This window comes from Paenibacillus sp. 05T425 (assembly GCF_056396205.1).
Genome location: NZ_JBFTLA010000001.1, coordinates 865,071 through 916,316 on the forward strand (window position 1 = coordinate 865,071; position 51,246 = coordinate 916,316).

Genomic DNA, 51,246 nt, shown 5'->3' on the forward strand with positions numbered 1-51,246 from the left:
TCTTCATATTCTTTCGATAGCGATTTGAAATAACCTGACAGCAAATACACGGTAAATGGCAGCGCCATAGCTGTATACACTAGAGCTAATACAAAAATGTTATTCAATAAGAATGGTTGACCAAACATGCTTCGAGCAACTTTGTCACCATTGTTCAACATGAGAAAAATAGGAACGATGATATAGTTTACATTAATGAATAACCCGGCCATAAACATCGTGTTCCATAACACGCTTCCTCTGAAACGATAACGGGCAAGCACATAAGCCGCCGGAAGCGCAATAACGAGCAATAATGCGATGGACAATGCCGTTACAAGCACGGAGTTGAACATATAATCGCCCATATTTGCCTTCAGCCAAGCATCTGCAAAGTTCTGAAGATAAACGCCTTGAGGTAACGCCCACGGACTGCCGTAAAATTCAGCATCTTCTTTTATAGAAGCGGTAAACGCCCACAATACTGGAATAATGATAATGACTGTTAATAAAATCAACAGAAAATAGGATAGAGTCTTGAATACGATTGCTTTGCTTGTCATCCTTTCTTCCCTCCTTAATACTCTAGATGATCACGCTTGGTAACAGCATTAAGAATGCCAGCTAAAGCAAACGAGAACAAGAACACAACGACACCAATCGCCATGCCGTAACCATAAGAAGAATTCGTATAGGCTTCTTTGTACATGTAGCTTAAGAACACTTCAGTCGCTCCATCAGGACCGCCGCTTGTCATAGCTGTAACGAAGAGGAAGCTCATATTGATCGTACTAATAATAAAGAAGGTAAGCGTCGTACGAATATTCGTCCAGATAAGCGGTATCGTGATCGTAAAAAACTGATGGATAGGCGAAGCGCCTTCAAGATTGGCGGATTCGTATAAGCTTTCCGGAATGTTAGCCATACTTGCCATATACATAACCATGTAATAACCAACGGCTTGCCAAATCATTGCACCAGCAAGACTGTAAATAACGATTTTCTGATCTCCAAGCCATAGAATAGGTTCGTCTGCGACACGGAACAAATGCAGCACCGAATTTAGAAGTCCATTGTTCGGATCATAAATGGCAGAAAATATCGCGCTAATAACGACTACGGACAAAATATTAGGAATGTAAAAAACAGTACGATATAAATTACGCCCTTTGAGGTTGCCTCGCGTAAGTACCCCCGCGAATAGGAGCGCTATCGCGAACGTAACAATCGTTACAACAATAATTAACAAAATACTGTTTTGAAATACTTGATAGAATTTATCGCTTTGGAACAGCTTGCCGAAATTATCGAATCCGACAAACGTCTTCGTATCGGTGTATCCTCCCCATTTGTATAGGGACATACGAAACACGTCAATGCTTGGAATTAACAAGAAGACAATAAATAGGATGACGGCCGGAGCCAGACAAAAGAATATGAAACGGGATTTCCCCCTGTTAGACGGCATTACTCGAGCTCCTTCCTGGTTGCAAGCGTAAACGGCTATCGCCGTCCTTTGGCCTATATTTAAAAGTAACTGTGGCCAGTTTTCACTGGCCACAGCACCTTTTACTATGTTGAAACCTATCTATTTCTGAGCCGCACGAAGAGCATCGCTTGCTTTCGTAATCGCATCTACCCACTCTTGTTGCGATTTCGCACCGGTAACCAAGGAATCGACCGTTCCGAATACGGTATCAGAAATATTGACTCCTTCAACCGGAGCCGTTGAGGTGAATGCGCCCATCGCTGCTTTTGCGCCAGTATCATAAATACTGTAGAACAACTTGTTATCGCCATCTAGTTTATCCGACATCCCTTTGATCGGTTGCACGGCGCCTGCCTTAGCAAAAATCGCTGCAGCTTCATCCGAATAGAGATAAGCGATGAACTGCTTCGCTAGATCCGGATTTTCGGCTTTAGCCGGGACCCAAATTTGCTCGAAGAAGGTATAAGAATAACGGTCTCCTCCATCGGCTACAGCCGGAAGAGCGGTAAAACCCCATCCGAATCCTTCTGCACGAGGCGCACTCGCCATTTCATTGACAACCCATGTACCGTTAGGCATAAATAATGCTTTGTTGTCCAAAATGAGCTGTTGGTTTTTGGTGAAGTTATCTTTATTGCCGTTAGCCGGAACTGTTTTCTCTGTGTAAGAAGCTAACTTCGTCATAATATCAAATGCTTGTTTTGCCTCCGCCGATTGCCAGATTCCTTCCGAATAGCTAATCGCTTTCGTGAAGAATTCAGGTCCGCCAACTTCATTGAGCAAAGCGTAGAAGAATGAATCGAAGTAACCGGTTGTCGGATAAGCAAATAGCGCAATACCCTCTGCTTTGGCTTTATCTCCTAATGCCCACATTTCATCCCAAGTTGTTGGTACTTCCCACCCTTTTTGCTCGAACAAACCCGCATTATAGAACAAGCCGGTAGGGCTGTAGAACATGGGCATCAAATACGATTTACCATCGTTATATGGATTGGTAATCGTCGTATCCGTAAAGCCCGGTATAATTTTCTCGCTGACAGCTACATCTTCGCCAGGTACCTTCATCGAAAGAACATCCGTAAGATCGGTCATGTTGTTATCTTTTACGAATGTTTCTGTAAGCCCTTTCGGTTGACCGACGGCTAAATGTATAACATCAGGGAAATCACCGGATTTCATGGTTGGTCCAATAACATCCTCGATGTTTTTCTCAATCGTCATTTCGACTTTCACACCAGGAACCGTCTGCTCGAATGCAGCTGCAACGGTTTGCCACACCGTTTTTCCATAAGCCGTTTCCAGCGCGGCGAATTTCAGCGTGCGAACTTCGCCAGATGAAGCATCAGAGTTCGTTGCACCGTTTTCCTCCGTCTTGTTGTTGGATGAACCACAAGCGGCTAGCGTAAATACTAATAGGACCGCGAGTGCCAAGGTTGCCATTTTTCTCATCTTCTTACCCCTCCTCGATTTCTTTGAATAACGAACATCATTCGTTATTCTAAATAATAAGAATGTTTCCACTCATTCAATTAACCAATAAAATTCAAACTGTTCAATAGCATTTGCCGAAGTAGATAGGATCGCTCATCGGTTTGTAAAATTATCTATCCGGTCGAGTTTTAATTGATTTTCCATGTAAAATCAAAAGCTACTAATGATAATTCCACAACTAGTTTTAGTTAAAATTGTTCATACATTGCGCAGGAATATTCATGTACTTCTGCGTGGATAATGTTCATAATCAATCTGTTAAGGGTCTATTTATGATAAAAATGTTGGAGTGATTAGCATGCAAAGATATTCAAGCATCATCTTAGTAGCGGTAGCATTGCTAGGAATCATAGCTATTTCAACAATAACGGTTATGAAAGATCGAACGTCTCCCTCTGACAAACCTGCAGTTAATAACAAAGAATTGCATATCGCCGTATTTCAAGGCGGATACGGTCTGGAATACTGGAAAGAAATAACGGAGAAATTCGAGGCTGCTTATCCGGGCGTGCAAGTGCATCTGACGATCAGTCCTCGGATCGGCGATGTAATCAGACCTCAAATTGTCGCAGGAAATCCCCCCGATTTTCTAGCGATTTCGGATACCGACCAAAGCGGGATTATGACCTCATTAGTGAAGGAAAAAGGGTTAATGGATATAACCGACGTGTTTGAAGACGTAGCATTAGATCATGTGCAGCAATTAAAGGACATGATTCTCCCCGGCATCCTTGAAAGCAAAAGATTTACTCCTTATGAAGACGGGAAAATTTATATGGCACCGTCTAATGCTGCACCAATGGGGTTAATCTACAACAAAAAATTGTTTAAGGAGAAAGGTTGGAAGCTTCCTGAAACATGGGGTGAATTTTTCGCGTTAGACGAGGAATTAAAGAAAAAGGAGAATTATGTAGCCGATGAGAATGGAAATAAAATAAAGCGCGCGTTATTTACTTATCAGGGAATCTATCCGGAATACTTGGAAGAAATTTTGTACCCTTCACTTGCGAATGCGGCTGGAATTGCACAATTAAAAAAAATATTTTCATATGAACCAGGTTCTTTTAAGACGGAGCCTGTAAAACAGGTACTAGATACATTAGCTAAGCTTGGAAGCGGCGGTTATTTGATGGAGGGAACCGTCGGACTTAATCACACCCAGTCCCAAACCGATATGATGCTGGGCAAAGCGATATTTATCGTGAATGGTTCATGGATGGAGAATGAAATGAAAGATTCTCCTAGAGAGGAGGGTTTCGAATTCGGTATGATTCCCGTTCCCGTGTTTAATAAAGGCGATGAACGTTATATTCTTTCTAGCTATGAACAATTTTCGATTCCGCTCAAGGCCAAAAACCCAGAACTTGCAAAAGAGTTTTTGAAGTTTCTGTATACCGAGGAATCCGTCCTCTTATTCGCAAAGAAAGCGAATGGTACGTTTGCACTCAAAGGAGCCCAAGAGCTTTCGAGAAACTATTTAACCCCGGGTGTATATGAAATGTTCAGCGCTTATGAAGGAGCAACGGCCATTACGCAAGAATGGAATATTATTCCGAAGCAGTCCAAAGAAGATATAAGAAATCAATTGTTCAAAAAAGCCATCACTCCGATTATGACAGGAAAAATGACCACCGAGGAATGGATGAATCAAGTAGAAAACGCGTTTGCAGATATTCAAGCCAATATGAACGCACAACAATACTAGCCTTCTTCATTTCTTTGAGAGCGAACGAATTTCGGTCGAAATGCACTCGGCGCCATGCCTGTCCACCTACGGAATTGTCTAGAGAAATGGCTCGCGGACTGAAATCCAAGCTGTTCGGCTAATTCCTCCATCGAATAGGTCGAATGCACAAGCAGATGCTTCGCCTGGTTAAGAACCATTTTACTCCTATATTGTCGCGGCGATTGCCCGTAAACCTTGGTAAATATATGCGTGCAACGACCGCGGCTAATCCCTAATGAGGCTGCAATTCCAGCTATTGCTCCATGATTTTCATTGCGTAGTTTTTCTTCAATCGCATGAGCCAGCTCCGTTTCAAATACGGAGGCGTTCTGCATACTCTCGTCGCTCACCGGAATCGGACTGCGTGCTTTGTCGCTGTACTTTATAAACTCACTAATGATTCCTAGGGTGTGAGATTGGATAATAAGGCGATCTAATGCTTTGTCGTCTTCAACGGTATCGACGCGAATATTGTGCAAAAACGCCTCTTCAATAGCGCTAAAATGTGTCGGTAACGATAGCCCCGCAGCCTCTTCTGCCTTAATAATCACGTAATCGGCCTTGCATAACCTCTCGCGTATGATGGGATCATCCAGATCGAAATGCAAATTAAAGAAACGATAAACGGAAGTTGGGCCATTCTCAGTAGCATGTGAAATGCCGGACTTTATTAACAGCCAATCCCCGCTGCTAATCGTAAATACATGATCGCCTATCGTTTGCCTTATTTCCCCTTGTTTACAATGCAATAGTTCAAAAAGATAATGATGATGCCGAGGAAAAGACCAATTAGGATGAAAATCCCCCAAATGACAGCCGATAATCTGCAGCGTACTCGTTAGGTTAGGGAGTGAATAATGAATATCCATGTTACATGGACCTCCTATTGTTCAATAGTCTAGACATCTATTCTAGCGTAACGCGATTCTATACAAAAGGTCAAATTTACTCTTCTTTTGTCCATTTGTTTACCTATTCTTTCCGCTTAATATATTAAGTATCATGATTGACGCATAACCATATTGCATTGGAGGTCACTTTGGATGACTGTATTATCGGTACAAAACGATCATTTTTATTTCGATAACAAACCTATTCGCTTGCTTTCCGGAGCGATCCATTATTTTAGAGTCGTACCTGAATACTGGCAGGATCGTTTATCAAAGCTGAAAGCATGCGGATTTAATACGGTAGAAACTTACATTCCATGGAATTTCCATGAGCCTGCACCTGGCAAATTCAATTTTGAAGGTATGGCAGACATTGAACGGTTTGTTCAATTAGCAGGCGAACTAGGCTTGCATGTCATCGTGCGCCCGAGTCCCTACATTTGTGCAGAATGGGAATTCGGAGGTTTGCCTGCATGGCTGCTTGCAGATCTGGAGATTCAGCTTCGCTGTATGAACCGCCCCTATCTGGATAAAGTAGATGCCTATTACGATGAGCTATTGCCTAGACTGAAGCCTCTGCTTTCCACAAACGGCGGCCCTATTATTGCCATGCAAATCGAGAATGAATACGGAAGCTATGGCAACGATACAGCCTATCTTCAATATTTGGAGCAAGCCATGATAAGTCGTGGCATTGACGTGCTATTATTCACTTCCGATGGACCTGAGAATCATATGCTTCAAGGAGGTATGGTTCCAAACGTATTAGAAACGGCAAACTTCGGTTCAAGAGCGGAGGAAGCTTTCGAGGTGCTACGCCGTTATCAACCGCAAGGCCCGCTGATGTGTATGGAATACTGGAATGGCTGGTTTGATCACTGGGGTGAAGAACATCACGTTCGTAACGGTGACGAAGTTGCTCAAGTGTTTGAGGATATGCTTTCACTAGGCGCATCTGTGAACTTCTATATGTTCCATGGCGGCACCAATTTCGGTTTCACCAGCGGCGCGAATGGCTTAGAACGAGATCACTACGAGCCTACCGTTACAAGCTATGACTATAATGCACCATTGAATGAAGCAGGCGATCCTACTGAAAAATATTTTGCGATACGCGATATTATAGCTAAATATGCAGATCTCCCCGAGATGGAAGTTCCTAAAGCTTTGCCCAAACAGGCATATGGAACGGTGCTTGCAACGAGCCATGCCATGTTGTTAGATCAATTGCACCAATTGTCCGAGCCCATACATGCTGTCACTCCGGAGCCGATGGAGCGTTACGGACAGAACAACGGATTTATCGTGTATGAAACCTTTATTTCCGGACCGCGCGAAGAAAAGGAACTCATTATTCAAGATTGCCATGACCGGGCGCTCGTTTACTTGAACGGTGAGTTTAAAGGGATCATCGAAAGATGGGATTCTAGCAAAAAAGTCCATTTTGAAGTGCCTACTGGCGGAGCGCGTCTAACCATTCTCGTTGAAAATATGGGGCGCATCAACTACGGACCATACCTAGCCGATCGTAAAGGGATTACCGAAGGCGTTCGCCATGGCAATCAATTCCTATATGGATGGACCATATGGACATTGCCGCTCGATAACTTGAACCCTTTATCCTTTGCAGCGATAGAGAAAGAAACAGCAACTGGTCCAGCATTCTATCGTGCGGAATTGAACATCGAAAATGCACCGGCAGACACGTTCTTGAAGCTGGAAGGATGGTCTAAAGGAGTCGTTTACGTCAACGGATTCAATTTGGGGAGATATTGGAGAGTTGGTCCGCAGCAGACTCTTTACGTTCCTGCACCGCTCCTGCGTCAAGGCAGCAATGAAATCATCGTCTTCGATATTGACGGAACAGAAAGCTTAGAATTACAGTTTGTAGACCAACCTCAATTAGGGTAATAGCTTTAAGATCCGCTTCAGCTTTTGGGCTTTTATCTATGTTTTCACTGCCCCCGTTACACGGAAGTGCTGGCGTCTGTTTTATACAGACGCCAGCATTTTTACATAAAACCAAGCTCGCCAAGCAGTCGGCTCAGCATAATCGCCATTTCGGCACGGGTTGCGGTTTGATGCGGCTTGAAATTGCCAGCTTGATCGCCTTTAATGATGCCGTAAGCGATCATTTCCTGCACAGCCTGGATAGCCCATATCGACACCTCGCTGGAATCATTCAGCAGCTCCGATCCGTTATCCGTAGCATTGGAAGCGGACCCTCTGACGTATTTGATCGCTCTAGCAAGGATGACCGCCAGCTCTTCCCTTGTAACAAAATCATTCGGGTGGAAGCTTCCATCTTGGTATCCGGTCACCAATCCAGCTGCTGCCGCGGATGAAATCGCCGTTTCGTACCATCGACCTGCAATATCGGTTAAAGTCCCTGGCTGATCCGCCGCCGGGATGCCTAGCGCTCTGACCAGCAGCGCCGCTGTCTCCGCTCGCGTTAAGCCGGCCTTCGGATCGAAGCTGTTTTCTCCTTTCCCTTCAAAGATGAGCATCGATGCAAGCTTCTCCGCTTCATTTCTAGCCCAATGATCTTGCATATCGGCAAAAGCTTTCCGATTAACAATATTCACGTACAAGCCGTCGCTGCTAACTGGCAGCAGTGCATACGTATTTCCTCCGATATTCTCATATCGTACCGGAACATATTGCAGCCGTTGAAGCCGTTCGTTCCATACCGCTATAATCGTATCTTCGTTCCTATTGGAAACCGCAATACGTCTTTCTACTCTGCTGCCTAGATGAACTAAGGTCACATCAGCCCCATCACCAATGCTCATTACAATCTTAAACTGAATAGGACCGGATAATAATGCTGCGCCACGGGCTTGCAGTTCCGCCAATAAAGGAGCAGCAGCCTCGCTCTTGGCGGCATAAATCGCAAAACTCAGTTTATCTCCATCTTTGCCTGCATACTGCGTATCTGCTGCAGCAATCAGCTCAGAGAAAGGCAAACTCATACTGCCGCCGGACACTGTTACTTGAATCGTAAACAAAGGATTTAACTTGAGCAACTGGCGTACCGTTACTCCGCTTAGTTCGAAATGTCCATTTGCCGTCCCCCTATCAACCTTAATTAGTCCGGATTGCACTTCGGATGGCGATAGTTTAATGGTTTCCTTCTGATTATTTCCAGCGATGAAATCGATATAATATTCGGATTGAGGCTGTTCGGATTCGTTCGTTTCTCCAACCGTTTGATTATTCCTTAACACGATCACTTGAAACGGTCTGCTGTCCGATTTCAGTCCTTTGGTTACCGTAGCCGTAAGCGTAACCGGTTGGTCTCCTTTTTCATATGACGGCCGTGAAACTGAACCGTTAACAGGATTAATCAGCTCCGTTCGGCTAGAGGTCCAAGAAATGACGGAGCCGTTAGCTCCTGTAACTGGAAGCGTCAATCCATTACGCACATGCTTTTCGTCATCTCCGGCTGCGTAACCGATCGCGAGCAGCATCAAGTCTTGAGCTACCGTCTCTTCATCCGTCATGTCGGCTTTGGTAATTGTTACACTATAAAGGACGGTATAAGTTGTCTGATTCGCATCAACCGCTGCCTCCAATGTGACGGCTGAGTCCCCCTCCGAGTAAGACGGACGATGCACAGCACCAGTTGTTTCATCAAGCAGACTGTTGTCCGAAGACGTCCAGCGAATCGTACGGCCAGCAGCATCCCTGCTTGGCAGCCCAACATTCGATTTCACTGCAGCAGCGGTCTCTCCTGTGGCAAACACCGGCTCAGGAGCAGCATAGACGGTTAGCTGGCCAATGTTCGGTATCACCTCATAATTCGACAGACGGTTCAACGGATCGAGAAGCTGTGCAGTAATATCATAAGCGCCTTCATCGCTCTCTTCCGTCGCTTCCGTTGTATACGCTGCCGTAATGGAGTCGCCGGAGACAACGCCTGTAAGATTGCCGCTTAACTGCGGATTCGTTTTACTTATCCATCGCGATAGCGGATCCGTTATAACGAGAAGTTCGGCTTTCGTAACCGTCAACTCGCCTTCCTCAAGGACCACATGATAGTTACTCAGCGTATCTTCCGGATCCGTGATGGCGGGTACGATTGGATACGATCCTACTCGACTTGATAAAGTTGCTGCTGTCGAATAAGATGCCTGGATCGTATCACCATTCATAAGACCGGTGATCGAACCCGTCAGAGACGGATTGCTTTGCCCATAGGCTCGGGAGTGATTCGAAGCAGCAACCGTTAAGGGGGCTTGTGTCACAGTTAAAGTCCCCGGCACATATACAATTGCATACTTCGTAGATGTCAATCCACTGGCTATAACGGAATACTCTCCAATTGGGCTGGATGCGTCAGCGGATGTCGAGAATAACGGCTGCCCAAGCGAGTTAGCTGCGTCCCATGTCATCAGTCCGTCCAAGCTCATTGTCATACTGCCATTAGACGTTCCATATGGTCTGCTCGCATCATTAGGCGTAACCGTAAGCGGGGCTTTGTTAACCGTAAGCGTCGTCGTTTGCTCCGCCGCGGGATAAGGGAACGAAGCAGCAGTCGATAATTTCAGTTCATAACTCCCCGCAGCTAGTCTAAGTGAGTAGCTGCCACTAGCATGACCGTCTGAATTCGTCGTTACGTACCCTATAGAGCTTCCATTAACGTAGACATTAATTACCCGATTGGCTAGCGGCCCATCCGGAGTTGTCAGTGTTCCCGAAATTATTACTGATTGTCCGTATGTACCTGTTAGCGGAGATGTGCTGAGCGTAGTCGTAAAATCCCTAGGAGCATCTCCAACGTAAGTGGCAAATCCAAAATCATATTCGTCAGACCAATAGGGATAGGTAGGGGTAAAAGCTTTTCCTCCTGCATAAACGTTGGTAGTATGAGTCATCCACGACGTTTGCGGCGTCTCCCCGATCGAAGCGGTTAAGCTCATCGTATACTGTTGTCCAGCCTGTATCTGTGCCGGTTGTTCGAACAATACGGATACCGGGCCAGGCGTACTCATTGGAACGTTCCTGCTCCCAAAAGTCGATGAAGCAAGCACCGTTCCTGACACGCTTTGACCTGCATAAATACGGAGTGTAAACACAATTCCCGAACTCCCGTAATCGATCATATGCAAATCAATTTGATTCAGATAGCCGGACTCCCCCGCCGTAAAGCTTTGAGCACGTCCGCCCGCTCGGAACGTGCCATCCGGCACATCTCCGGTTGATTGGTCAATCGAATCGGCTGCGACTGCCACCGACCCGGGAATCGCCGCCAATATCGGTATAATTGTAAGGATCATGGCCATCAAAAGGCGGGCCATCCAAGATATCGTCCATGCCTTAATAGATCTGTTCTTATCCAAACCAATAGACCATCCTTTCATCCCATTCTAAGTTATTTAACAATGCAGGACTTGCCCTAGTATACCTAACTGTATCATTCTATCTAATTTATTACTATTAACGAAAGTTAACTTCTCCCCGAAAAACAGCATAGTTCGACAGTTAATGACGACTTTCTCAGAGGTTGAGAAGCCTTTGTCAATTGTCATAAAGTTACATTTCAGTAGTCAATCACATCGAACTCTTTAATGAATCATCCTTTTTTAAAAAGATTGAACAAATCGCTTGCACCTTACGTAACGTAACGTTTTATAATGAGGCTACCGGTGATCAAGCTAGCGACAAAGAACGGAGATGATTAATGAAACGATATTGGAAGGTCGGGGATCTGGCCAAGCTGACGGGACTAACGGTGCGAACGCTGCGCTTCTACGACCAGATCGGGCTGCTCTCGCCGACGAATGTCACGGAATCGGGACATCGGCTATATGACGACGACGATTTGTCGCGACTCTATCGAATTGTATCGCTGAAGGAGTTGGGCCTCTCGCTCGAAGAGGTAAAAGCGGCCCTGACGGGGCGCGGAATCGATCCGCTCGAAGTCGTCAGCCTTCAGATCGAGCGCGTGCAGGAGCAGATCCGACGGCAGCAGAAGCTGCTGGATCAACTGAGACACGTATCTAAGCTGATGAAAGGAAAGGAGCAGGTGACGGTCGACGATTTCACCACCCTGCTGCAAGCGATGAAAAATGACTACGAGAAGCCGATCCTGGATCGTCAACATAGCTGGGAGCAGCGTTTTGGCCTGCTGGGGATGTTCTTGGCGGGCGGAGATAACAAAACAAACATAAAAAAAGAAGAAAACAAGGAGGATTAAGATCATGAAGCAACCATTCGTAAATCATGGAACGTTCGTACTCGAGAAAACGTATCCGGCATCCAGGGAGCAAGTGTACGAAGCAATGGCTGTCGCTGAAGCCAAAGCACGCTGGTTCACGAAGCCGGAAGTGTTCGAATTCCGGGTAGGCGGACGGGAATTCAGCAGCGGCGAGGCACCGGAGGGCGGCTTGTTCACTTTCGACGCTACTTATCAGGAGATTGTGCCGCTCGAGCGTATCGTTTACACATACGTGTTGGACCTTAACGGCGTGCGGTTCTCGGTATCCATTACGACGATCGAGCTTACAGACGCGGATGGCGGAACGAAACTGACCTTTACGGAGCAAGGCGCCTTCTTCGACGGACTCGATGCGGTGGAGAATCGGGAACACGGCTCGAAGGAATTGCTGGAGCTGCTTGGCAATTCGCTTGCACAGAGCGGAGAACCCGTTGCGACGGAGGACGATGCCGAGCTGGTGCCTGGGGAATTGGAATATGCCCATGCGCGCTGGTACGACTTCCCGAAGGAAGAGGTTTACCGGGCGTGGGCGCAGCCGGAGCTGTTGACGCATTGGTGGGGACCTAACGGCTTCACGAGTACGTTCCACGAATTCGACTTCCGCGAAGGCGGCTTCTGGCGCTTTACCTTTCATGGACCGGACGGCAAGAATTATCCGAACGAGATCAAGTTCATCGAGATCGAGGCGGGAGAACGCATCGTACTGGAGCATCATGACGCTCCCGAGTTCCGGTTGACGGCGACATTTGCCGAGAAGGACGGTCGTACGCGCGTGACGTTCAGACAGCAGTTCAAAGACGAGAAGGTATTCGAGCAAGTGAAATCATTTTGCCCAGACAGCAATGAGCAGAACTTGGACCGTCTTCAGGCTGTGCTAGAGGGGCATCGTTTATAGAAACCGCGGGGCAGTAAAGCATGCCGCGTAAAAGCATCGGCCTAAGAACGTTGGAACGTTCTTAGGCCGATGCTTTTGTCGTGTTTTCCGGAAACCTGCAGCCTACTCTAAACCTTTAATATTCTTCTGCCCCCATGCAACAACAAAGGCCGTGAGAAAATCAGGTGCGGATACTTGATTTTCTCTCGCGGCTTTTTGTAATTGAAAAAAACCTTGCTAGATACAAGGTCCTTTAGTCAGCATATTTTTTTAAAGCAGAGTGCCGCTTAAAAACATGTCTACGACTTTTTTTGCTGGTTCGTTGCGGGTAGCATATTTTTGCATTAAATCTGATCTGTTACTAATCAGAAGCAGTGATGAAAAGGCGTGTGCAAGAAACAGCGGATCCTCCGTTCTCAGAATCTCCTTGTCCATCCAGTCTTTAAAGTAATCCGACAACACTTGATAGATTTGTTGTTCAGTTATTCTTATTTCATGGATTTGCTCATCGCTTAATGAGCTCCCCGCCTCTTTTATAATCGTCTCCACTTCTGAGTGAGGATTTGCTATTCTTGCTTCTGCAACGCGCAGCAACCCTGCTTCAAGAGTGTCCGATTCCTTAAGTAAACGCGACACGTTGTTGTGCACATTATTCAACATCGTAGTGATGGCGATCTTGAATAGTTCAGACTTGCTGGTGAAATGGTAGTAAATAGATGGTTTTGAGACGTTACATTCATTAGCGATTTGCTGAAGCGTCACAGGTTCGTAGCCGTTTTCCATAAATAATTGGGACGCGGTATGAATGATCGTTTCATGTATGGATAATTCATCTTGTGCTTGCTTTGGTCTACCAGGCGACCGTTGGGTTTGGTTATTAATAATTATCACCTTCTTGAACATTGTATGACAACTACCTTCATTTATCAATGTGGCCTTGTAATTATATTTACCGGTAAATATAATTAAATAATCATAAGGCTTTCACAAAAGACAAAAAGAGAAGGTGATTAGAATTTGGAGCGAATTGCGTTATTGAAGCGAGTTAGTTATTTAACAACCATTTTTATGTTCTTGGCCACTTTTGGCGGAGGAATCGTTACTCGCACCGAGTCTGGGCTGGGATGTGGGAATGAATGGCCGTTATGTCATGGAAAATTCGTTCCCGCTCATACCATAGCCTCTGTAATTGAATACACGCACCGCTTGGTTAGCACGACAGCAGGAATTTTGGCGGTCGTTACACTCATTCTATTTTTTGTTTATTGCAAAAAACGCAGAGACTTACAATTCTTCTCTGTATTAACGTTCGTATTTGTAAGTATTCAAGGGGCGATGGGAGCGCTGGCAGTCGTATTCTCCCAGTCTCCGCCTGTCATGGCGCTTCATTTAGGGTTTGCTTTTATATCCCTTGCCAGCTCTTTAATGACGAGTTTCGGAGCAAGGCAGGAGCAAATTTTAGGCGGGCTCACTGTGTTTAATCGGATGCCGAGAACGAGCCCGAGATTTCGTCGTTTCGTATGGTTTCTAACGATTTATTGTTACGCGGTTGTCTACACAGGAGCCTTTGTTAGCCATACTAGCTCCGCGGGGGCATGCTCCGGGTTTCCTCTTTGCAATGGGGCGATAGTGCCAGACTTATCAGGCGGTGTTGGAATCGCGTTTATACATCGCATAGCTGGTTTTCTTCTTGTTGCTTTGATTATTGTACTTTTTATGTGGATAAACCTAACTTATAAGAACGCTCGCGAGCTTAGCATTTTAGGTGTGATTTCTGTGATTCTGATTCTGTTCCAAGTCTTTAGCGGTGCTGGTCTCATGCTGACGGTGGATCGTCCAGAAGTATATATGTTTGTAGTGCTTGCTCATATGACCAGTATTGCAGTTCTTTTCGGTCTGCTTTCATACATGAGTTATATCGTCTGGAAATTGGCGAAGCCAGCTTCATCATCTTAGAAACAATAAAAAAATAGAAGGCGGTTTTTACTTTTGGACAAAACAGTGAAAAAAAAGAAATGGACCAAAATAGCAGTTATCGGGTGTATAGTGGCAGCTATCCTAGCCGTTTCATTATTTTTCTATATACAATCCATCACTTATACTCCCTCAGATCGTGCCCAGTCGGCTGTTAAAAGCGATAGCCAGGTTAAAGTAACAGTGATAAAAGAAGGCTATAAATTTGAACCAACTGGCGGCAACGTCATTCAGCCTAATATCATTTTTTATCCAGGTGGCTTGGTAGAACCCAAAAGCTACTCGCCGTTAGCTAGGGAACTAGCTGAGTTGGGGCATCGGGTTTATATTGCGGATATGCCGCTAAACTTAGCCATCTTCGGCCAAAATAAAGCCGATTCTTTTCTCAATGAACACCCAGATGAATCATTTATTATTGGGGGGCACTCCTTGGGAGGTTCATTTGCTGCAAGATACGCATCTCAACATAGCAATGCGCTTAAGGGGGTATTCTTCTTAGCCTCCTATGCGGATGAGAAAGGCGCTATAAAAGATACGGAGCTATCCGTTTTGCAAATTACGGGAACGGATGACGGAGTGATGAACGAAGAAGATTGGGAGAACAGTAAAACTAACCTACCGGATGATACCATTTATGTGGGGATAGAAGGCGGTAATCACGGCCAATTCGGCTCCTACGGGAAGCAAAAGGGAGACAATGACGCCGCCATTGAAGAAGAGAAGCAGTTGGAGATTGTCGTTAATTCATTGCAGGATTGGTTCGCGGAGATGAATCTGACTCCATAACGTCGAAGAACACCTCTCCTCTGCTGCCGGTCAAAAAGTAGAGTTTTCTGGAGGAAGCATCTTTGGCAAGACGAGTTCTGATTATTCTTAAGTATCTTTCTTATTCTCTTGATTCTTTCACTAATTGTGGACAAGTCAACCTCTCCCTAACATCTTAGAGATAAAATAAGTCCCGATGACGTTAGGCTCATCGGGACTAAAATTAGTAGTTCCATTCGTTTCAAAAGACAAATTTAAAATCGAAAACAAGCTTTATTGTTTAGAACAACACTTTATTCTATTGAAGCAAATAATGCCGAGAAAGGCTTTTCTATTCAACCGTTACACTTTTTGCTAAATTTCGTGGCTTATCAACATCATGGCCTAGAGCCAGCGAAGCGTAGTAGGAAATCAACTGAAGCGGCACGACCGACAGAGCTGGCGTTAGAACCGGCAGCGTCTTCGGAATGGTGAACAGCTCGTCGACGGATTTTGCAGCTTCCGCTTCAAAACCAGCGTTAGCGATACCGAGTACATGTGCGCCGCGCGCTTTCACTTCTTTGATGTTGCTAAGCGTTTTCTCATACAGCGCTTCTTGCGTAACGAGCGCGATAACCGGAATGCCGTCCTCGATCAGCGCGAGCGTACCGTGCTTCAGCTCGCCTGCCGCGTAAGCTTCGGAGTGAATGTACGAAATTTCTTTCAGCTTCAGCGAGCCTTCTTGTGCAACAGCATAGTCTACGCCGCGGCCAATGAAGAACAGGCTCTTGTGATGCGAGATCGACTCTGCGACTTGTTTCAGCACATTGGATTGCTCAAGAATGCTTTCCACTTGCTCAGGAAGCTTATGCAAACCTGCAATCAGTTCCTCAACAGCGGATTGCTCTTGCGTGCCAAGCACGCCTGCCAGATGCAAGCCGAACAGGTAGAACGCGATCAATTGCGAAGTGTAAGCTTTCGTCGACGCGACCGCGATTTCCGGTCCAGCCCAAGTTACGAGCACATCGTCCGCTTCACGGGCAACCGAACTGCCGACTACGTTCGTAATTGCCAGGACGCGAGCTCCGTTGCGCTTCGCTTCACGCAATGCCGCCAGCGTATCTGCTGTTTCGCCGGATTGGCTTACGACGACAACAAGCGTGTCAGGCGTAATAATTGGCGAACGGTAGCGATACTCGGATGCGACATCGTTCTCTACCGGAATGCGGGCTAACGACTCGATGACCGTTTTGCCGACAAGACCTGCGTGGTACGCCGTACCGCAAGCTACGATATGCACTTTGCGAATCGATTTGATATATTCATCTGTCATTGTTAGTTCTTTCAAGTACACCGATTTGTTGTCATCGGCAATACGACCAAGCATGGTGTCGCGGTATGCCTTCGGCTGCTCGTAAATTTCCTTGAGCATGAAGTGATCGAACCCGGCTTTCTCCGCCGTTACTAGATCCCAATCGACATGAAATATTTCCTTGGAAATAGTTTCGCCTTCTGTCGTCATCAGTTCGACACCATTACGTGTCAACACGGCCATTTCGCCGTCGTCCAAAATGTAGACGTTGCGAGTATGCTCGAGGATCGCCGGAATGTCGGATCCGATGAAGTTCTCGCCTTCGCCGATACCGATAACAAGCGGGCTTGCAAAGCGTACAGCGACTAAGCGCTCAGGCTCATACTCTGTCAAAACGCCCAGTGCGTAAGCTCCGCGCATACGTTTCACGGCGCGTTGCACCGCTTCGACAATGTTGCCGTCGTATTCTTCAGCGATCAAGTGCGAGATGATTTCCGTATCCGTCTCCGATACGAATACGTGACCTTTCGCAGCCAGCTCATCCTTCAAATCCAAATAATTTTCGATAATGCCGTTATGCACGACGGAGAACTTCGCCGAGTTGTCCGTATGCGGATGCGAGTTCACGTCAGATGGTTTGCCATGCGTTGCCCAACGTGTATGGCCGATGCCTACCGAACCTTCCAGTGGATCTCCTTTTAGCTTATCTTCAAGATTAGCCAAACGTCCTTTGGACTTCGTAATTTCCAAGCCGTTTTTCGTGAAGACAGCGATACCTGCGGAATCATAACCGCGGTATTCCAGCTTCTTCAATCCTTCAATCAAAATGTCCTGCGAATCCCGTTTACCAATATATCCAACAATTCCACACATAATCTAATAAGCCTCCGTAAGGTGTATTTCCCGCCTTCGTACGGATGCAGCCTTGCCAATGTGCGGCACAGACAATATGAAGTTGTCACAGATTAATCCCTTATGTTGCATTAAAATGTAACCCTTCTGCCCGTGCTCGCCCCGCAGGCAGCATCTTGGACATACGGGATCAATATCAGCCTGCCGCAATTTTGTAAGACGGGTCGCCCAGTCTCTTTGATTTGCAGCTTTCGGTTGGCTTGTCGTACCGGAAGGTCCCCGCCGAATGTTTCGAACACCTTCACCTCGTCAGCTTTCCGCATGGATAACGACTCTATTCAGCCGCTGTCCCATCGCGCAAGCTCTGGCGCTTATCTTGCTTATTTAACCTCTATCCTCGCTTTCCTTCTTGAATCATACTACCTATCATATTCAATCTGGATACAATCTGCAACCTGTTTTCTGAAAATGGACAACTTACCAGCCGCCAAGTATGACATTTACATGTCCATAATGGGCATTCGCCTGCAAAAATTCGGACCAACCGGGTTACCCACCCAGCTGGTCCGTACTCTAAAAAGCTTCGATCCAATTCTAAAACTCTATAGAAAAGACACCTGATTAGGCCGCTCGTTCCATAGAATAACAGCCTTTACCATTAACCCAGCTCATTTTTAACGACGTCCACGATCTGAGCCACGTAAGCTTCAACTTGATCCTTATCCGGACCTTCCGCCATAACGCGAATCAGCGACTCTGTACCGGATGGACGAACAAGTACGCGGCCGTTATCGCCAAGCTCGCTCTCAACTTGCTTTACAGCTTCCTCGATGGCAGCGTTGCCTTGGTACAAGCTCTTGTCTTCAACGCGAACGTTGACGAGTACTTGCGGGAACTTGCGCATAAGTCCCTTGAGCTCGCTTAGCTTCTTGCCCGATGCAGCCAGCGTGTCGACCAGCTGCAGAGCAGTCAGGATGCCGTCTCCCGTCGTAATATAATCGAGGAAGATGACATGGCCGGATTGCTCGCCGCCGAGGTTGTAGCCGCCGCGACGCATTTCTTCCATGACATAACGGTCGCCGACCGAAGTTTGAGCCGTTTTTAAACCGATATTCTCCGTACCTTTGAAAAAGCCGATATTCGCCATTACCGTTGTTACGACAGTATCATGGTTCAGCTTGCCCGCGCGCTTCATCGCATCGCCGATGATGCACAGAATGAAGTCGCCGTCGACTTCCTCGCCCTTCTCGTCGATCGCGATCAAGCGATCAGCGTCGCCGTCGAAGGAAAGGCCGAGATGCGCGCCGTGCTTCAGCACTTCCTCGCGCAAGTATTCCGGATGCGTCGAACCGACGCCCGCATTAATGTTAAGGCCGTCTGGCTCCGCGCCTACGGTAATGATGTCCGCTCCAAGCTCGCGGAACACAGTCGGAGCAAGCTCGTACGCTGCGCCGTTCGCGCAATCTAGAACGATCTTCAGGCCGATGAAATCGCCTTTGATCGTTGTTTTCAAATAATCCAAGTATTGCTGCTTCGCTCCGTCATAGATTGATACGGCGCCAATTTCGCCGCCCTCAGGACGCGGTAGCTCATCGACTTCCGCATCGATAAGCGCTTCGATCTCAAGCTCCGTGTCATCCGACAGCTTGAAGCCGTCGCCGCCGAAGAACTTGATGCCGTTATCCTCGACCGGATTATGCGAAGCGGAGATCATGACGCCCGCATCCGCCTTAAGCTCGCGTGTAATATAAGCGACTGCTGGCGTGGATACAACGCCTAGACGCACGACGTTCGCACCGATTGATAGCAGACCGGCAATAAGCGCGGATTCCAGCATAGGGCCGGAAATTCGCGTATCAAGACCGATCACGACGACCGGGCTCTCCGCTTTTCTTGTCAATACATAGCCGCCGCAACGGCCGATCTTATAGGCTAGCTCAGGCGTCAGCTCTCTATTTGCAACGCCGCGTACTCCGTCAGTTCCGAAATATTTCCCCATTCTCATTTTGCCCCTTTGTTCAACATGTTATCGATTACTTGTAGCCTCATTCATCCCACTAGCTACTCGCTGCTATTCGCAGCATTCCCGCCGGCATTGCCGTTCCCGCTTCCCGGGTCAGGCGTTGCGGACGGCGTAACGCTAGGTGTCGTACCCGTCTCATCCGGCGGCGTCTCAACCCCCGTACCTGCTCCAATCGATCCATCATCCACAATTTCTATGGTCACGGATAGCGGCTGTCCGTCGGCAGCTACCGTCTGCACATAAGCTGGCAGAACTACATCTAACGGAATCGTATGCACGCCAGGCCCAAGCCCCGCGAGACTCGCCGTAATAGTAATCTGATTCGCTTCCACCTTGGAGAGGATCGATTCCGCTCCGCTAACCGTTAAGTCGTATTTGCCCGACACAGGCGCTCGCACGACGGCCGTCAGCCCTTCCGCAAGCCCCTCCATATTAATTGCCATGCCGGTAAAGGTCCGCGTTACCGTCGGATCGACAAATACGCTGATCGAAATCTCGCTCGGATCGACGGACTTAATGCCGTCAATAAGCTGCGTCTTCACCTTGAACGTTCCCGATGCCTTCACCTTCGACAAGTCGAAGACGACTCCGTCGAACACCGTCAGCGCATCGATCGTCTTCTGATCGCCATAGACGGTAACCTCTTCGATCTCCGGCTTGATCGATTCAATGCTGACGCCCTCCGGAAGCGTGCCTGTATATCGAACCTGCAGCGGTACTTTCTTGAATGGCGGCGTCACCTTAACCTCGACCATGACCGTGCTTGGATCGACAATTGCATTCGTCATCTCCAAGCCGTCCGTATCGTAAACGACGACCTTCGCTTTTTTATCCGTAACGGTCTTATCCGCGCCTTCAATATTGACTGACGCAACGACGCTTCCTACGCGCTGCATATCGTCCTTCGGCAGCGTTACCTCAATACCTGGTCCGGCAGCTTCCGTCGAGAGCGTTACCGCGGCCGGCTCGCCAGCGACAAAGCCTTCCGCAGGCTTACCTTCCGCAACGACCTGCAGATCAAACGTTTTCGTTACGATTTCCTCCAATTGCACCGTTACTGTACGCGGCGACATCGCCACGAGCTGAATGCCTTTAGGTAATTTTACAACGAGGGGCAATTCCTGTATGCCTGGTTTTACGTCTTTCACATCCACTATTACTTTATAATCATCAATGGAGGAAGCCGACAGCAAATCGGTGAGCTTACCCTGCACATCGATTCGCACAACGGTCGGCTCCATTGCCGTCAGGGCGAACTTATCCTCATCGAGTCCCTCAATGTTAATCTTCGCCGCTTCAATCGTCTTTGTGTCGATCGACGACGTAACGGTCTGCGGCGACGAATCGGTATCGATATGTACGACCGCCCATAACAATAAAGCAAGCACTACCGATAAAATCTTCATTGCAGTCGGATGACTTAGCCACTTATCCACGGCCTCCTCCTTTCCGCTTGAAGAGCGACGAGATCGACAGAGTCGACTTCTCCTTACTCTTCGGGCTTGTCTTCGGCGTCAGCTCCTCGAACAGCTTGGAGATGAGCGACTCCTCATTAATGTCACGCACGATCATACCGTTCAACGACAATGATACTTGTCCCGTCTCCTCGGAGACGACGACCGATATCGCATCGCTCACTTCGCTTACCCCGATGGCAGCGCGATGGCGCGTTCCAAGCTCCTTGCTAATAAACGGATTTTCGGAGAGCGGCAAATAACAGCCTGCGGCCATAATCTGATTGCCGCGAATAATGACCGCTCCGTCATGCAGCGGCGCATTCGGAGTAAAAATATTAATGAGCAGCTCCGAAGTAATCCGCGATTCCATCTGAATACCGGATTCAATCAGTTCGCTCACGCCCGTGCTCCGCTCGAATACGATCAAAGCGCCGATCTTGCGGCTGGCCATATGCTGAACCGCTTTGATAACGCCGTCCACCTGCTCGCTTACGGCATCCCGCTCCAAAGAATACGTCCGTGAGAACAGCTTGCCCCGTCCGAGCTGCTCAAGCACCCGGCGCAATTCCGGCTGGAATATAATAAGTACCGAAACGACCCCGAACGTGAACATCTGATTCATCAGCCACTTGAGGGTGTACAAATTGAACCAGGTGCTAATCGCCCAAGTACCGACCAGGACGAAGATCCCCTTAAGCAATTGCACAGCTCTTGTGCCGCGAACGAGCAAAATCATTTTATAAATAATATAGCTGACTATGCCTACATCGATGATGTCCTTCAACCAATCATGCCAAGTTAAATCCGAGAAATAGCTCATATGCCAACCCCCAACAGCCGATAACCTTGTTTTTCGCAACCTGATCCGATACTATGCCTTACGCTTCGGCTTCCTATCGATTATGATCGGAATTCAACTTTATTATTTTCTATAATTGGGATTGGAAATCCTTTATTTTGATAAAAGTTTACTTTGCACGGATACGGTACACAAAAATACCTCCCTGCACGAGGGAGGTATGACGCTTTAATCGGCGATTCCGCCAAACGTCTGCGTTACCTTGAACCAGAACCAATCAAGCGCCTGATCGATTGTGCGGCTCTGCCCTGCAATATGCCCCGTCGATGCGAGGTTCAGCGTCCCGTCGATGACCGTTACGTTTCCGTCGATCTCGCCAAGCACCTCAGCCCGCCCGTTCTCCACGGTCAGATTGCCAGTTAGATGTGCGCCTTCCGGGACGATTACGGTATTTCCTTCTATTATAACAGATTGAAGGTCCTCACCCGCAACGACCAGCTTTGTATCTTCCTCCCACAATGTGAAGAAGCTGCCAAGCATGACGAGCAGAAATACGGCTGCAGCCGTAACACCTGGATATCGGTAAATAAACCGAACGAAACCGTTCCGTGTCTTCGCTTTCTTTAACGGGAGCTGCTGCATGATTTTGTTCGTTAATTGCTCAGAGGCTTGCTTGTCATAACCGGTTTGCGGCGCTGCCGCCGACAGAGAGTGGAATGCTGCTGATTCCGTGTTCTCCAATTGCTCAAAGCGGCTACGGCAAGCAGGACATGAAAGCAAATGCTTCTTCAGCTCTGTAATATCTTCACGCGGCAGCTCGCCGTCCAAATAGTCATGCATCCATACGATGGCGACGTTGCAATTCATAGCAGCCAGTCCTTTCTTTCCATTGCTTCCGCAGTAGTTCGTAATTGATGAGTGAAAAAACGTCAAGTGAAAACAGCTAACGTCGTTATTATGTCATGAAAAAACAGCCACGATCATCTATCATCGGCATGGCTCGTTTAAGCTTGCTATAGGATACGTTGCGAATCACAGGATGTTTCACTTTTTTATGCTGCTTTTTTTTCCATAGGCAAATGCCCGTAACGAAGCCTACAGCTTGTGCTCCAGCTTCTTTCGCAGAAATTCCCGGCCGCGGTGAACGCGCGTCTTAATCGTAGTAACCGGCATGTCCATAATATCGCCAATTTCCTGCAAGGACAAATCCTGCATGTACCGGAGCGTCATAACCGTCTTGTACTTCGGAGGTAGCGTCTCGATCGCTTGATGGATGATGCGCTGCGTGTCCGATAGCAACATCTCCGTCTCCGGTGTCCGGTCGTCGCTTGGAATCATCGAGTAGCCGTCGAGTCCCTCGTGCTCCGAAGATTCCGCATCGAGCGAATAAACCGGCTTCCGCTTCCTTAACCGATCGATGCATAAATTAGTAGCTATTCTATATATCCACGTAGAAAATTTCAAAGTCTCGTCGTACCTGTCCAAGTTTTTGTATACGCGAAGAAACGTATCCTGAACAACGTCCTCCGACTCCTGACGATTGTTCAGCATTCGGTATGCCATATGAAACAGCTTATCCTGATACAGGCTCACAAGCTCGGCGAACGCTCCCTGGTCGCCTTTCAGCGACAGGCGCGCCAAGCGTGCCTCCATTACATTCACCTTTACTCCTCCAGACGTTCCGTGCGTACAACCGCTCGCCTTGCTGATTGCTCGGCGATGGCGATCCCAATCAATATAAGGACGATGCCAATTATTTTGCCTGTGCTTAATTTCTCATTAATGATGAGCCATGCGCTCACTACGGCGACCGGCAACTCCATTGCTCCGAGCAGCGAGGCTAGCCCGCTTCCGATCTTCGGGATGCCTGCATTGAAGCAGATCGCCGGCATCACACTGCCAAGCAGCGCGAGCGCCGTTCCCCATCCGAGCATTTCCCATTCCGCAGCGCCGGCCCATGACCCTGCTCCGTAGAGCAAAGCGATGACTATGAAGCCGAAAGACATCATCATCGCGGACTTCATGACCGGATCATGATCGGTCTCGATCAGTCCCGTCAGGAACAGAAACAAACTATACGTTACAGCGGAGGCTAAGCCGTAGCCTACTCCGATGATATCGATCCGTGAAAGACCCGCTTCCTCGAACAAACCTGCCGCGAGCAAAGTGCCCGCCATTGCGACGGCAATCGCCGCCAGCGCAAGCTTCCTCGGAAACCTTCGAACGCGTATACATTCTAGCAAAATCGTAATCCACATGAACTGAAAAAGCAAGACAATTGAGAAAGATGCTTCCAGCCGCTGTAGAGCCATATTATAAAACACCGTAGTGAGGCATAAGCCGAATATGCCGACGATAGCCAGCATCAGCCACTTTCCTCTGCGAAAAGGGTTCCGCCAAAGCTTCGGACGAAGCAGCACGAGCAGCCACAGCAGGACAACGCTTATGCCGATTTGGTGCACCGTTATTTGCTCGAAGCTGAAGCCCGCATCATAAGCAAGCTTGACGATTGGCGATAATATGCCGTAGCAAGCAGCACCGATTAACACGACAATAACCGAAAACCAATAAGATGATGACTGCTTCACCCTTCGTTCCTCCTGCACCTGCTTGCCAATCATTCTGATTATTATAAACGTTATAGAATGGCTCGGCAATCGACCTAGGTCGGGGATTGGACAATTATGCTTGACCTACAATCGACAAATAAAACAAGCAGCAGCCAGGATCATTACGTTCCTGACAGCTGCTCTCTATAGAATTGCCCGCTGTGCTTACAGCATATTCGTCTTCAATTGATCCAGCACGTTCATTATGGTAGTCGTCGGAATTGCGAAGCCAATGCCTTGCGCCTCGGCGTTAACCGCCGTATTAATACCGATGACTTCGCCTTTCTCGTTAAGAAGCGGCCCGCCGGAGTTGCCCGGATTGATCGATGCGTCCGTCTGCAGCAGATGCTCGTACTCGTGATCGCCCTGCTCGTCCGCAATCGTAATCGGGCGCTCCTTCGCGCTAAGCACACCCATCGTCATCGTCTGATCGAAGCCGTACGGGTTGCCGATTGCGATAACCCAATCGCCGATTCGAGTCTCGTCGGAGTTGCCAAGCTCAAGCGACGGGAATGCCTTGCCGTCCGGGCTTGTCACTTTCAGTACGGCAAGATCAAGCTCATAGCTTGTACCCATTACCTGCGCCGTAAGCGGCTCGTCATAACCTTGAACGGTAACCTTCACTTCCTTCGCTCCGGATACGACATGCTCATTGGTCAGTATATAACCGTCGGATTCGAAAAAGAATCCTGTACCCGAGCCGCTAAGCTCGAGCTCGCTGCTGCTCTGCTCATCGGACGGCTGCTGCTCCTGCTCTTGCTGCTGCTCCTGCTGGCTTTGACCGCCTCTTCCCCCTCCGCCGAAAAACTGGCGGAACAGAGGGTCGTCCATCATCGTGCTTTGCCTGCTTGGCTCGGTATAGGTTTCGATCTTCACGACTGCAGGGCTAGTCGCCTCGTAGATTTGCGCTACGGTAGCATTCGTCCCTAGCGATGCAGTCGTAAGCCCCGCATCCTGCTGAGCTGCGCCGCTTGCGATAGAAGTTGTTCCCGTGCCGGCCGCCGCGCTGCCGCCGCTGAATAGGTTGTTCCGATCGGCTGCATATGCGAAGCCGCCTACGACCATGGCGCCGATAAGGAATGATGCCAGCATCGTTCGGGTCGAATTCCGGCTGCTGCGCTTCGAGCGATTACTGCCGCCCATGTTCATGAGGTCCATATGGATTCCGAGCTCCTTCTCATAAGAAGCTTGCAGCTCCGACGGCTTCCTCTGTCCTTGCGCCTGCGAGTCGTAAGTATAAGTCGTGCTAGGCTTCGTACCTGCTTCGTTCTGTGAATGCATATTCGAATTCGTTGTTCCGTTATGGGAAGTATATTTGTCCTGTTCGTTCATGTTTATCATCCTCCTGCGTTTGTTCTCTTTGCTATGTTTCTATCATGCAGGATGCACCTTAAATCAAACTTAAGCAGATTATAATTGAACATAAGAAAAATGATTTTCAAAGACAACATGCAACATTCCAATCATTCCCTCGTCTATGAGTAGGTAACATACTCGCTTACTAACAGGAGGAACGACAGATGAACAAAATGTACAAAGTATTAGCAACCGCATCCATTATGGCACTTGCTGCCGTACCGTTGACTGCTAGCGCGCAGGATATCCCGCCGGCATCCATTCATACTGGACAAGGGCAGATCTTGAATCAAGCCAATGTCGTACCGGCCGTTTGGGGCCAGATTACGGACTTCATCAACGACTCTTCAGGTAAATTCATCACGGTCAAAGGTCGCGGGCTCGCGATTAACGATCAAAGTGAAATGATCCTTAACATTACGAAAGATACGAAAATTTATAATGCTAAAGGCAAGACCGTCGCTCTAAAAACAATCATCGATAATAAAATGGTCGTTAAGGCGTTCTACGGCCCTAATATTACGAAGAGCCTTCCCGCTCGCGGAACGGCGTTGACGCTTGTCGTTCAAGACAACAGCTTCACCGGTATCGAAGGAACGGTTGGAGAAGTGACAGATAACGGCATTGTCGTAACGGGAACGAATATGTATTCGGCATCCGAAGAAACGGTTGTGCTCCATTTTGCAGATAATGTCCAAATCTTCGATCAGAACGGACAAGCGATCAAGGCAGACGTGATCCAGCCCGGCATGTCGGTCAAATCCATCTATGGCCCAGCGATGACGAAGAGCATTCCACCGCAATCAACGACCAAATACGTCGTAGTGAACACCGTGATTGAAGAGCAGACACCTCCCGGTACGGATGGCATCATTACGAATATGACAGGCAAGCAAGTGACGGTGATGGGTAATCCGCTGGAGAAAGGCGGCGTCAATTATGTCATTCTGACAGTCGACGAACAGACGGAGATCGTGAACGAGAAGGGCGAGAAGCTGACGGCTGACGCGCTCAAGCAGGATTCGCGCGTAGAGGCGTATTACGGCGAAGTGATGACGATGATATACCCTGCTCAGACTCATGCCGACAAGCTTGTCGTGAAGGAAGCTCAAACGCATAAAGTAGAGGGAACAATCGCGGCATCCGATCGTGTAGGCAAAGATCAAGTATACGTGAATGTAGGTTCCGATGATTCTACAGCTAACGATATTATCCTGAATATTGGCGATGCTACGAGAGTGATCTACCCTGTCGGCATCGACACAGGCCTTATTGCAGGCAGCAAAATCGTCGCTTACCATGCGGCAGAGATGACGGACTCCCTTCCAGGCATGACGAATGCGGAGCTTGTGATCGTGACGAGCGACATCGCTGTAGATGAAACAGAATAATAGTGGCGCGATAAATATTATCTAGATACACAACAAAAGAGGCGGTACAGGATGTAATGTCCTGTGCCGCCTCTTCTTATATGGAGCATTAGCCCGTATTGCGAAGGCCTGCTGCAATTCCGTTGATTGTAAGGAGCACCTCGCGGAGCAGCTCCGGATCGTCTTGATCGTCGGCACGCAATGCCCGAAGCTCCGTGAGCAATTGTACTTGCATGTAGCTGAGCGGATCGACGTACGGGTTGCGCAGACGGATCGATTCTTGGATGACAGGTACGTTATCCAAAATTTCCGTTTGCCCCGTAATGGCGAGAATCAGCTCGGAAGTCAGCTTGTATTCTTGCTCGATTTGGGCGAAGATACGGTCGCGAATCGTTTGGTCGGAGATCATATCCGCGTATTCCTTCGCGATGACAAGATCTGCTTTGGCAAGCGCCATCTGCAAATTGTCGATCAGCGTACGGAAGAACGGGAACTTCTCGTACATCGTGCCGAGTGTCTTCAGCTTCTCTTTGTCGTCGCCTGTGTATTGCTTCAGCGCAGTACCCGCTGCATACCATGCCGGCAGCAAGTAGCGGCTTTGCGTCCATGCGAATACCCATGGAATCGCACGCAAGTCCTCAAAGCGATCGCTGTTCTTCCGTTTCGACGGACGGGAACCGATGTTCAGCTCGCCAACCTCAGGCAGCGGCGTTGATTCCTTGAAGTACGTTAAGAAGTCCGGATCGCGGAAAATCAGATCTTGATACTTCGTAAGTGCCGTCTCGGAGATCGAGCGGGCGATATCATCCCACTCCGGTTCCGTTTGCAGCCCCTGCTCTGGATATTTCGCAAGACGCGCCGCTGTAATAAGCGCCCACGTTGCTTGCTCCAAGCTGCGGTAAGCAATGCCTTGCATCGAGTAACGCGAGGACAGAACCTCGCCTTGCTCGGTAATCTTGATGCCGCCGCCAACCGTGTGCGGAGGCTGTGCAAGAATACTGCGGTTCAGCGGCATGCCGCCGCGACCGAGTGCGCCGCCGCGTCCATGGAAGAACTTCAGCTTCACATCGTATTCTTTGCCGGCAGCCGTAATGTCGTTCAGCGCAACGCGAAGCTCCCAGTTCGCTGTAACAACACCGCCGTCTTTGTTACTGTCAGAGTAACCAAGCATGATTTCATGCAGGTTGCCGCGCGCTTCAACCGCTTGGCGATAGATCGGCATCTCGAACAGCTGCTTCATAATGCCAGGAGCTGCGTGAAGGTCGTCAATCGTCTCGAACAACGGAACGGATTGCAGCGTGCAACGAACCGTACCGTCCGATTCTTGACGGAACAAGCCAACTTCCTTCGCGAATACCATAACCTCAAGCATGTCGCTTGCTGCTTCTGTCATACTGATCAGGTAGCTGGAAATACAGTTCACGCCGAATTCCTGTTGTGCGCGGTAGATCGTATGGTACACGTCTAAGCACTCGCGCGTCGAAGCCGAGTAGTCCAGATGGCTGGACGTCAGCGGACGCGGATCGTTCAGCAAACGATGCAGCAGGTCCGACTTCTCTTCCTCAGGGAGCGAAGCGTAATCGGAGACCACGTTCATTTTCGCCAAAATCTCGCTCATTGCGTTCTCATGCTCTTGGCTGTGCTGACGCACGTCAAGCGCCATCAGATGGAAGCCGAACAGCTCCACTTGGCGAATAAGCGTAGCCACATTCGTATCAGCCACATAATCGGCGAAGTGTTGACGAAGGCTGCGGTCAATGACAAGCAAGTCCTCGAGCAGCTCATTCGGATGATTATAGCGCATCGCCGAGCCCTTCAGCGACTCGTCGCGCGTATTCGCAAGCTTCTCCAGCATAAAGCCAAGCTTAATGCGGTAAGGCTCCTTCGTATTTCTCCACAGATCTACGCATTTCAGCTCAACATGCTCGCGGTCCAGTCTGATCGATTCAACCAGCTCATCGGACACTTGAACAAGATTCGTGCTGAAGCTTAGAATATCCATCAAGCCGTTCAGCTTCTCTTCGTACTTGCGGATGGCAAGCTGGCGATGAAGCGTCAACGTCTCCCATGTTACCTTCGCGGTTACGGACGGATTACCGTCACGGTCGCCGCCGATCCAGGAACCGAAGCGCAGGTAGTCAGGCACATGCCACTTCTCGTCCGGATAATATTTGCCGAGGCAACGCTCAAGCTCTTCGTAGACGCTTGGCAATACCTCGAATAAGGTTTCGTCAAAATAGTACAGACCGTTGCGCACTTCATCGATAACCGTAGGTTTGCGATCGCGCAGCTCGTCCGTTTGCCATAAAATAAGCACTTCGTTCGTTAGCTTCTCATGCAGCTTTCCGCGTTCGCGGTACGTAAGCGTAGGGTTGTCCAGCTCCATAACGTCATTGGCGATACGTTTATGGATATCCAGCACCGCACGGCGTGTTGCTTCCGTCGGATGCGCCGTCATAACGAGCTCCAGCGAAATGCCGCCCAAAATTTCTTGCACGTCTTCGATCGCGATACCGCGTTCCTTCAACTCTGAAACCGCGCTTTCGATCGAACCGCGTTGAACCGTCTCGCCCGCCGATACCTCGTAGTCGCGTTTCCGTCTAATACGATGATTTTGCTCGGCAATGTTGACAAGCTGGAAGTAAATCGCGAACGCACGAATAACTTGATGCCGAATTTCCGGACTCAAGGACGAGATCGTTCCTTTGAATTGTTCGAATAACTCCGGTACGAATTCCGCGCGGAGCGCTTTGCTCGTCTCGCGGATTTGCTCCACGATCTCAAGCAGCTCTCGTCCGCCTTGGTGCACAAGTACTTCGCCAAGTATATTGCCTAGAAAACGGACATCTCGGCGCAGCAGATTGTTCGATTGCGGCCGATTGCCCGTCAATGTAGATGCTGATTGATCCGACATACTGTGTTCCTCCTTAAGTTTTGCGAATGCAAAACTCTCTTCGTAAGCGTAAACTTGTTTTGCGAATACAAAACCAACCTCATATGCATAATGTTCGTTTTGCGCACGCAAATGAATACCCTTTTTGACTCGAATTTAAACTTCTCCTATCATACTACAAAACGGAACAGGGTTGAAGCCCCTAACACAATCGGTTCTTGCCTGTATGCTGGTAATGTTCGGTGTTTAACAGCATGATAGCGATACCATGACCAGAATTCTGGATAACTGTCCCAATCTACCCATCAAAATAAAAAGAAGCCCTGCTCAGCAAGGCTTCCCGGTATTGTATTCGCTCTTATTAACCTGCGACGAGAATCCCTTTCCGTTCCAAGGTTTCAATCAACGACTTCGCCATGATGTCGTAGCCTAGCAAATGCGGGTGAAGTCCGTCATCGGCAACCTCTTCACGCAGCCGGGCGCCATCTTCTTGCGTCATAAGCGAGTGGTAGTCTACGTAGACAGCTGCTTCCTCGTCGGCTACTAATTGCAGCATATCATTCACTTTAATGATGCTCGCATTCCTTATATCGTTATTTCCCGATTGCGGCAAGTTCGTTGGAAGCAAGGAGCATACGATCGGCGTAATGCCGTTCGCATTCGCCTTTCGCACCATTTCGCGAATATCATCGACTAATCCCGGAATAATTTGCTCCGCCGTTTTCCGATCGTGGACCGTCCAGCCATCCAGTCCCCAGAAGTTGTTCACGCCGATCTTAATGACGACGTGCTTCGGCTTCAGTTGAATGACGTCCGCATCGAATCTTCTTAATACGTGGCTGCTGATATCGCCGCCGATTCCACGATTGACGACAAATTGACCGCCCCGGCCGAAGTAGGCATTCAACTCCCACATATGGGTAATCGAATCTCCGATAAACACAAAGTCAACGGGCACGTTATGCGCGATTATTATTTCGTTGCCAATATCGAATTCGCCTCTTCGGCCATCCGCTGCAGCTGCTGTGGCGAAGAAGCCGGGTTTCACGATATCGATTCGTTTCGTATTAGTCATTTATAAGTCCCTCTCCATCTGAATTATATTTTGAATATTACAACTTCTTGAGCTTCAGCAAGGCTTCCACAAAATAATAATCCCCGTAAATAAGCGGTGCGTCCACATACACATCCGCCGCATAATAACCCGTAGCATGCAGCAGCAAAGCTTCCTCCTCCGCTTCCCAAGCGCCGTAATTGTTGTAGAGGGAATTAAGGATCGCTTCAGCCTGCTGCTGATACTCCTTAGCTTCCTCTCCCTGCACCGCAGCTGCTAAATCCAGCAGCCCTGAAGCGGCAATCGCTGCAGCCGAGGAATCCCGAGGCATGTCCTTGCCGAAGGTTGGCAGTCGGAAATCCCAATAAGGCACTTTGTCTTCAGGCAGATGATCGAGAAAAAATCGCGCGACGCTCTCGGCAGCCTTCAAGTACTTCTCCTTCCCCGTGTATGAATAACTTAGCGTAAATCCATACAATGCCCACGCTGCCCCTCTTGCCCAAGCCGAATCCGCGGCATGGCCTTGTCCAGCTAATGCCCCGATCCGCTTGCCGGTTTCCGGGTCGAAGCTTACGATATGGTGTACGGAGCCGTCATCCAGCACAAATTCTCGAAGCACGGTATCCGCATGAAGCTCGGCGATATGTCGATATCTTGGATCGTCTATTTCCCGGGAGGCCCAGTAAAGAAGCGGCAAATTCATCATACAATCGATAATGGCCCAGCCGCTGTGATCCTCCCCGCCCCAATTCGGCCATGCGCGAATGAACCCCCCTACCGGATTAAATCTTCCGGCGAGCAAGCTTGCAGCCATTAGTGCGTGCCGCTTCGCTTCCTCATCTTGCAGGTGCTTATATTGATTCACGCTGCTTAAGCCGAACATAAAGCCGACATCATGATGCAACTGCTCGAATTCCCAAAGCGTCCGGCTGATCTGCCGCTCGCATTCAACGGCCAGCTCCTTCAGACGATCATTACTCGTTTCCTCATAGGCTAACCACAGCAATCCCGGCCAGAATCCGGATACCCAATCATAAGCGGGACTCTTCTCGTAACGGCCTTGTGCGGAGCCGTTCGGAAATGATGCCCCAATGGACAAGCTCGTCCGCTCTATTTTATCGATCGTTTTCCTGCAAGCTTCATCTACCCAATTCGCCCTCGCAATCATCTGGACCCTCCCTAATCTTTCCGCAACGAATCATCTTTTCCGATAAATTTCAGGCGTCACCCCGTAGTACTTCTTAAAGGTTCTAATGAAGTGCTGCGGACTCTGATAACCGATCATTTCTGTAATTTCATAAATCTTAGAGCCCGATTTCTCCAATAAAGCCTTTGCTTTCTCCATGCGCGCACGCAATATATATTCGCTTAAGTTCTCTCCCGTGATTTCCTTGTAAATTTGCGATAAGTAAATGCCGTTCAAATAAACGGAATCTCCGATGGATTGCAGCGTTACGTTTTTCCCAAGATTCTGCTCGATATAGGAATGGATTTTGTGTACGAGCTGCTGATGATTCTCGCCGATATGCATAGGTTGCAAGATCTCATTCTCGAGCAAGGCTTCCAGAATAATATGGCTCCAGGTTTTTAAGAGCTTAGCAGAGTGAATAACGTTATGTTCGGCGCGGCTAGAGGCTGTTCCGACGATATCCTCCAGCACTTTGCCCTTCTTATGCGCAAGATACGTGAAGCTGCTTAACAAATGCAAGTACGCCTCGCGCAAATGCGCCTGTGAATCCTTATGCGAACTCTCCAGCTCGCCAAAAATGTCCGATAGCTTAGCGTTCAGCTTGTCTCCATTCCCGATATCCATAAGTTGAATCAACGTGGGAGATTGATAAAGAGAGTGCATTGGCTTCATTTTCATTTCCCGATCTGTGCTCTCCCGAGTAGCCGACACGATCATTCCCTGCTGATTCGACCTCATCAATATAGAAGCGATAGAAGAATAAGTAGAATAAACATCGTCTGGGAATTGCGTTAGATTCGAAATACAAATGGCGATATTTCCCCGCAAATAATGATCGACATTTTCAGTGAGCCTATTGGCCAAAGAAACCAGCAGGTTTTCCTGCGCGGAATTCCAATCTCGGGAGAGATTCTCTTCCTCGGATTTGGGCAGAAGCAGCAAAGCCAGATTGCCTTGCGGAGCCTTGCAGGACCAAATATGAAATTGCGCCGAGAATAGCTCCTCCGCCATATTCAGGACGGCAAACTCAAAAAGCTTCATATCTTCCAATCCATAAGCTTCGTAGAAATAAGGCTCGAATTTAATCGCCGCCATTTTGACCTGATCGCCTGAGGCAAATGGAATTCGGTACATGCCGAGCTTATCCGCTAATTGACTTTTGGAAAAGCTTTTCTCTTGCAACAGTTCAAGCAACAGATTTTCTCGCAATAACGGTAAATTCCGATGCACGACGGAAGTCGAATATTCGAGAATTTGATACCGCTGACGCTCATTGTTGCGTTTATCTACGATTTTACCAACCGCTGCCAGAAGCACGTCATCTCGGACCGGCTTAATGAAGTAATCGATGGCATTTAATTCGATCGCTTTTTTGGCATATTCGAATTCAGCATATCCCGTGAGCAGAATGCAGTCTATTTTCATCTGATGATCGTTGACGTATTGAATAAGTTCTAGGCCAGACATTCCCGGCATGCGAATATCCGTAATAAGAATATCGATAGGATGGTCTCGAATGATCTCTAACGCGCTTTGGCCGTTGTACGCTTTATGAATCGCAGAGATATCGAACTGATCCCACGGCATAGTCGTAGCCAGAGAATCCACCTGATGTTTATGGTCGTCAACGATTAATAATGAAAACATCTGCCGCTCACTCCTTGTCGACTATTTCCCAATACAGCTCAATTCGCAATCCGCCAAGTGTCGAGTGATCGATATGGACGCCGGAATGATCGCCGAAATAATATTTCAGACGATGATTCACGTTCCACAAGCCCGTTCGTTTGGAGATATTGACTTCTTGTCCGGTCGTCACCCTCAGCATATGCATGGCATCCGAGGACAAGCCCGAACCGTTATCCTCGATGACAAGCTTGCAGTTATTCGCTTCTACGATTCCCGTGATCGTAATAAGTCCCTCTTCCTCCCGCTCCTCCAAGCCGTGCACGATCGCATTCTCGATCATCGGTTGAATGAGAAGTCTCGGGATCTTGAGCTCCAACATGCTTTCCGGAATCGCAATGGTGTAATGGAGCTTCTCCAACTGGGAATTCATAATATCCATGTAGCTAACCGCTAAATCCATTTCCATCCGAATCGTAGAGACAAGCGATTCATTTCGCGTTGTGTATTTGTAATAGTCTCCTAAATTGTGAGCCATCGCGATGACCAATTGATTTTTGTTCATTTTCGCCATGTTCACGATATAAGCAAGACAATTGTACAGAAAATGCGGATTGATCTGCGATTGCAGCTGCTTCATGATCGCTTCTCTGGAACGGACTTCCTCCGTATATACCCGCTTCAGCAATTGATCGATTTCTACCGCCATGCCGTTAAACGAATCAAACAACGATTGGAACTCGTTTTTACGGCGGCTTTTGATTTGATAGGCGAAATTTTTATTTTTCAGTTGCTCGACGCCGCGAATCAATATCCGAATCGGTACTTGAATGTGCGAGTAGAGCAAGAAGGCTGACACGATACCGAACAGGAATAGCAGCACTAACATCACATAAAACAAATTCCGGCTATGAACGACCGGTTGAAGAATTTCGTCCAACGGCTCGATATCCACCATGCTCCAATCCATCTTGCTTGACGCGAGCGTATAGAGCAGATATTTTTTGCCGTCGATCTTGACAATAGTGCGATATTTGGAATTAGCCGTGAATTGATCCAGCGGATAATCCTTCATCACTTGCCTGATCAGCCCTATGTTCGCTTTGCTGCTGTACACGACCTGATCCGAGCCATGGTAGAAGAAGGCATCGCTATTCCCGTTTAACGTAAATCCATCCAGAAGATTCGATATATTCTTGGTCAGAAAATCGACGCGAATAATCATCTCGGAGCTCATAAGGTTCATAGAATCCACTTGAGAGGGAGTAACGAAGTACCTGGAAAAGGCATCCATTTGCACCCCGTTGACATCCACTTTATTCAACTTCCAGGTAGGCGTATAGTGATCGATAAACTCCTTTGGATCGGATAGGGCAGAAGATACGGTCGATATCGAAAGATCGCTTCTCGGAAAATAGATCGATATCATATTCATCACTTGATTCGTAATGCTGAATAAAGCCAGCTTGTCTTGAATCGATTGAATGACGTTTTGACGGTCATAACCGGACTCGGGCAAATTGCCGAAGCCTACGTTTCGAATCTCGGGATCTTTGGTCGCGAGTGCGGCATACATCATATTCTGATCCAACAAGCTTTCCAGCTGAGTCAGAAAATACGATAGTTTTTCCTCGTTTCTTGTGTTGATCTGTTCCTCGATGACATCGACGCTTTGCTTGTTCGTATATGCGTACAATCCGATAATCGGCGTTAGAATTAAGACAATCAGAAGAATCACCTTCGTGATCACGTTCAAGGCCTTCTCCTCCTTATACCATTTCCTACTATTCTAGCATAAGGATCGCTTATTCTTTGACCGAACCTAACGTCATTCCTTTGACAAAATATTTTTGCAAAAAAGGATAGACGACCAAGATCGGCAACGTACCGACGAAGATCAGCGCCGCTTTCAAGGAGCGCTCGGACAGATTCTCCAGATCGGCCGGGTTGAGTCCAATCTGCGTATAATCGAATCCGGTTATTAAAGCCTGAAGGAAAGTCGCAAGCGGAATCTTGTTCGCTTCGTTCATATAAATCATCCCGTCGAACCAGGAGTTCCAATGGTACACCATCGTGAATAAAGACAGTGTCGCAATGGAGGGCAAGGAAATCGGGATAAATATCGTGAATAAGGTGCGGAAATGTCCGGCACCGTCAATCGCCGCCGCCTCTTCGAGCTCCTTAGGAATTCCCCTGAAGAAGTTCATCATGAGGACCACATTAAATACATTGACGGCCACGGGCAGAATCAATGCCAAGAGCGAATTGGTCAACCCAGTCTTCTGTACGACCAAGTAAGTCGGAATGAGTCCTCCGTGAAAGAGCATCGTGAATACGAAGAACCAAGCGTATACCGTTCTCCCTTGGAATTTACGATTATCCTTGGACATGGAGTAGGCAGCCAGCATCGTCAACAGCATCGAGAAAGCCGTTCCAAGTACCGTTCTTAGAGCGCTTACCCGGAAAGCAACCAGAAAATTGTTGCTGTTTAACGCCTTCCCATACGCGTCCAGATTAAAACCAATGGGCCAGAGCTTGACCAGGAATGAAGTCGTTGCATAGTTGTTGCTCAACGATACAGCCAGAACATGGACCATCGGAAGGATGCACAACAAGGCAACCGCCGATAGAAAGATATGATTCGAATATCGAAACAGCCGGTTAGAGAATGTAAGTTTGTGCATCGCGTTATATCCTCTCAGAATATCCTGTAATTCGCGTATTTGGAAGCTAATCGATACGTAGTGGCGATTAATATAAACCCGATAACCGATTTGAAAAATCCAACCGCCGTAGCCAGACTGAACGAGCCTTGCAGCAGCCCTACGCGATAGACGTAAGTATCGATAATATCGCCTTTTTCATAGACTAGCGGATTGTACATATTATAGACTTGGTCGAATCCTGCGTTCAGGACATTGCCTAAGGACAAAGTCGTAATGACGATCGCGATCGGGATCACCGACGGAATCGTAACATGGATGGCCTTCTTGAAATTGTTGGCGCCATCGATGTCGGCGGCTTCGTATAGGCTTGGATTGATTCCCGTCATTGCGGCCATATAAATGATCGTTCCAAAGCCGAATTCCTTCCACACGTCGCTTGTGACCAATGTAAAACGGAACCATTCCCCGCTCCCCAGGAAGAAAATGCGGTTAAGGCCTAATGCCTCCAACATCTGATTGATCAAGCCGTTGGTCGCTAATAAATCCGTCAATATGCCTCCGAGAATAACCCAATTCAGAAAATGCGGCAAATAGATAAGCGATTGAATCGCTCTCTTGAATAACATGACCCGTACTTCGTTCAAGAGCAAAGAAAATACAAAGGGCACGACTGACCCGACCACAATCTTAAACACGGCAATGAATAACGTATTCCAAATGACCTGAATCGCCTTGGGATCGTTAAACATAAACTCGAAATGCTTCAGCCCGACGAATGGTGAATGAAAGATGCCTAGCCAAGGCTTAAAATCCTGGAAACCGATCAGGAACCCCGCCATCGGAATATAGTTGTATACGATCAACAACAGGACGGACGGCAACAAAAACAAATGCAACGGCCATGTTTTATATATATACTGTTTCAGTGTCATCCCAGTATGCTCCTATCGATGCGAGATATCGAAGCAGCAAATGCGGAGCGAGATGGATGGTACTGCACTCCGCATTTCCTTCTTCATTATTGAGGTTTACTTCATGCTCTTAACCGTTTCATTCACTTCTTTGGTGATTTGAGCGCCGCCTTGGTCACTCCATTGCTTAACGAAAGTATCGAAATATTCGGGCGGCTGTTTGCCGTAAATGATTTGCAGGAAAGCCTGTTCTTCCAAGGTCGATAGTTGATCCCACTTTTCTTTCATGGTCGCCGTATTCGCGCCGCTGAATCCATTCGGCACGTCGCTCGGCAGTTGTTCGTTGGCGACCGCAAAACCTTCAATCGTCAGTTTCCCGTTGCTCGCAGCTAATTTCTGCTCAAAAACATTGTTCGTTTGCCCCGCTGCGACGCGCTGATAAATGCTCGGGCCTTCCATTACGTTCATTGGAGCCGTTCCCGATGAAGGAGACAGCAGCAGATAAGCGTTCAGACTGACAACGCCGTCCGGAACATTCGTCCAATCCGGCTTGCCATCTTTCATCACATAGTCGTATCCTTCGCCGTATCCTTTGTCGAACGGACATTCGGAATCTTCAATCGCGCAGCCGTACAGCGTATCCCAATATTTGAATATGGCCTCCATATTGTCGAAGCCTTCGCGGAACACGTAAATGCCGTAGGATAACAAGGACGCTTGACGCCCGACCTCGCCGTTCACGCCTGCAGGAAGCGGATACGGTTTAATATTAACCGTTTGATTTTTGCCTTCCGCCTCCGCAACCGCGGTCCCAATTGGCCAACCGCCGGACCATCCGGGAGCAAAGGCGATTCCCGCTTTTCCCGAAGTGAACTCCGCCATCGCTTTAGCTGCATCCTGCGTTCCGAAATCAGGACTTAGATATTGTTTCTTATACCAATCCTGCAGCTTCGCAAGCCCGTCTTTAACGCCTGGAAGAGTAGAACCGTATTGCATGCTGCCGTCTTCGCCCTTAATCCATAAGTAAGGCTGATCCTGTCCGAAGATAAATGAAGTATCCGCCATATAGTTGCTTGTCGGATGGTAATATCCCGTGTTTCCTCCTATTGCCAACCCGTACGTATCATTTTTGTTATTACCGTCCGGATCTTGATTCGTGAACGCATCCAGCACGGCTTCGAATTCTTCTATCGTGGTCGGAGCTTTCAAGTTCAACTTATCCAACCAATCCTGCCTGATCCACATGACCGTCGCGCCGACGATTCCGTTGGAAATACCCGACAAGCCATAAATCTTGCCGTCTCGTTTGACCAGGTTCCATATTTCAGGATTTTTGACGTAGGAATCTTTAACTCTCGCGGTAGCGTACTTCTCGAAAGCCTCATCGATAGATTGAATTTTGCCGGAATCGACCAAATCCTCGAACAAGGTTCCCGAAGTATACAGAACGTCGGGTAATTCCTCTCCGCTTGTCATCGCGAGCCGCACTTTGGTTTCCAACGAATCTGTTACGACCCATTTGTATTTCGTGACGATTCCCAGGTTATCCTTAAACCAACGAGAGACCGGATTATCCTCCGGAGTATCGCCATTCCGCAGCTTATCAGAAGGCTTTAAGGCAAGAGCTGCTGTAATCGTAACCGGCGGATCGAATTTAGTGCGATCATTCGGCTGCGGTTCCGGATGAGCGGAAGGACTTTCTTCGTTTGAGCTCGGGCTTGCGCTCTCGGACGGCTGAGTGCTGCTTTCGTCCGAAGACTGGGATGGCTTGTTGCTCCCGTTCGAACATGCGGTGAACATGCTTATACACAGGATGATACTCATAATGACTGCAAATGATTTCCGATAGCCTTTCATTTGTAATCCCCCTCGTTTATGGTCCTTGCATACTCAATTATTCCATGATCTCCTGATCATTGAAATGATCGTATATCAAGATCATGAACTTTCATTAGTACGTTCGCAGAAACATATGAACGTATGCAAAGAGCCGTCAGAATCTCTGACGGCTCTTCGTTCGCTGCTCGTAAATAGATCTTTTAATCCATGCGCTGAATAGACATGGAGAATGGCAAATCTTGATCGTCAACATAAGTGTGACTAGCAGTATCGGTTAGCTCAAAGCGGATGAGCGCACCGTTCATAAGTTGATCATGCGTGAAATACAGTTGCCGATGCCGCTCATTGTTTAAATGAACGCTCTGGACGTAAGGTTTGCCTTCCGTCTGCGATCCCGCTTCTACGACAATTCGATTGCCGTTCTCCAATTGAATGGACATTCGCTCAAACATCGGGCTGCCGATCACATATTCGGGAACGCCGGGACATAGCGGATACATCCCCATGCTTGCGAAAATATACCAAGCGCACAGGCTTCCGTTATCCTCATCGCCCGGCAAGCCTTCAGGCGATGAGCTGAACAGCTCCTCCGCCGTTTTTCTAACCCAATACTGCGTATGAGACGGAGCTCCGACCGCCGCGAAGAGATAGGGGATATGGAAGCTAGGTTGATTGCTAATCGCGAATTGTCCGAACGGAATAGAAGCCATCTCCGACATTTCATGAATCTCGAAACCATAGCTGCCAACCTTAAACTTGGGATCCGCAGTCATAAGTTCGATCATCTTGGCCAAGAAAGCTTCCCGGCCTCCTAAGCCATTTGCCAATCCCATCACATCGTGTTGAACGGCCCAACTGCACTGCCAAGCGCTTCCTTCGCAATACGCGCCGCCCCACTCTATCGGATCGAAGCCTTCAACCCAGATGCCGTCTGCTTGTTTCCCCCTCATAAACCCTACCGAAGAGTCTAGCAAATGCATGTAGTTGCCAGCTCGATTCATTAACGAGCGGAAATCATCCAGCCTCCCGAGTCCTTTCGCAATCTGCGCAACGCAGAAGTCTCCATAGACATAGTCTAACGTATTGCTGACGCTCTCATGAAACTGGTCTGCCGGCAAATACCCGTATCGGTTGTAGGCATCCGAGCCTTTCCTGCCGAAACGCGGGTCCTCCGCAGCTTCAAGCACATGCTTGAATAAACCTTCGTACGCCGTGTTCACCTCGTAGCCTTCAATGCCTTTGACAAATGCGTCAGCAAAAACGGCATCGATTAACGTTCCAGGCATGGCGCTGCGTTCTCCGGGGGAAGACCACTTGGGCATCCATCCCCCTTCCTTGTACGCATTAACATAACCTTCCAAAATCTCGCCCAAGCGAGCAGGAAACAAAATACTGAATAATGGGTACGAGGTGCGGTACGTATCCCAAAACCCGTTATCGCAATACATGGCTCCGTCAACAACCTGGCCATTATAAGGGCTGTAATGAATTTTGCGTCCATCCTCCGTATATTCATGCCACATCCTAGGAAACAAACAAGTCCGGTACAAGCAGGTATAGAAGGTTCTCAGCTTGTCCTCGTTACGATCCTCGACCTGTATTCGACCTAATGTTTCTTCCCAGCTTGCTGCGGCTTCCGTTCTTATTTGTTCGAATGACCTAAAACCTACTTCTTGATTAAGATTCGTTTGTGCTTGCTCGATGCTGATAAAGGAAGTACCCATTCTTAACACGGCCACGCCTGATTCAGGCAACCTCAACCCGATGAACGCGCCTGTACGATCACCTTCCTCATGCAATCGGAACGATTCCTGAAATTCCTTATCGAATATGCCGCAAGCAGGCACATCGAATTCGCAATCGATTTCGATCACGAAGTACATCGCATAATTGTCGGGAACTCCGCCTGAATTCGCGCGGGTGTAACCCGTCAACCTTCTGCGTTCAGGGTCTATGGTCATGGATGATTCTCCGGCGAACGGAGACACAATCACTCTTGCCTCTTCCCGCTCGTCAAAAGTCATGCGCATGACTGCGCATCGTTCGGTCGGACTCAGTTCCATCACGGCCCGGTAACGTTGCAGGCGAATCTTGAAATAGTCCGGCTTAACCTCCATCTCTTCGCTTCGAAATGAGGACGAACGCTTTGCGGAGGATAAAGCAAGAGCGCCCGTTTGCGGCAATAGGGTCAGGTGTCCGTAATCTTCAATCCATGGGCTTGGTTGATGGGTCAAACGCAGCCCTTCAAAGCGACGGTGCGAAGGGTGAAAGAACCAGCCCTTCCCCGCTTCATCGGTTTGCGCGCTCCATGCTGCCATCCCGAACGGAAGCGCAACTAACGGAAGCGTATTTCCATTGGAAAACGTAAACGTAGAAGCCGTTCCTTGCAAGGGATTGACATATTGTAATATACTCTTCATCAATTGCAGCAACCTTTCCAACTCGATCTTTTGCTCTTCATTGTAGTTGGAATGCCGCCTTGCTTCTTATCATAATTATAATCTTTCTCTCAATTTTTAAGAATTTCGGCTATCATAGCGAGATAACCCACATTTAAAGCGAGTGATTCGATGATTCCCTTCAATCTGCCCGGCGATCAGGAGCTTCACGGAAGCTTTCCCTTTACCTTCAAAATTCACAAGCTGACTGCCGATGTCCCCCCGCACACCCACAATTTCATAGAATATACGTATGTCTTTTACGGTAAGGGTATCGAGATCGTCAATGGAACCGAGCGTCCTATTCAAGCTGGCACCTTCACGCTTTTGTTGCCGCATCAGGTTCATCAAATTAGGATTGACCCAGGTGAAGAGCTTCATCTATATATCGGCGCCATCGGACTGCAAGCCTTGTTCGGCTCTGATGATTCCGCCGCCGCTTTGAACGCGTTGCTTCTTCAAGGAGGTACGCAAGGGGATCCCTCCTATCCGTTAGAAGACAAGCTCTCGGCCGCGCTGCTCCCCATCTTCGCCGCCATGCACGAGGAAATGCGGAGCGCTCACTCCTGGAATCAATTAATGTTCAAAACGAAATTGATCGAAGCTTTGATTTTGTTGGATCGCCATTGCTTCCGCGTTAAAGAGCTTGAGGCTCCACGAACGCCTATCCACAAAAAGGGGAAAATAGCGGATATCATACTCTACGTTTATCAAAACTATCGCGAGGATATTAAGCTCGTCACTTTGGCGGAGCGCTTCTATTTAAGCGTGCCTCACATAAGCGCTTCTTTTAAGCAGTATAGCGGAGATCACTTTCATAACTTCCTGGAGAAGATCAGAATCTCGCATGCCTGCAGCCTGTTGGCCTCGAGTAATGAATCAGTAACTTCAATCTGCTTCGAGGTCGGATTCACTTCCTACTCCACCTTTTCTCGCGTATTCCAGGAGCGGCTTCATATGTCGCCTACGGCTTATCGGAAGCTTTATTAGATGGTGAGAATTGTGATTAGGATAGGAAATCTCGCTTATAGCAAGCATTCAAGGAAATGAAGTAGCGTTTGGATGGGGAATACATCTTATACCGTCGGGGTAACCCAGTAAGATGTTCAGTTTGCTTCATCGTTGTAGTTTTAGGATGAAAAATCTCGCTTAAGGCGAGTACTTCGATTCATTTGACTAGAATAGGATGGAAAATTAATCTTACTGAAGAGAACGCCTTGAATCAAACCTTGACGGCTTGCTTCGTTTAACGTTAAGTCTTAAACCGTGAGAGAATTCTTTTCTTATCTACCCTCCATACCACAAAAAAATACCTCTTCAGGTTCTTGTCGTTCGGCATCCACCACAACTGCGGCAAGCTGCTGGCGAACATCTTCGTTGTTATCAGCCAGCTTATAGCCGTCTACACCAAGGAAAATTATTACTCTTGTATTTGCTTATTCAAACAACAATCGCGCAGATCATGCTATAATTCCAACAAGGGGTGATATCATTGGGTTTCTTCATCGTTGTCATTATTTTCTTAGTACTATTTGGTTTTTTCAAAAACAAGAAGAAGTAATTCAGTATCCTCTCAGTTGTCACCTTAGTATTAAACCTTAATTTGCACCCTTAATTACGGTTTTGATAAACTAGAATCAATCATCTAAAGAAAGGAGTTCCTTCATGCTAATATTCAAATTAAAGCCTGTTTTCCAATTGGTCGCTCTCGGTCTTACTGTCTTTGGATGCTGGACTATTTTCAAATTGCTATTATAATGATCCTCGATATTCATCCCTCTTCATCTTCCACCATAACCGGGTCCCTTTTTACACTACTTGAAGGGCACACCAGATCATCTTCAACCTTCCCAAGTTCCTCAATATCCAATTCACATGTGTACGCGCGTATTTAATATTTCTGAATTCCCCAACATGAATGCCCTCTTATCGCAAAGCATATATTGTTTATATATTTCTAGTAAAAGAGGTGTTGGCGTTCAATGGATCAGAATAATAGCGAGAAACTGGCGCAAATAAGGGAAATTCAAATTGCTAGGATAGCCTTTATCGGGGCATCCATTGCAACAATCGGTGATGGAATAGCTGCACTTGCTGCTGGCCTTGCTCTTGAAGTATTAGAGAATAATTATAAACAAACATCACGAAGTTATCCCAATGATCCTAATCAATTAATAAAAGCTCAAAGGAATCTGGATCATTACATCAATGAACTGATACAACTTCGTAAATCAATAAAATAAAAAATTTTATATAACCATATGAACACCGCACGCAGAAAGTATCGTTCATTTGTATGTGTGCTTCGCTTAGCCTTAACGGTCGGTCGAACCCACGCTTATAGCGTGCGGGAATTCTCTCCCATCCAAAAGCTCCATAACACAAAAAAAAACCTCTTCAGGTTCTTGTCGTTTCGTTATGGAGCGGGTGATGGGAATACTCAACTTTTCTTATGGGTCGCGATTGCTTCGCTATCTGTCCGTGCAAAAGTTGACGCTCGACCTTGTCGGCTTGCTTCGCTTAGCCTTAACGGTCGGTCGAACCCACGCTTATAGCGTGCGGGAATTCTCTCCCATCCAAAGCTCCATAACACAAAAAAAGAACCTCTTCAGGTTCTTGTCGTTTCATTATGGAGCGGGTGATGGGAATCGAACCCACGCTATTAGCTTGGAAGGCTAAAGTTCTACCATTGAACTACACCCGCAAACAAGATGGTCGGGATGACACGATTTGAACATGCGACCCCCTGGTCCCAAACCAGGTGCTCTACCAAGCTGAGCTACATCCCGAATTAAGTATATCTTGCAATTAGTAAAGATGGCGCGGCCTAAGAGATTCGAACTCCTGACCTTTTGATTCGTAGTCAAACGCTCTATCCAGCTGAGCTAAGGCCGCAATCTTATGGAGCGGAAGACGGGAATCGAACCCGCGACCCTCGCCTTGGCAAGGCGATGCTCTACCGCTGAGCCACTTCCGCACGGTGTTTTCGTCAGCCGTTTCAATCAGTTAATGTCGCGGCGACAAGTAATAATATATCACCTAGAGAAACAGATTGCAAGTGTTTTTTACGAAAAACTTATCTTTTTTTAAAAGCCGCTGAAATCCGTTGATTTTACAGGCTTTTCCCCGCATAGAAACAGTGACGAATAACCCATAACCAACACAGCTGGAAATTAAAAAAAAAGCCATGACTCCAACTAAAGAAGCATGGCTTTCCATTAGACTAAGTATGAGTGTTATGCGCCAGCGGCAGCCATAACGATTTCCGGCTGTGAGCGGCCCATCATTACTTTATCAGCCGTTGGCTGATCAGCAAGCGCGAACGGCAGGCATAGAGGTACGCCCGAACGCGGATCTGGCACGATATCGGCTTCGATATTGAAAACTTCGCGCATAATCTCAGGCGTAATAACTTCAACCGGCGAGCCCTCGCCTGCAACTTTGCCAGACTTAATAGCAATCATATGATGTGCGTAGCGCGATGCATGATTCAAGTCATGAACAACCATAACGACCGTACGGTTGTTAAACTCATTAAGCTTCTGCAGCAGATGAAGCACTTCAAGCTGATGCGCCATATCCAGGAACGTCGTCGGCTCGTCAAGGAACAAAATATCGGTTTCTTGCGCCAAAGACATTGCAATCCAAGCGCGCTGACGCTGACCCCCGGACAGATGGTCGACCGGACGATCGGCGAACTCCGTCATGCCTGTTGCTTCAACCGCCCATTGCACGATTTCGCGGTCTTGCTTCGTCATCGAACCGAAACCCTTCTGATAAGGGAAACGGCCGTACGAGACAAGCTCAGATACGGTTAAGCCGTCCGGAGCTGTAGGATTTTGCGGAAGAATGGCAAGCTGCTTCGCTACTTCTTTCGTCGATTGCTTATGAATCGATTTGCCGTCTAGAAGTACATTGCCTTTAGATGGAATCATGATGCGGGCCATCGTTTTCAGGATCGTCGATTTGCCGGAGCCGTTCGCTCCTACAAGCGCCGTTATTTTCCCCTGAGGAATTGCAATGTTTAAATCTTGAACGATAAGACGATCATCATAAGCAATGTCGAGATTCGAAGTCGTAAGACGAATCATTAGACATGCACACTCCTTCCGCTGCCTGGTCAGGCTATATCTCAGTTAATTAGATTAATTAGGTAAAAAGTGATAACGATTATCACTACTTTAATAATGATAATGGTTATCACTGACAATGTCAATGTCTTCTTTCATCAAACCTTCACTCTGTCTTCATAAAAAGCAAAAGATGTGACCGTTCTATGACGACCACATCTTCATCCTGCTTAAATCTTACCACTTCAGCTTATTGCCGAACACGAGGGCATTGCTGATCAATCGGCCTGGTACGGTAATCATCTTCCCTTGCCCGTACATACCCGAAGAAGCTCCACCGTCCATATTCATCGCTTGCTGAGCGCCAAGGGTTACCATTATTTGGCCCCATTGCTTCATCGTAGCCGCTCCAACTGTTGCGAGAAGTAATGAACCGTCCTTCTTCACTACAATTGCGCTTCTCGCCGCTTTGTCGGTTAATATTTTGGAGCTGCTGAACCCTTCAGGGGCAGGATTAACCGCAAGCTTACCATTCGTTACAAGTCGCGGACCTGCGGCAACCGCGGTGTGAACCCGTCCCCAGCTGATCGCCTGTCCAGCCATATTCGTCATCGACACTTTATAATCAACAATCGTACCGACTTTGAAGCGCTCAGCGAGCTTCTCCTCTCCGCCAGTAAAGACGAGTACATAGCCGTCGGAAGGAATGTCGGCGTTCGTGTTTTTCGCTATTTTTGTAACGACGCCTTTGCGCACGGTGATCGCTGTTCCATATGCGAAGCCTATCTTGGCTCCACGCTTAGGCGTGAACATAATAGCAGAGGTCGTACCGGCAACCGGCGTCCGATTAACGAAGTAGACGTACCAGTTGTTCGGCGACTGGTAAGAACCGTTCGTTCCGCCGAGTATTTTGACGCGAAGCGTATCCATCACCACCGCACCGTCCCAGGTAAAACCGATCGCCGTCCCCGTATTGCCGATATGCTCGACTTTACCGTCGGTAATGACCGTGCCGTAAGGCTCTGGAATGCCTCCGTAAGCTTCGAAGTACGTCGCATTAATCGCCGCCTCCGCGTTGTAGGATTTCGTTATATCGCTTAACTGTTGGACGACGCCGACTTTGCGGCTGGCTAGCCCCACGGTTACGGGCATCCCCTTCGGAATAGCAACGGTATTAACGGAATAGGTTTGATTGTCTACCTTCACTTTTTTGAGCTCGTATTTGGTTTTGTAGGCTAAGGCGGCAGCCGTAACTTTGATCGGCAGATTCAGTTCGCCTTTGTAGCCCTTTGTCGTGACGACGACAGAAATGTTCGTCGAGCCTACGGAGACAGGCGTAACCATGCCTTTGTCATCGACGCGGGCAACGGACGGATTGCCCGATGCGTAGTTGACGGCGACGGGAACGGACAGCTTCAGCTTGTCCGTGAGCAGGAGCCTTGCATGAAGCGGCAGCGTGATCGACGCTGCCGCATAGGTGACCGCGACGGGCCGGTATGGCCCCGCCGCGATGAGCTTATCGGCGGACGCGTACGCGATCCGTCCGCCGCCAAGGACTGCAATGCCGCCGACAGGCTGGGCGGCATCGCCTTTGTAGGTGTATGCGACTCGGCCGGCAGCGCCGTCGATCGCATACACCGCACCCGAGCGGGCGCCGGCGAGGATAACGCCGGCGCGAGCCGCTGTTGCTGGCGCAGCCGCAGGCGCCAGCGTCAGCGCGGCGGGCGCGAAGCCGCCCGCCCCATTGGCGCTCACGCGCCATGCTTCCGCGCCGGTGTCCGCGCGGAAGGCCACGACGGCATTGCCGCCAAGCTCAGCGGCAACTGCCGTCTCTACGCTGTCCGAGCCGACTGCAAGGATCGGCTCGGTCCAGCCCCCTGCCGCCGCTGCGGCGAACTCGCGGCTGAAGCGGACTTTCCCGTCCGCTTCATAAGCCGCTGCCGCCTTCGGCGCAACAAGCACCACGCCGCCCTTGCTGTCGGCGGCGAGCTTCGCCCCCTTAAGCGGCTCCTGAAGCGCCGCCTCCCACTTAATGGCCTCCCCCTGTACCGCGTACAGAACGCCATTGCTTCCAATGACATAGACCCCCGTTGCTGCTTCCTCAATTTCTGTGACCGACACATCCTTCGGCAGCAGCGCTACCAACTTCTCTCCGTCTTTATCTAGCGACAAGATCGCGTTCTGATAAGCGAAATACGGCAGTCCTTCCCCGTCAGTCACCGTCTTCGAGGGCTGCAGATTTTCCGTCTTACCCGTGAAATAATAAATAGCTACCTGACCGCCTATTCCGGCACTGTCATAGCGATACAATCGTGCACTCTTGCCCGCTATGAACAACTGTTCATGCTTATTAACGGCAGGGGCCGAGAGATCTGTATAAGCATTCAATCGCTTAAGCGATTTGCCATTACTGTCAAAGTAGTTAATCCAGCCATTAGCTGCGACTGTTACGACCTTACCTGTTGCTATCATTAAAGGTTCATGCAGTGTACCATCGCCTGCCGCACGCCAATATTCAATCTCAGGCTTCGCTTCGACCACTGCTGACGTAGTCGTTGCTGCTGCAGCAAACGCTGCATTCTGCTTCCCTGCAACAGAAAACAGTGGAACACTTCCCCCCCCGAACGTGCAACCTATCGCTACCGACAGCGCAATCGCTACTCCCCTTAATGATTTTTTCTCTCTGCCTAGTGCCATTTCCTCATACTCCCTTAATTTCGATATAATGACTAGTCTCTTAGAACTATATCGTCAGGCGTATTTAGAAAATGAACAATTGGGAGCACGATTACTTTTGCAGCAAATCCAAAATGTAGCTCTTCATATCCACGATACGAAGTTTATCCGGTTTATCATTCGTACCCGCAACTATTAGCGGAACTAACGATACATTCGCATGCAAGGCGCCATGTCCACCGCCTCCTGTATGATCCGGAGAGCTCCCTCCCGTCAGCTCATATCCAGCCTTCGTCGTCACGACAATAAATTCACCCTTATGCGAATTCAACGCTCCCCATAGACGCTGCAGACCATCCGGATATTGACCGTACATCAATTCCTTTTCTGTACGATCAACCTCCAAACCCATCACAGTGGCATCCCCTTTCCAGGTCCAATGCGCGCCATAACTATCCTTCCATTGGCCTCCGGCTCGATAGGAGAATAAACGTTCGGAATCACCTTGTCGTACATGAATCCAATCTCCTTCCTTCCAAGCAATTAGATCGATTCTGTTATCCCCGACTAAATGACCCGCAATTCCTGCTAACGACTGATCGGTGTGCAACTTATAGACGTAAGCCATCGTTTCATTAACCGCCAACACAATTTCCGTATCTCCGGTAATCTCCGCGCCTGGCTTTTGTATCCGATATTCGTCCAGCAGCTTCGTAAGATCAACAATTGGATTCTTATCTTTCGGCAAAATAACACTCATCCCGCTGTCTCCCAGCAGCATAATAACAGCCTGCTCTAGCGCTTTGTCTGTCGATCCGAATGCGGTTATAAGCCCCTCCAATTGCTTATCCAGCTTAAGTAGCCCTTCCATATCTTCCGGTCCATGATGGTGGAGCTTCTGATCCAAATCCGGCAAATATACATACAGAAAATCTGGCAATAACTGATGACGAATCAAATACTCCGTCGTCTGAAGCGCATATTCGTTCGTGAATCCTACACGATTAGTTAAATCAACGGGAAGCTTCACTTTGCCCTCGAGCGGATTGGAAAAGACGCCAAAAGACAAAAAATCAGGTCCTCCTACCTTAATCCGGTCGGGCAGTGACGTCGGTGCCTTCACCCACTCCGGGACACGCAGCCAATGAGCAGTCGGCCCTCTATAAATAATGCCATTAATAGAACCCGTAGTTAGCTTGCCTGCCACTTGATCATCTTCGAAAATCGTTTGTACCGCATGATGAATATGCTTTCCATTCAAATTCATAAGGGTATCGGCGGCAATCTCATTAATTCCTTGCTTCATCACTTCCATAGGCCCTGTTCCATAATTGATGACACGATTCTCATCGGCCGAATACCAGATCAGACCGGGCAAACCATGCTTATCCGGATAAGTCCCTGTTAGCAGCGATGTATCGATCGTGACCGACATCGTCGGGAACGAGCTGACTACATCTTTATAATATTGACCATGCTGTATTAAGCTCTTCAGCGTTGGAAGCTGATTCTGCTCCAAGCCCCGATCAATGGATTGGTACATGAGCGAATCCACGACAATCAAAATCACCTTTTTGCGACCCTTACTAGTGGAATTCACTTGTTGTTTCGCTTTTGAAGCAATGTGAAGCAGATCGGGCTCTTTCGGCTTCGGTTGTGAACAACTGCTCACGAGCACTAAGAGAAGAGAAATTGCGATCATTCTAATACTAAAATTCCATTTCATGCGCAACCGTACATTCCCCCATGTTTTAGTTATAAAATGCCCCGTATAACTAAAAATAAACAGCAAAAAACCCTTGATCTCTCAAGGGTTTCTTCATGGTATGGTGCGCGTAGAGGGACTTGAACCCCCACGGTCGCCCGCTAGATCCTAAGTCTAGTGCGTCTGCCAATTCCGCCATACGCGCGTGGGTGATGCGGGTAAAAATATGGTGAGCCATGAAGGACTCGAACCTTCGACACCCTGATTAAAAGTCAGGTGCTCTACCAACTGAGCTAATGGCTCGTACTAAAATGGCTGGGGATTCAGGGATCGAACCTGAGAATGACGGAGTCAAAGTCCGTTGCCTTACCGCTTGGCTAATCCCCAGCAGCGATATGGTGGAGGATGACGGGATCGAACCGCCGACCCTCTGCTTGTAAGGCAGATGCTCTCCCAGCTGAGCTAATCCTCCGTAAATGGTGACCCGTAGGGGACTCGAACCCCTGTTACCTCCGTGAAAGGGAGGTGTCTTAACCACTTGACCAACGGGCCGTACTTTGATTGAAGCTTGTCTTCACTTATGTAAAGTGATCTGGAGCTCTCAACCGGGATCGAACCGGTGACCTCATCCTTACCATGGATGCACTCTACCTACTGAGCTATGAGAGCATGAATGGCTCCCCGAACAGGACTCGAACCTGTGACAACTCGATTAACAGTCGAGTGCTCTACCAACTGAGCTATCAGGGAACATTACAAAGAGGTGCGGTTAAATCTCAAGGCATTGCGCCCTGAAAACTGGATACGAAAGATGTTGCTGCTGAACTTTAGCTGTTGCTTACAGGTTGTATGGACCATATAAGCATTTTAGGATAAGCCCTCGACCGATTAGTATTCGTCAGCTACACACATTGCTGTGCTTCCACCCCGAACCTATCAACCTCGTCGTCTTCAAGGGGTCTTACATACTGGGAAATCTCATCTTGAGGGGGGCTTCACGCTTAGATGCTTTCA

Annotated in this window: 35 protein-coding genes, 11 tRNA genes and 1 rRNA gene (1 of these 47 cut by a window edge); 9 read left to right on the forward strand and 38 right to left on the reverse strand. The window is 48.2% G+C overall.

Annotated features, from left to right (window positions below; all coding sequences use genetic code 11):
* The 3 genes from AC1DF0_RS03585 to AC1DF0_RS03595 all read right to left on the reverse strand — a co-directional run.
* On the reverse strand, positions 1–542 hold the 5' portion of the coding sequence (locus tag AC1DF0_RS03585; protein ID WP_477573093.1) for a carbohydrate ABC transporter permease. 328 nt of this gene lie to the left of the window's left edge; 542 of the gene's 870 nt are visible here — the first part of the coding sequence; its start codon is at positions 540–542; its stop codon lies off the left edge, out of view.
* A gap of 14 nt (positions 543–556) precedes the next feature.
* Complete coding sequence (locus tag AC1DF0_RS03590) at positions 557–1,447, reverse strand: carbohydrate ABC transporter permease (protein WP_442051316.1); 891 nt, start codon at positions 1,445–1,447, stop codon at positions 557–559.
* A gap of 120 nt (positions 1,448–1,567) precedes the next feature.
* On the reverse strand, positions 1,568–2,917 hold the full coding sequence (locus tag AC1DF0_RS03595) for a carbohydrate ABC transporter substrate-binding protein (protein WP_477573094.1): 1,350 nt from the start codon (positions 2,915–2,917) through the stop codon (positions 1,568–1,570).
* A 340-nt stretch (positions 2,918–3,257) separates the two neighbouring features.
* On the opposite strand from AC1DF0_RS03595, the gene AC1DF0_RS03600 reads away from it, so the two are divergent.
* Complete coding sequence (locus AC1DF0_RS03600) at positions 3,258–4,664, forward strand: carbohydrate ABC transporter substrate-binding protein (RefSeq protein ID WP_477573095.1); 1,407 nt, start codon at positions 3,258–3,260, stop codon at positions 4,662–4,664.
* Here the strand turns inward: AC1DF0_RS03600 and AC1DF0_RS03605 are convergent.
* Complete coding sequence (locus tag AC1DF0_RS03605) at positions 4,661–5,554, reverse strand: helix-turn-helix domain-containing protein (protein ID WP_477573096.1); 894 nt, start codon at positions 5,552–5,554, stop codon at positions 4,661–4,663. The two genes, AC1DF0_RS03600 and AC1DF0_RS03605, sit on opposite strands and share 4 nt — an antisense overlap.
* A 174-nt stretch (positions 5,555–5,728) precedes the next feature.
* Between AC1DF0_RS03605 and AC1DF0_RS03610 the strand changes: the two genes are divergently transcribed.
* Positions 5,729–7,486 carry a beta-galactosidase gene (locus AC1DF0_RS03610; protein WP_477573097.1) on the forward strand — a complete coding sequence of 586 codons (1,758 nt, stop codon included), beginning with the start codon at positions 5,729–5,731 and terminating at the stop codon, positions 7,484–7,486.
* Between the two features lie 101 nt (positions 7,487–7,587).
* Here the strand turns inward: AC1DF0_RS03610 and AC1DF0_RS03615 are convergent, their stop codons facing one another.
* Positions 7,588–10,917: an immunoglobulin-like domain-containing protein gene (locus AC1DF0_RS03615; RefSeq protein ID WP_477573098.1), complete on the reverse strand. Its 3,330-nt coding sequence runs from the start codon at positions 10,915–10,917 to the stop codon at positions 7,588–7,590.
* Between the two features lie 341 nt (positions 10,918–11,258).
* On the opposite strand from AC1DF0_RS03615, the gene AC1DF0_RS03620 reads away from it, so the two are divergent.
* Together AC1DF0_RS03620 and AC1DF0_RS03625 are read left to right on the forward strand one after the other, a co-directional pair.
* Positions 11,259–11,774: a MerR family transcriptional regulator gene (locus AC1DF0_RS03620; RefSeq protein ID WP_477573099.1), complete on the forward strand. Its 516-nt coding sequence runs from the start codon at positions 11,259–11,261 to the stop codon at positions 11,772–11,774.
* Between the two features lie 4 nt (positions 11,775–11,778).
* Positions 11,779–12,690: an SRPBCC family protein gene (locus tag AC1DF0_RS03625; protein WP_477573100.1), complete on the forward strand. Its 912-nt coding sequence runs from the start codon at positions 11,779–11,781 to the stop codon at positions 12,688–12,690.
* A 249-nt stretch (positions 12,691–12,939) separates the two neighbouring features.
* Here the strand turns inward: AC1DF0_RS03625 and AC1DF0_RS03630 are convergent, their stop codons facing one another.
* Positions 12,940–13,572, reverse strand: coding sequence for a TetR/AcrR family transcriptional regulator (locus AC1DF0_RS03630; protein WP_477573101.1), 633 nt, complete (start codon positions 13,570–13,572; stop codon positions 12,940–12,942).
* Positions 13,573–13,686: 114 nt separating this feature from the next.
* Between AC1DF0_RS03630 and AC1DF0_RS03635 the strand changes: the two genes are divergently transcribed.
* Both AC1DF0_RS03635 and AC1DF0_RS03640 read left to right on the forward strand, forming a co-directional pair.
* On the forward strand, positions 13,687–14,625 hold the full coding sequence (locus AC1DF0_RS03635; RefSeq protein WP_442051324.1) for a COX15/CtaA family protein: 939 nt from the start codon (positions 13,687–13,689) through the stop codon (positions 14,623–14,625).
* A gap of 33 nt (positions 14,626–14,658) precedes the next feature.
* The gene (locus AC1DF0_RS03640) at positions 14,659–15,429 is read left to right on the forward strand and encodes an alpha/beta fold hydrolase (protein WP_442051325.1); all 771 of its coding nucleotides are present in this window, start codon (positions 14,659–14,661) and stop codon (positions 15,427–15,429) included.
* A 310-nt stretch (positions 15,430–15,739) separates the two neighbouring features.
* Here AC1DF0_RS03640 and glmS read toward each other — a convergent pair whose 3' ends face one another.
* From glmS to AC1DF0_RS03680, 8 genes are all read right to left on the reverse strand, one after another.
* Complete coding sequence (gene glmS, locus AC1DF0_RS03645) at positions 15,740–17,572, reverse strand: glutamine--fructose-6-phosphate transaminase (isomerizing) (protein ID WP_442051326.1); 1,833 nt, start codon at positions 17,570–17,572, stop codon at positions 15,740–15,742.
* A 637-nt stretch (positions 17,573–18,209) separates the two neighbouring features.
* Positions 18,210–19,550: a phosphoglucosamine mutase gene (gene glmM / locus AC1DF0_RS03650; protein WP_477573102.1), complete on the reverse strand. Its 1,341-nt coding sequence runs from the start codon at positions 19,548–19,550 to the stop codon at positions 18,210–18,212.
* A 62-nt stretch (positions 19,551–19,612) separates the two neighbouring features.
* Positions 19,613–21,010: a CdaR family protein gene (locus tag AC1DF0_RS03655; RefSeq protein WP_477573103.1), complete on the reverse strand. Its 1,398-nt coding sequence runs from the start codon at positions 21,008–21,010 to the stop codon at positions 19,613–19,615.
* Entirely contained in the window at positions 21,003–21,851 is an 849-nt protein-coding gene (cdaA, locus tag AC1DF0_RS03660; protein ID WP_442051329.1) for a diadenylate cyclase CdaA, read from the reverse strand. The genes AC1DF0_RS03655 and cdaA overlap by 8 nt, the downstream gene beginning before the upstream one ends.
* A gap of 207 nt (positions 21,852–22,058) precedes the next feature.
* On the reverse strand, positions 22,059–22,697 hold the full coding sequence (locus AC1DF0_RS03665) for an anti-sigma factor family protein (RefSeq protein ID WP_442051330.1): 639 nt from the start codon (positions 22,695–22,697) through the stop codon (positions 22,059–22,061).
* A gap of 228 nt (positions 22,698–22,925) precedes the next feature.
* Positions 22,926–23,483 (reverse strand): RNA polymerase sigma factor SigW, encoded by a 558-nt coding sequence (gene sigW / locus AC1DF0_RS03670; protein ID WP_442051345.1) that lies wholly within the window; start codon positions 23,481–23,483, stop codon positions 22,926–22,928.
* Between the two features lie 11 nt (positions 23,484–23,494).
* Complete coding sequence (locus AC1DF0_RS03675; protein ID WP_477573104.1) at positions 23,495–24,418, reverse strand: EamA family transporter; 924 nt, start codon at positions 24,416–24,418, stop codon at positions 23,495–23,497.
* A gap of 186 nt (positions 24,419–24,604) precedes the next feature.
* The gene (locus AC1DF0_RS03680) at positions 24,605–25,771 is read right to left on the reverse strand and encodes a S1C family serine protease (protein WP_477573105.1); all 1,167 of its coding nucleotides are present in this window, start codon (positions 25,769–25,771) and stop codon (positions 24,605–24,607) included.
* A gap of 188 nt (positions 25,772–25,959) precedes the next feature.
* Between AC1DF0_RS03680 and AC1DF0_RS03685 the strand changes: the two genes are divergently transcribed.
* Positions 25,960–27,186 (forward strand): peptidase, encoded by a 1,227-nt coding sequence (locus tag AC1DF0_RS03685; RefSeq protein ID WP_477573106.1) that lies wholly within the window; start codon positions 25,960–25,962, stop codon positions 27,184–27,186.
* 88 nt (positions 27,187–27,274) lie between these two features.
* On the opposite strand, the gene ppc is transcribed toward AC1DF0_RS03685, so the two are convergent.
* From ppc to AC1DF0_RS03730, 9 genes are all read right to left on the reverse strand, one after another.
* Complete coding sequence (gene ppc, locus AC1DF0_RS03690) at positions 27,275–30,079, reverse strand: phosphoenolpyruvate carboxylase (RefSeq protein WP_442051334.1); 2,805 nt, start codon at positions 30,077–30,079, stop codon at positions 27,275–27,277.
* 340 nt (positions 30,080–30,419) lie between these two features.
* Positions 30,420–31,133: a GDSL-type esterase/lipase family protein gene (locus AC1DF0_RS03695; RefSeq protein WP_477573107.1), complete on the reverse strand. Its 714-nt coding sequence runs from the start codon at positions 31,131–31,133 to the stop codon at positions 30,420–30,422.
* Between the two features lie 37 nt (positions 31,134–31,170).
* Positions 31,171–32,280 (reverse strand): glycoside hydrolase family 88 protein, encoded by a 1,110-nt coding sequence (locus tag AC1DF0_RS03700; protein WP_477573108.1) that lies wholly within the window; start codon positions 32,278–32,280, stop codon positions 31,171–31,173.
* Positions 32,281–32,310: 30 nt separating this feature from the next.
* Positions 32,311–33,948, reverse strand: coding sequence for a response regulator transcription factor (locus AC1DF0_RS03705; protein WP_442051337.1), 1,638 nt, complete (start codon positions 33,946–33,948; stop codon positions 32,311–32,313).
* Between the two features lie 7 nt (positions 33,949–33,955).
* Positions 33,956–35,677, reverse strand: coding sequence for a sensor histidine kinase (locus AC1DF0_RS03710; protein ID WP_477573132.1), 1,722 nt, complete (start codon positions 35,675–35,677; stop codon positions 33,956–33,958).
* 55 nt (positions 35,678–35,732) lie between these two features.
* On the reverse strand, positions 35,733–36,611 hold the full coding sequence (locus AC1DF0_RS03715) for a carbohydrate ABC transporter permease (RefSeq protein WP_477573109.1): 879 nt from the start codon (positions 36,609–36,611) through the stop codon (positions 35,733–35,735).
* Between the two features lie 14 nt (positions 36,612–36,625).
* On the reverse strand, positions 36,626–37,525 hold the full coding sequence (locus tag AC1DF0_RS03720) for an ABC transporter permease (protein WP_442051339.1): 900 nt from the start codon (positions 37,523–37,525) through the stop codon (positions 36,626–36,628).
* 96 nt (positions 37,526–37,621) lie between these two features.
* On the reverse strand, positions 37,622–39,361 hold the full coding sequence (locus tag AC1DF0_RS03725) for an extracellular solute-binding protein (protein ID WP_442051340.1): 1,740 nt from the start codon (positions 39,359–39,361) through the stop codon (positions 37,622–37,624).
* 182 nt (positions 39,362–39,543) lie between these two features.
* Complete coding sequence (locus AC1DF0_RS03730) at positions 39,544–41,763, reverse strand: GH92 family glycosyl hydrolase (protein ID WP_477573110.1); 2,220 nt, start codon at positions 41,761–41,763, stop codon at positions 39,544–39,546.
* A 150-nt stretch (positions 41,764–41,913) separates the two neighbouring features.
* Between AC1DF0_RS03730 and AC1DF0_RS03735 the strand changes: the two genes are divergently transcribed.
* The gene (locus tag AC1DF0_RS03735; protein ID WP_477573111.1) at positions 41,914–42,771 is read left to right on the forward strand and encodes a helix-turn-helix domain-containing protein; all 858 of its coding nucleotides are present in this window, start codon (positions 41,914–41,916) and stop codon (positions 42,769–42,771) included.
* 992 nt (positions 42,772–43,763) lie between these two features.
* Positions 43,764–44,024 (forward strand): translation initiation factor 2, encoded by a 261-nt coding sequence (locus AC1DF0_RS03740; RefSeq protein ID WP_477573112.1) that lies wholly within the window; start codon positions 43,764–43,766, stop codon positions 44,022–44,024.
* Between the two features lie 387 nt (positions 44,025–44,411).
* Here the strand turns inward: AC1DF0_RS03740 and AC1DF0_RS03745 are convergent.
* The 15 genes from AC1DF0_RS03745 to AC1DF0_RS03815 form a co-directional block, all read right to left on the reverse strand.
* Positions 44,412–44,485 (reverse strand) — tRNA-Gly (locus AC1DF0_RS03745).
* A gap of 8 nt (positions 44,486–44,493) precedes the next feature.
* Positions 44,494–44,570, reverse strand: a tRNA-Pro gene (locus AC1DF0_RS03750).
* 29 nt (positions 44,571–44,599) lie between these two features.
* Positions 44,600–44,676, reverse strand: a tRNA-Arg gene (locus AC1DF0_RS03755).
* Between the two features lie 7 nt (positions 44,677–44,683).
* Positions 44,684–44,758 (reverse strand) — tRNA-Gly (locus AC1DF0_RS03760).
* Positions 44,759–45,017: 259 nt separating this feature from the next.
* The gene (locus AC1DF0_RS03765) at positions 45,018–45,872 is read right to left on the reverse strand and encodes an ABC transporter ATP-binding protein (protein WP_442053410.1); all 855 of its coding nucleotides are present in this window, start codon (positions 45,870–45,872) and stop codon (positions 45,018–45,020) included.
* A gap of 216 nt (positions 45,873–46,088) precedes the next feature.
* Positions 46,089–48,548, reverse strand: a complete 2,460-nt coding sequence (locus AC1DF0_RS03770) for a phosphodiester glycosidase family protein (RefSeq protein WP_477573113.1) — start codon at positions 48,546–48,548, stop codon at positions 46,089–46,091.
* A 91-nt stretch (positions 48,549–48,639) separates the two neighbouring features.
* Positions 48,640–50,097: an alkaline phosphatase family protein gene (locus AC1DF0_RS03775; RefSeq protein WP_477573114.1), complete on the reverse strand. Its 1,458-nt coding sequence runs from the start codon at positions 50,095–50,097 to the stop codon at positions 48,640–48,642.
* A 257-nt stretch (positions 50,098–50,354) separates the two neighbouring features.
* Positions 50,355–50,437: transfer RNA gene (locus tag AC1DF0_RS03780), tRNA-Leu, on the reverse strand.
* Positions 50,438–50,459: 22 nt separating this feature from the next.
* Positions 50,460–50,535 (reverse strand) — tRNA-Lys (locus AC1DF0_RS03785).
* 9 nt (positions 50,536–50,544) lie between these two features.
* Positions 50,545–50,619, reverse strand: a tRNA-Gln gene (locus AC1DF0_RS03790).
* Positions 50,620–50,628: 9 nt separating this feature from the next.
* Positions 50,629–50,704 (reverse strand) — tRNA-Val (locus AC1DF0_RS03795).
* Positions 50,705–50,709: 5 nt separating this feature from the next.
* Positions 50,710–50,784: transfer RNA gene (locus AC1DF0_RS03800), tRNA-Glu, on the reverse strand.
* A 41-nt stretch (positions 50,785–50,825) separates the two neighbouring features.
* Positions 50,826–50,901, reverse strand: a tRNA-Thr gene (locus AC1DF0_RS03805).
* A 5-nt stretch (positions 50,902–50,906) separates the two neighbouring features.
* Positions 50,907–50,982, reverse strand: a tRNA-Asn gene (locus AC1DF0_RS03810).
* Positions 50,983–51,100: 118 nt separating this feature from the next.
* Positions 51,101–51,246, reverse strand: a 23S ribosomal RNA gene (locus AC1DF0_RS03815); the annotation flags it as partial.

Bases quoted from the DNA above. Each gene is read 5' to 3' on its own strand.
- AC1DF0_RS03590 (WP_442051316.1), bottom strand. From the start codon at position 1,447: ATGCCGTCTAACAGGGGGAAATCCCGTTTCATATTCTTTTGTCTGGCT.
- AC1DF0_RS03595 (WP_477573094.1), bottom strand. From the start codon at position 2,917: ATGAGAAAAATGGCAACCTTGGCACTCGCGGTCCTATTAGTATTTACG.
- AC1DF0_RS03600 (WP_477573095.1), top strand. From the start codon at position 3,258: ATGCAAAGATATTCAAGCATCATCTTAGTAGCGGTAGCATTGCTAGGA.
- AC1DF0_RS03605 (WP_477573096.1), bottom strand. From the start codon at position 5,554: ATGGATATTCATTATTCACTCCCTAACCTAACGAGTACGCTGCAGATT.
- AC1DF0_RS03610 (WP_477573097.1), top strand. From the start codon at position 5,729: ATGACTGTATTATCGGTACAAAACGATCATTTTTATTTCGATAACAAA.
- AC1DF0_RS03620 (WP_477573099.1), top strand. From the start codon at position 11,259: ATGAAACGATATTGGAAGGTCGGGGATCTGGCCAAGCTGACGGGACTA.
- AC1DF0_RS03625 (WP_477573100.1), top strand. From the start codon at position 11,779: ATGAAGCAACCATTCGTAAATCATGGAACGTTCGTACTCGAGAAAACG.
- AC1DF0_RS03630 (WP_477573101.1), bottom strand. From the start codon at position 13,572: ATGTTCAAGAAGGTGATAATTATTAATAACCAAACCCAACGGTCGCCT.
- glmS (WP_442051326.1), bottom strand. From the start codon at position 17,572: ATGTGTGGAATTGTTGGATATATTGGTAAACGGGATTCGCAGGACATT.
- glmM (WP_477573102.1), bottom strand. From the start codon at position 19,550: ATGGGGAAATATTTCGGAACTGACGGAGTACGCGGCGTTGCAAATAGA.
- cdaA (WP_442051329.1), bottom strand. From the start codon at position 21,851: ATGAGCTATTTCTCGGATTTAACTTGGCATGATTGGTTGAAGGACATC.
- AC1DF0_RS03665 (WP_442051330.1), bottom strand. From the start codon at position 22,697: ATGAATTGCAACGTCGCCATCGTATGGATGCATGACTATTTGGACGGC.
- sigW (WP_442051345.1), bottom strand. From the start codon at position 23,483: ATGGAGGCACGCTTGGCGCGCCTGTCGCTGAAAGGCGACCAGGGAGCG.
- AC1DF0_RS03680 (WP_477573105.1), bottom strand. From the start codon at position 25,771: ATGAACGAACAGGACAAATATACTTCCCATAACGGAACAACGAATTCG.
- AC1DF0_RS03685 (WP_477573106.1), top strand. From the start codon at position 25,960: ATGAACAAAATGTACAAAGTATTAGCAACCGCATCCATTATGGCACTT.
- ppc (WP_442051334.1), bottom strand. From the start codon at position 30,079: ATGTCGGATCAATCAGCATCTACATTGACGGGCAATCGGCCGCAATCG.
- AC1DF0_RS03695 (WP_477573107.1), bottom strand. From the start codon at position 31,133: ATGACTAATACGAAACGAATCGATATCGTGAAACCCGGCTTCTTCGCC.
- AC1DF0_RS03700 (WP_477573108.1), bottom strand. From the start codon at position 32,280: ATGATTGCGAGGGCGAATTGGGTAGATGAAGCTTGCAGGAAAACGATC.
- AC1DF0_RS03705 (WP_442051337.1), bottom strand. From the start codon at position 33,948: ATGTTTTCATTATTAATCGTTGACGACCATAAACATCAGGTGGATTCT.
- AC1DF0_RS03715 (WP_477573109.1), bottom strand. From the start codon at position 36,611: ATGCACAAACTTACATTCTCTAACCGGCTGTTTCGATATTCGAATCAT.
- AC1DF0_RS03720 (WP_442051339.1), bottom strand. From the start codon at position 37,525: ATGACACTGAAACAGTATATATATAAAACATGGCCGTTGCATTTGTTT.
- AC1DF0_RS03725 (WP_442051340.1), bottom strand. From the start codon at position 39,361: ATGAAAGGCTATCGGAAATCATTTGCAGTCATTATGAGTATCATCCTG.
- AC1DF0_RS03730 (WP_477573110.1), bottom strand. From the start codon at position 41,763: ATGAAGAGTATATTACAATATGTCAATCCCTTGCAAGGAACGGCTTCT.
- AC1DF0_RS03735 (WP_477573111.1), top strand. From the start codon at position 41,914: ATGATTCCCTTCAATCTGCCCGGCGATCAGGAGCTTCACGGAAGCTTT.
- AC1DF0_RS03740 (WP_477573112.1), top strand. From the start codon at position 43,764: ATGGATCAGAATAATAGCGAGAAACTGGCGCAAATAAGGGAAATTCAA.
- AC1DF0_RS03765 (WP_442053410.1), bottom strand. From the start codon at position 45,872: ATGATTCGTCTTACGACTTCGAATCTCGACATTGCTTATGATGATCGT.
- AC1DF0_RS03770 (WP_477573113.1), bottom strand. From the start codon at position 48,548: ATGGCACTAGGCAGAGAGAAAAAATCATTAAGGGGAGTAGCGATTGCG.